This is a genomic window from Roseinatronobacter sp. NSM (assembly GCF_052379845.1).
Classification (GTDB): Bacteria; Pseudomonadota; Alphaproteobacteria; order Rhodobacterales; family Rhodobacteraceae; genus Roseinatronobacter.
The window spans coordinates 55789-107830 of sequence record NZ_JBQTCF010000011.1 but is presented as its reverse complement, the minus strand read 5'-3'; the positions used below and the strand labels follow the sequence as shown (position 1 = coordinate 107830).

Genomic DNA, 52042 nt, shown 5'->3' with positions numbered 1-52042 from the left:
TCCGCCATATTCGTCAATATGCAAAAGGCGGGGGTGACATATGTCACCCCCGCCCTGAATATCAGTTCTGCCGGAAGCCGGTTCAGGCCAGAACGAGGTTCGTCGCGGATTCCCGGCCGTTACGATCGCTTTCGAGATCGAATTCAACTGCCTGGCCGTCATCCAGCTGGCGGATGCCGGCGCGTTCCAGAGCGGTCACATGAACAAAAATGTCCTTGGAGCCATGCTCAGGTGCGATGAAGCCGAAACCTTTGGTTGCGTTAAACCATTTCACGGTGCCTTTGGCCATCGTGATATCTCCTTAATATAGTACCACCCGCAGTATTGCGGTGGCTTGGCCCAGTGTCGTCAGAGTCGCAACTGAAGCCGAAAGGAGACAGAAGATCGAATGAAGAAGCTATGCCTGACCCATATGCGCCCCGTGGGGTGCAATTGCAAGGGATAATGCAGCATCAGGCGAAATCAGGGGCGCGCGCCACCATATGGGCGGCGCCCCTGACAGTGTGGGTCTTCAGGTTTTGAACACCCTGTAGATGGCCGGAATGACCAGCACGGTCAGCAAGGTCGAGGTCAGCAACCCAAACAGCAGCGACAGGGCCAGTCCCTGAAAGATGGGATCGAACAGGATGACCACGGCCCCGAACATGGCCGCCAGCGCCGTCAGCAAGATGGGCTTGAAGCGGATTGCGCCCGCCTCGATCAGGATGTCGGTCTGGCTTTTGCCTGTGGGGTCAGCGTGGCGGATGAAATCCACCAGCAGGATGGAATTGCGCACGATGATCCCTGCAAGCGCGATGAACCCGATCATCGAGGTGGCCGAGAAGGGCGCCCCCCACAGCCAATGCCCCGCCATGATACCAAGGAAGGTCAGCGGGACAGGCGTCAGCACCACAAGCGGCAGCCGGAATGAGCCGAATTGCGCCACCACCAGCACATAGATGCCCAGAAGTGCCACCCCGAAGGCTGCGCCCATGTCGCGGAAGGTGACCCATGTCACCTCCCACTCGCCATCCCATAAAATGGTGGGGCGGCTGTCATCGATGGGTTGGCCATTGAGCAAGATCAGGGGTTTTTCGCCGTCTGGCCAGTCCATCGCATCAAGGGCGCGGCCCACTTCGAGAATGCCGTAAAGGGGGGCTTCGAACTGGCCTGCAAGTTCGGCCATGACCATTTCGATGCTGCGCCCGTTGCGGCGGAACACCGGATAGGAGGCGCGGTCTTCCGCGAGGGTCAGCACATCGCCCAGTTCCACGATGCCCGTTGCCGCAGGCAGGGCATTGGCGGGAACCGGCGTGGCAAGGGCGCGTTCGTCCAGCACCCTGTCGGATTTGTCGCGCGCAAGGATCACGGGCATGGGGTGGCGCCCGTCGCCCCGGCTGGAATAGCCCACTGTCTGCGTGCCATTCAGCGCGGCGATGGTGTCGAACACATCTTGTTCCCGCACACTGAAGAATTCCAGCTGGTCGGGCGAGAGCAGCGCGCGCAAGCGCCGGGGCGGGGTGGCGAAACTGTCATCCACATCGACGATGAAATCCACGCTTTCAAACGCCATGCGCAATTTGCGCGCCGTCTGGCGGCGGGCGTCCGGTGTGGGGCCGTAGACTTCCGCCAGAAGTGTGGCCATCACCGGCGGGCCGGGGGGCTGTTCCACGGTTTTCAGGCTGGTCCCTGCCGGCAGGTCCAGCGCCTGCAGACGGGTGCGCAAGTCCAGCGCCACATCATGGCTGCTGCGCCCGGTGCCTGACAAAGTCAGCGCGACATCGCCCATATGCGGATCGTTGCGCAAGAAATAGTGCCGCACAAGCCCGTTGAAATTGAACGGGGCGGCTGTGCCCGCATAGGTTTGCGCGAAGGTGATTTCGGGCAACTCCAGCGCGATGCGCGCCACTGATTGCGCAACTGCGTCCGTGGCTTGCACCGAACTGCCCTGCGGCATGTCAATGACCACGGCCAGTTCGGTCTTGTCGTCAAAGGGCAGCAATTTGACTGTCACATGCTGGGTATACAGCAATCCAAGCGAGCCGAAGGACAAAACCACGGTCACGCCCAGAAACAGCGCACTGCGCGCCTTTGTGGCCAGAACAGGCCGTGCCACAGCGGCAAAAGCCCGCCCCAATCTGCCACCATCCGCGCCATCATGGGCATGCATGGGGGCATCGCCCGCGATCTTGACCATCAGCCACGGCGTGACCATCACAGCAATGAAAAACGAAATGATCATCGCCGCCGAAGCCACAGCGGGGATGGGACTCATATACGGCCCCATAAGCCCCGACACAAACAGCATGGGCAGCAGGGCCGCAACCACAGTCAGGGTTGCCACAATGGTGGGGTTGCCCACTTCGGCCACGGCGTCAATGGCGCGGGTGATACGGTCGCGCCCGTCCTTCATGCACCAGTGGCGGGCGATATTTTCGATCACGACAATCGCATCATCCACCAGAATCCCGATGGAGAAGATCAGCGCGAACAGACTGACACGGTTCAGCGTGTAGCCCATGATCCAGGCGGCAAACAGCGTCAGCAGAATGGTCACGGGGATGACGACAGCCACCACGATGCTTTCGCGCCAGCCAATGGCCATCAGCGTCAGCGCGATGATGGACAATGTGGCCAGAAACAGTTTGACCAGCAGTGTATTGGCCTTGGCCTGCGCCGAGTCGCCATAGTTGCGGGTAATTTCCAGCGTCACCCCATCGGGCAGCAGCGTGTCTTGCAGCGTGGCCGTGCGGTCCAGCAGGGCGCTGGCCACGACCACGGCATTGGACCCGCCACGTTTTGCGAAGGCCAGCGTAACCGCCGCTTCGCGCTGGATCATGCCGTCCGGCCCGCGCGTGACATGGGCCACCAGCTGTTCGGATGTGTCGGGCACGAAGGCCACTTCGGCCACATCGCCCACATAGACAGGGCGGTTGTCGCGGGTGGTCAGCAACAGCCCTGCGATTTCCGCAGGCGCGGTCAGGCTTTGGCCCGCGACAAGATCAATCTGTTCGCCCCCGTCGCGCAGCAGGCCCGCTGTCATGGTGCGGTTGGCGGCGGCCACTTTGGCGGTCAGGTCCTGCAGCGTCACGCCATACAGCGCCAGCCTTTCGGGGTCGGGCGCTATGCGGATGGCGTCCTGTGCCTTGCCCACGATATAGGACAGGCCCACATCGGCCACGCGCGCCAGATCCGCGCGCATTTCGCGCGCAAGGCGCGTCAGGTCACTGGCGCTGATGCCCGCATCCGGCGCGCTGGCCAGTGTCAGGGTCACAATGGCCACATCGTCAATGCCGCGCCCGATAATCAGCGGTTCGGGAATGCCCACGGGGATCTGGTCCATATTGGCGCGCACCTTGTCATGCACGCGCAAGATGGCGCTGTCGGACGGTGTGCCCACGGCAAACCGCGCGGTCACCATGGCGCGGTTGTCATGGGTCTGGGAATAGACATGCTCCACCCCGTCAATGGCCTGAATGATCCGCTCCATGGGTTGCGAAATCAGGCGCACTGCATCATCTGCGGCCAGCCCCGGTGCCTGCATCAGGATATTGACCATCGGCACGGAAATTTGCGGTTCTTCTTCGCGCGGGACCAGCATCAGCGCCATCAGCCCCATGGCCAGCGCGGCCAGCATGATCAGGGGTGTCAGGGGGGACCGGATGAAGCCCTTGGTCAGTTGTCCGGCAAGGCCAAGGTTCTGGGAAGGTGTGGTCATGGCAGCACTACCATGTCACCGGCAGAAAGCCCGCTTAGGATTTCGACCATTTCAACCCCGTCAATCTGGTGGCGCAGGCCGGGAACAACGGTGCGCAGGCCCTGCCATGGCCCCGCGAGCTGCACAAAATCAAGGCCCGCGCGGGTGGTGATGGCGGCTTGCGGCACCAGAAGCGCGGGGCGCGTTCCGATGGGCAGATGCACCAGCACACGGGCATTCACGAATGTGCCGTCCAGATCATCCACTGAAATATCGGCCATGACACGCCCGCCCTCGATCTGGGGGTAGATGCGCGCAAGTGTGCCTGTCACCCTGTCCTGACCTTCTGCGATGCGAATTGTGTCCCCTTCGGTCAGGGCGCTTGCATGGCGTTCGGGAATGGCAAGGCGCAGGAAAACCCCGCCGCCGCCAATGGTCACCACAGCCTCGCCGGGCATGACGACTGCGCCATCGGCCAGTGGCACACTTAGCACGCGGCCTGAAACTGGTGCCAGAACAATGCCTTCGCTGGCTTGTTGTTCGATGACGGACCGCTGCGCGCGGGTCGCGGCAAGCTGGCCTTCCAGAACCTCGACCTGTGTGCGCAACCCGTCCAGCCGCTGCGCTGTGGTGACCCCGCGTTCCAGCAATTCTTCGCCGCGGCGCAATTCGCTGCGCGCATTGTCCAGTTGCGATGTCAGCGCCTGCAACTGGGCATCCTGTGCGGCCAGTTGCAAATCCAGCTTGTCATCGGTGATCAGGGCAATTTCCTGTCCGGCCTGCACCATATCCCCTTCGGCCACGTTTAGGCGTGACACCGTGCCGCTAAGGCGCGCGCGGGCGGGCAGGTGGGTTTGGGGCTGGACCTGAGCAAACACTGCTTTCCAGTCAGTCACATGTTGGGGGGCAAGGGTCAGGTTTTCGGCAAGTGCGGGCAGGGCAGTTCCCAGCAGGGCAAGGGCGGCGGCGCGAAACAACATCATGTTGGCGGTCCTTCTGGTCAGGTTTGCACAGATATACGCATTCCAAAATGTGAATACAATGGTCCGGCGCAGAAATCCCGAACCCGCAGCGCAGTGCGATCATTCCGTCAGTTCAGCATATTTCGGCCGGATTAAAAACCTGCAATGCTATCAAACAGCCTGCGCAAATGTTGTGCAACGGGCAGGTGGCGGGCCATGGGCACTTCCAGCCCCAAGGGCGTGTCAGGTGGCAGGGCTGCCAGAATGGCCGCTATGTCAATTTGCCCCGCGCCCGGCGGCAAGCGGTCCTGACGCGCGCTGTGCAACAAGTCCTGCGTTGTGTAGGGCGGATGGCGCGGCGCATCGCAGACATGCACGAAAGGCAGGCGCGCGGGTGGGATTTGCGCGATCTGGTCCAATGTGCTGGCAGAGCGGTCGAAATGCAGCACGTCCAGCAACACCCCCACATGCGGCGCGCAGCCCTGCACCACGTCCCAGCAGGTGCCAAGGTCGGGCACGGGGGTCCATGGAAAGAACTCCAGCACCGCCGACAGGCCGCGCGCGGCGCAATGCGCCCCGATCTGGTCCAGCCTGTCGCCCAGCCGCGCCAGATCATCGTCATAGGGGGCGCAGATCAGGTGACGCGCGCCCAGTTCCGCGCCGGCATCCAGCAGGGGCAGCAGCGCGTCGGGGTCCAGTTCCGGCGTGATGCGGACAAATTCGATATCGGACACCGACAGGCCGGTTTGCGCCAGTGCCTGAAGGGTGCCCTGCATCAGCGCGCGGTCATCCATCAGGGCATAGCCTGGGCTGTCATCGGTGACGCGCAGCAGGCGCAGGCCCACAGCATCGAACCCGGCCTGTGCGGCGGCGCGCACAAGCTCAGGCGGCGGCAGGTCAATCGCGCTAAGATGGGCAAGCGACAATGTGCGTGTCATGGGCGGTTCCCTGTGGCGGCGTGGTGGCCTGCAATAAACCCGAATGTCAGCGCTGGCCCAAGGTTGATCCCCCCCGCTGGATAAAACCCGCCAAACGGGCTGGCGGCATCTGCGCCCGCGCAATACAGGCCGCTGATCGGTGCGCCTGCATGGTCCAGCACCCGCGCCGCCCCGTCACAGGCCAGCCCCGCGAAGGTGCCAAAACTGCCCGGTGTGACCCGGACCGCGTGAAAGGGCGGTTTCACAACAGGGGCAACGCAAGGGTTGGGGCCATGGTCGGGGTCGCCTTGCAGGCGCATATAGGGCGTCGTCCCCCTGCCGAATGCGGGGTCATGGCCCGCGCTGGCATGGGTGTTCCAGTCCGCCACTGTGCGCGCCAGCCCGGCCGCATCCATGCCGCAGGCGTGCGCCAGGTCCGCTAGCGTGTTGGCGGTCTTCAGATAGCCGCGCCTGCGCCACTGCCGCCATGGCACTGGGGCAGGCCGCACAATGCCCAACCCGTAGCGGCGCAAGAACCGGTGGTCGCAGACCAGCCAGGATTGCGGGGGGTGGTCGGGGGGCGTGGCACCCAGCAGGGCGGTGACATAATCATGATAGCCCAGCCCTTCGTTGCAAAACCGCGCCCCATTGGCCAACACGCCAATGACACCGGGTTTGCCCCGGTCAATGATATGGGGAAACACATGATATGTGCCATCTGGGCAGGGCACCGTTGACACAGGGCAATAGGCGGCGGGGGCGGCGGCACGGGTGTCGAACTGCGCGCCCACAGCCGTTGCCAGTGCCACGCCGTCACCTGTCGCAGTTGGCACTGACAGGCTGCAGTGGCTGTCATTGCGCGGGAAGGTGGCGGCGCGTAGCGTGGCGTCATGGCCATAGCCACCCGTGGCCAGAATGACCCCCCTGCGCGCGTGGATGATCTGGCCGCAGGCCAGTTGCACGCCATTGACCCCGCCGCCGCCCTGCAGCAACGCGGCAACGCGGGTATTCATGCGCCACGCCACGCCCAGCTCGCGCGCTGATTGCATCAACCGCCCCGCCAGCGCCGCGCCGTTGCGCAAGTCCATTCCCCGCCCATGCACCGCCAGATCGCGGGCATGACGCAGCACGCGACCCGTAACATGCGCGAAGGATCGCGCGTTGCGCGTCATGGTCATGAAGCTGCGCAGGTCCGGCCCTGCCTGAATTGTCATGCCGTGAAAGGTGGTTTGCGCCAGCGGCAGGCGCAGCGCCGTGATGTCCCCTTTCAGCGCGCGCGCGTCATAGGGGCGTGCAATCACCGACCGCCCGCCCAGACCCGCGCCGGGCAGGTGGCTGTAAGTGTCGGGAATACCCGCGCCAAGGTCGAATTGCAGCGCGGTGCGGCTGTGGAAAAATTCCACCATTTTGGGCGCGCCGTCCAGAAATGCGTCAACACGTTCGGGGGTGAAATGGTTGCCCAGCACGTGTTGCAGATACTGCCGTGGCGCGTCTGGCGCGGTGTCAATGCCCGCGCTGCGCGCCAGACTGGTGTTTGGCGCCCATATCCAGCCGCCCGACCATGCAGTGGTGCCCCCCAGAACGCCGGCTTTTTCAAGGACCAGCACCTGCGCGCCATGCGCGGCAGCAGTGACTGCCGCGCCAAGCCCGGCCGCGCCCGACCCCAGAATAACAATGTCATAGGTTTGTGGGGTCATCATTCCCTCCGCATGCCACGCAGCCTTTGACGGAAATACGCTTAACGTCAATTATCGAATTGGCCCTGTGCGTAACGCCATGTTAATGTCCCTGCGGGAGGATGCCATGAAAGAACTTACCCTGCGCCAGATCGAGGTTATTCGCGCCGTCATGCTGCGCGGCACCATTAGCGGGGCTGCGGAATTCCTGGGCGTCTCGCCCCCCGGAATAAGCCGCCTTGTCAAACATACCGAAGAAACCCTTGGCCTGCGCCTGTTTGAACGCCGCGAAGGGCTGTTCATTCCCGCAGTCGAAGCGGGTGCGGTGTTCGAGCAGGTCCGCGAAGTGCATCGCGGGGTGGAAAACCTGCATGATGCGTTGTTCAACCTGCAAAAGGGCGACGGGGCCGATCTGGCCTTCGCATCCGCGCCATCAGTGGCGCAGTTTATTGCGGCGCGGGTGCTAAGGTCGGTGCGCGCGCGCTATCCTGACCTGTTCATTGACCTGAATATCCTGAAGATCGAAGAAACCGTGGAATACCTGCTGCTGGAACGGGGCGAATTCGTGATCATGTCTTCAGCCATCCAGAACCCGGGGGTTGAAAATATCGAACTGGCGCGCGGGCGTATTGTGGTTGTCCTGCCCGAAGGGCACCCGCTGGCCGCGCGGCCCGTGCTGTCGGTGCGTGATCTGGTGGATGAACCCCTGATCGGGGTGGACCCGTCAGACCCCTATGGCGCGATTCTGGCCAAACCCTTTCGGGATGCGGGGGTGGAGTTGCGCCAGACCATGCGCGGGCGGTTTGCCCAGACGGTGGTCAGTCTGGTGCGCCACGGGCTGGGCGTTGCCCTGATCGACGAATTTTCCGTGGCCGAGGTGTATTTGCCCGGTCTGGTGCGCCGCCCCTTGCTGGAGGAGGCGACCGTGCATGTGCATGTGGTGCGCAAAAAAGGGCGCAACCTGTCCAATTTTGCGGAATACACGATTGACCGCTTCGGGCGCGAATTACGGCAGGCCACCGACCAATGGACTGACACGACCGCGCGCAGTAATTAACATGATGTTCATGTAAGGTCGAATTTGATATTTGACGTTATGCGAATATATCGCAATAACCGCATCAAGGCGCGATGGACGCGCCGTTCAGGGAGGACGCAATGAAATATACTGTTCTGGGTAGCATTTCCGCAATGCTGATTGGCGCAACAGGCGCATTGGCGCAAGACTACCCGACCAAGGAAATCCAAGGTATTATCCAATGGGGGGCCGGTGGGTCAACCGATGTGGTGATGCGCTCGGTCACGCCCCATGCCGAAGCGGTGCTGGGCGGCACTGTTGTGATGCAAAACATGACCGGCGGCGTGGGCGCGATTGGCCTGAACTATGTGGCTGATCAGGCCGCCGATGGCTACACGCTGCTGATGGGCGCGGAAAACCCGCTTCTGTATAAGGTGATGGGCCTTGGCGACAAGGACTACAGCGATTTCACCGCCATCAACCTGCTGGCGCGCGGCACGCCGATTCTGGTTGCCGGTCAGAACACCCCTTACAACGATTATGCCGAATTGATGGACTTCATCGCGGCAAACCCCGGTGAAGTGCGTTTTGGCGCAACCGGGCCGGGCGGCCTGCCATCGGTTATCACTGCGATGATCAATTCTGTCGAAGGGGAATTGGACGTGATTTCCGTTCCCTTTGATGGCGATGGCCCCGCGCTGACCGCGCTGCAAGGGGGCGCGATTGACGTGATGCCCGCTGTTCTGGGCGCCGCGATTGAGGGTATTCGCGCAGGCACCATGAAACCGCTGGCCATGTTCGATGTCGATGCAAATGAACGCCTGCCCGATGTGCCGACAGTGACATCGTTCAACGACGCCTATAACGACCTGCTTCCATGGGGTCCGTTTTTCGGCATTTTCGTGAAAAACGGCACACCTGATGATGTGGTTGCCAGCCTTCAGGCCGCCTATTCCGAAGCTGCGCAGAACGCGGATTTCGTTGAAATGATCGACAATCGCGGGTTCACGATGATGAATATTGCGGGTGACGAAGCGGCGGATTTCATGAACCGCTGGCAGCAAAACACCACATGGCTGTTGCATGATGCGGGCATCACGCAAAACTCGCCCGAAGATTTCGGGATCGAACGCCCCTGACCACCACAATCAGGCCCGTGACGCGCGGGCCTGAAGGCGCTGTCCGTCACGCTGGCGGGCAGCATATGCCGCAAGGGGCGCAGCTTGCTGGCCCCCTGCGGCACCCCGGATTTGCCGCACTCTCGGACAGCCGCCCTTTGGGCCCGCGCGCGCGCCGAGATTTGTTTTGTGACGTGTTGCCTGCCGCGATGTGGTAGTGCTGTCATAGGGCCGTGATACAGGCGCTGGCTGCGCCGCGCCCAAGCCACGCAACCCGATCGCCGATGCAGGGAGAATGCAATGGACCCCAATTTCCGCGGTGATACTGATCATCATGACGGAACCTCTGATGCGACGCCGGGGGGGTATGCGAAGCAACGCCGCCCCGGCGAGCTTGTCTTTACCTTCTTTTTGCTGGGCGCAAGCGTGGTCTTGCTGAACGAAGCGTTCGGCATATCGGGTTTTGGCAAACTGTCTGCCCCCGGAACCGTGCCTGTGGTGACTGCCGCCATCATGGTGGTGTGCATGCTGATTGTGGTTGCGCAGACTGTGCGCCTGCCGAAAGTGGCAGGCGAAACGCTGGCGCGTGACATTCTGCCGTGGCGAGTGCTGGCCTTCGTGGGGTTTCTTGTGGCCTATGCGCTGGCCGTGCGCCCGCTTGGGTTTTTGCCCACAACGGCGCTGTTTCTGGTGCTTGGCATCCGGCTGTTGGGGCGCGGCTGGGTCTTTTCTGCGGGCGTGGGGCTGGGCGCGCTGGTCTGCATCTGGATTGTGTTTCGTATCGTGTTCACGGTGCTTATGCCTGCGGGCATCGTGCCTGAAGCGGAACTTGTGCACCTGATCCGCAACCTGTTCGGGGGGGCGCGATAATGGATGCGTTTTGGGCTTTTGCAACTGTGCTGATGCAACCGCAGCTTCTGGCGCTGGTGGCGCTGGGCACGTTTGCGGGCATCTATATCGGGGCCATTCCGGGCCTTTCGGTCACTATGGCAGTGTCCATCCTGATTTCCTTCACCTTCTCATGGTCGGTCTATCCGGCGCTGGCGCTGATGGTGGGCATTTACATGGGGGGCGTCTATGGCGGCGCGCGCACGGCGATTTTGCTGAACATTCCCGGCGCACCGTCGGCCATTGCCACAGCGCTGGACGGCTACCCCATGGCCAAACGCGGCGAGGCCGGTCAGGCCATCGGTGTCAGCACTGTGATGTCCGTGATCGGCGGGTTTGTGGGAATTGCCGTGCTGGCGGTGGCCGCGCCGCTGGTGTCTGACTTTGCGCTGCGGTTCCAGCCGCGCGATTACATGTTTCTGGCGGTGCTGGGCATTTTGCTGGTGGGGTCGCTGTCGACCGGATCACTGGTCAAGGGTATCTTTGCCGGGGCGCTGGGGGTGGCCATCGGGGCGGTTGGCCGTGACCCGCTGACATTCACGCCGCGCTTCACCTTCGATCTGTCGCTGCTGAACGGGGGCATTTCCTTTATCGCGGTGATGATCGGCATGTTCGGTGTGTCCGAGGCGTTGTTGCAGCTGCACCATGTCGACAAGAAGGCCATTCGCCAGAAGGTGGGGCGCATCATCCCGTCATGGAAGGTGGTGCGAAAACACCTGCCCTTGTCAATGCAGACTTCCACCATCGGGGTGACCATCGGGGCCTTGCCGGGCACGGGCGGCGATATTGCGGCGCTGATGGCCTATGACCATGCCAAGCGCGTGACCAAAAACCCCGAAACCCCCTTTGGCGAAGGGGCCATGGAAGGGCTGGTTGCCCCGGAGGCCGCCAATAACGCCGCTGTGGGCGGGGCGTTCGTGCCCATGATGACATTGGGCATTCCGGGCGATGCGGTCACGGCAATCATGATTGGCGCGCTGTTCATCCATGGCCTGAACCCCGGCCCGATGCTGATGATTGACCGCCCCGAAATGTTCTGGTTCATTGTGGGCGCGCTGACATTTGCCAATATCTTCCTGCTGATCTTCGGCCTGACAGGCATACGTCTGTTCACCAAGCTGGTGGAAATGCCGCGCGCCGTGCTGATCCCGCTGATATTGATCCTGTCCATCGTGGGGGCCTATGCGGTCAATAACGCCATTACCGATGTGTATTGGATGCTGGGTTTTGGGGTGCTGGGCTATTTCATGCGCCATTATGGCTATCCGCTGGGTCCGGTCATTCTGGGGGTGATCCTGTCGCGCCTGCTGGATGACAACTGGCGCCGCGCCATCATCACCGCGCGCGAAGATTGGGGGCGCTTCTTTGACGGGGTGTTTTCAAGCCCGCTGTCGTCGGTGCTGCTGGCGGCGGTAATCTTTATCTTCCTGTCGCATACCCCGCCCTGGAAATGGGCGAAGGCGCGGCTTTTCGCTTCCCGTACCAAATGAGGGACCAATGACCCCCGATCTGCTGCTTGGACTGATTGGCGACAATATTGCCGCGTCACGCTCGCCGCTGTTGCATGTTCTGGCGGGACGCCAGAACGCGTTGCGCGTGCAATATGACCGGCTGGTGCCCGCCCTGCTGGGCAAGGATTTTGCTTCCGTGTTTGCTGATGCGGCGGCGGGGGGCTACCGGGGTGTGAATGTCACCTATCCCTATAAGGAACAGGTGGTCGCGCGCGTGACAGTTCCTGACCCGCTGGTGCGGGCGGTGGGGGCGGTCAATACAGTGATTTTCGAACCAGACGGCCCAGTGGGGCATAATACCGACTATTCAGGGTTCATGGCCGCCTACCGCGGGCTGCGCGGGGATGCGCCAGTAGGCGCGGTGCTGATGATCGGCACAGGCGGTGTGGGGCGCGCGGTGGCGTTTGGGCTGGTGGCGCTGGGGGTGCGGGACTTGCGCCTTGTGGACCGCGACCGCAGCAAGGCAGACGCCCTGGCCGCAGATTTGCGCCAGGCCGCGCCCGGGGTGGTGGTGCAGGTTGCCGATGATGCGCAACAGGGCGCAGCGGGCGCGCAAGGTGTTGTCAATTGCACCCCTGTGGGCATGGTCGGCCATGACGGCACGCCATTGGCGCGCAGTGCCATGGCAGGCGCCGAATGGGCGTTTGATGCAGTCTATACCCCTGCGGACACACAGTTTCTGACCGATGCGCAGGCGCAAGGCGCGCAAGTGCTGTCGGGATGGGAATTGTTCTTCTGGCAGGGCGTGCATGCCTGGGCGTTGTTTTCGGGCGGGCGGGCGCTGGACCTGCCGCAACTGCGCGCTGATCTGCTGGCCCCGGCCGAGGGGGTCGCATGAAACTGTCCCTTGCCACAGTGTCCATTGCTGGTGATTTGCGCCAGAAACTGGAAGCCATCGCCGCCGCCGGGCTGGACGGGGTTGAGATATTTGAACAGGATCTGATTGCCTCGGACGCCAGCCCGCGCGACATCGGGCGTATGGTGCGCGATTACGGGCTGGAGATCACGCTGTTCCAACCCTTCCGCGATTTTGAAGGACTGCCCGAACCGCTGCGCAGCCGCGCTTTCGCGCGTGCGGAACATAAATTCGACCTGATGGGCGAATTGGGCTGCGACCTGATGCTGGTGTGTTCCAACCTGCACCCGGCGGCGCGCGGGGGCGTGGACCGCTGCGCCGCTGACCTGCATGAATTGGGCGAACGCGCCGCGCGCCGTGGTCTGCGCGTGGGGTATGAAGCGCTGGCCTGGGGGCGGCATGTCAATGACCACCGCGACGCATGGGAAATTGTGCGCCGCGCGGACCATCCTGCCCTTGGGCTGGTGCTGGACAGTTTTCATACCCTTGCGCGCGGCATTGATGTGGACACCATCCGCCGCATTCCGGGGGACCGCATTTTCTATGTGCATCTGGCCGATGCGCCGCGCATTGACATGGACCTGCTGTATTTGTCGCGGCATTTCCGCTGCATGCCGCTGGAAGGGGAACTGGACGTCACCGGGTTTGCCCGCGCGGTTCTGGCCACGGGCTATGACCATGTGTTCAGCCCTGAAATTTTCAACGACCAGTTCCGCGGGGGCGTTGCCGGGGTAATTGCGCATGACGCGCTGCGTTCGCTTAAGGCGTTGCTGGATGCGGCGCGCCGCGCGGAACCGGACCTGCCACAGCCGCTGCCCGTGATGCCCGCGCCGCAGCAGGTGCAGGATGTGGCCTTTCTTGAATTCGCCACATCGGGGGACGAAGAACAGGATCTGGGTGCGTTCCTGTCGCGGGCGGGGTTTGAACAGGCGGGGCAGCATGTGTCCAAATCCGTGGCGCTGTGGCGGCAGGGCGGGATCAATATTCTGGTCAATACCGAAAGCAAGGGCCATGCGCATCTGACATGGGTAAACCACGGCACCAGCATCAGCGAAATTGCGCTGCAACTGCCCGATGCCGCACAAGCGCAGGCCCGCGCGCGCGAACTGGGCGCCGATGCCAATGACGGCACCGAACACGGTCCGGGGGAATTGTCCATTCCCGCGCTGCATTCCTTGGGGGGTGGGTTGCTGCGCTTGCTGGATGACGGGCCGGAACTGGGCCGGATATGGCACCGCGATTTCGATGTGCGGCCCGTTGCGGGCGGGGCCGGGCTGACGCGCATTGACCATATCGGGCAGACCATGGCCTATGATGAAATGCTCAGTTGGTCGCTGTATTACACGACCCTGTTTCAGGCGCAGAAATCCCCGATTGTCGATGTCATTGACCCCGGCGGTGTGGTGCGTTCTCAGGCCATCAAAAGCGGGGGGCTGCGCCTGACACTGAATGGCGCGGACACCCACCGCACATTTGCGGGGCGGTTCATTCAGGACAGTCTGGGCGCCTCGGTGCAGCATGTGGCTTTTGCCACCGATGATATATTCGGCACATCCGCCAAACTGGCGGCCTGCGGGTTTGAACGGCTGCGGCTGGGGGCGAATTACTATGCCGACCTGAAGGCGCGCTTCGGGCTGCCACAGGAACTTGTGGACCGGCTGGAACGCGAAAGTATCCTGTATGACGAGGATGAGGGCGGCAGTTTCTTCCAGCTGTTCAGCACCCCGCGCAAGGACGGACTGTTTTTCGAGATTGTCCAGCGCGATGGCCGCTATGACGGGTATGGGGCACCAAACGCGCCCTACCGCATTGCCGCGCAACGCCGGGTGACACGCGGGCAGGGCATGCCGCAGCGCTAGGCGCAGGGGTCAGGGCGTCTGGGTGGGGTCGTGCTGGTCCTGTTGCAATGCGGTTTCCAGCACAAACACCCGGATGGCCGATGCCAGCCCCACATCGCCGCGCCTGGCGTCGATCTGCGCGGCCAGCAGGTTCAGCGCCAGCCCGCGTTCACGCGCGATGCGGCGGAATTCCTGCCAGAAAATATGTTCCAGCGACACGGATGTGCGGTGGCCGCGCAATGTCAGCGAATGTTTGACGGGGCGCGCGTTCATGGGGCGGGGTCGCGTTTATGGGCGTCCAGTTCGGCGCGCGCCTTGGCTTGGCGCGCGTCTTGCAAGCTGCGTTCGGCCTTGCTGCGGCCATGTTTGGCGGCGCTCGCATCTGCCAGCTTGCGCCCCTTGGCGCGGGTGGCCTGCTTGCGGGCGGTGCGAAGGTTGATGATTTGTGTCATGCAGGAATGGTAACGGGGTGGGGCCGGGGGGCGCAATAAGAAAAATTGGGGGCCGATCACCCTGCGCCACACTGTCCCCCGCGCCCGCCCCGTGGGGGCGGGTCGGGCGCTGCCCGTGCGTGGCACGGGCAAAAGCTGTGCTGTCGTCACGGGGTATTTCATCAGAAGGCTGCTGCGCATGCAGGGGGCGTTTCGGGCAACCGGGACTGCCAGCTATGGTGCCTTGCGCGAAAATTCAGCGCGCCCCTTTCGGGGCGCGCGCCAGTCTGTCAGTCTTTCGGGCCGATCATGTCTTCGGGCCGCACCACGCGGTCAAATGTTTCGGCGTCCACAAACCCCAGCGCGATGGCTTCTTCTTTCAATGTGGTGCCGTTCTTATGTGCGGTCTTGGCCACTTTGGTGGCGTTGTCATAGCCGATGGTGGGCGCAAGTGCGGTGACCAGCATCAGCGATTCCTTCATCAGGCGGTCAATGCGGTCCACATTGGCGCGGGTGCCCACCACCATGTTATCGGTGAAGCTGGACGCCGCATCGCCCAGAAGCTGCATGGATTGCAGCACATTATAGCTCATCATCGGGTTATAGACATTCAGTTCAAAATGCCCCTGCGACCCCGCAAAGCCCACGGCGGCGTCATTGCCCATGACATGGGCGCAGACCATAGTCAGCGCTTCGGCCTGTGTGGGGTTGACCTTGCCGGGCATGATGGAACTGCCCGGTTCATTTTCCGGCAGGATCAACTCGCCCAAGCCCGACCGCGGGCCGGACCCCAGAAGCCGCATGTCATTGGCGATCTTGAACAATGACCCCGCCACCGTTTTCAGCGCCCCCGAGAACATGACCATGGCATCATGTGCGGCCAGCGCTTCAAATTTATTGGGGGCGGTCACAAACGGCAGGCCGGTGATTTTGGCAATATGGCCCGCCACATTCACATCCCAGCCCTTGCGCGTGTTCAGCCCTGTGCCCACAGCCGTGCCGCCCTGCGCCAGTTCATAAATATGGGGCAGGCACATTTCCACACGCGCAATGCCCATTTTCACCTGATGGGCATAGCCGCCGAATTCCTGCCCCAGCGTCAGGGGCGTGGCGTCCTGGGTATGGGTGCGGCCAATCTTGATGATGTCCTTGAATTCCTCGGATTTCGCGGCAAGTGCTGCATGCAGTTTATGCAGCCCCGGCAACAGCACATCGCGCGCCAGCATGCCGATGGCCACATGCATGGCGGTGGGGAAGGTGTCGTTGCTGGACTGGCCCATATTCACATGGTCATTGGGGTGGACAGGTTTCTTCGACCCCATTTCGCCGCCCAGAATTTCAATCGCGCGGTTTGAAATCACTTCATTGGCGTTCATGTTGGACTGGGTGCCTGACCCTGTTTGCCACACGACCAGCGGGAAATTGTCGTCAAACTTGCCGTCAAACACTTCTTGCGCGGCGGTGGTGATGGCGTCGGCCAGGTCCGCGTCCAGCGTGCCCTGTTCCCGGTTGACCAGCGCGCAGGCCCATTTGATGGCCCCCAAGGCGCGGATGATCGGCACGGGCTGGCGTTCCCAGCCGATGGGGAAATTGATGATGGAGCGCTGCGTTTGTGCGCCCCAATACTTGTCTGCGGGAACGTCCAGTGGGCCGAAGCTGTCGGTTTCAATGCGGGTGGTGGTCATGTGCGGACTCCATTGTCTTGGACAGGATTTGCCCAGTGCTTAGCGGCTTGACAGGGGGAAATCAATCAGTATGCGACGGCATACTGATTGAAGCGCCAAACCCCTTGCATAGATCGCCCGCCACATGGGAACTGGGGCGCGCGGTTCCCGCGCCCCCGTGACCTGGTTTTCGCCTATTCGGACGGGGACATGCGCCGGATATAGGTCCAGGTTGGCACCGCTGCGCGGCGCGCCACAGAATAGGCTTCGGCGTCCCCCAGGTAATCGAAGGCGGCATTGGTCAGCACATGCGCTGATGCTGTGTTGTCCTGAAACACCTCTGCGAATAGGGTGCGCGATTTATGCGGATTGGCCGCAATGATACAGCGCAGCGCCTCGGACGCGTAGCCTGCATTCCAGAACGCAGGCGCGACCCAAAACCCGATCTGGCTTTGCTGGCGGTCCAGTGGTTTCAGCGACACCAGCCCCAGCACCGGCGCAGACCCCGTGGCCGACCCGTCCATCACCCACACATCTTCATCGCGCTTGGCCGACAGCGCACGTTCGATGAATTGCTCTGTGGCGCCGGGCGGCAAGGGGTGGGGAATGGACCGCGTCCCCTCGGCCACGCGCTTGTCGCCCGAATACATGCCCAGAAGCGCTGCATCCGACTTTTGCAAGGGCCGCAAAACCAGTCGTTCCGATGTAAGAATCGGCTGATCTGCAAGTGGCAGGGTCGTCATGGTCATTTCATTCCTCCAAAACAGGGCGTTGACGCTGCCCTGCACACTCCTCCATGCGCGGGGATGCCAGAAAATAAACAGGGCCGGCATTGCTGCCGACCCTGTTCTACATGTAAAATGTAAAAGTTCGGCTTACTCTGCTGCGTCCACCATCGGGGCGATGGACACGAAGCTGCGACCCTTCAGACCTTTGGTAAAGGTTACGCGGCCTTCGGTCAGTGCAAACAGGGTGTGGTCGCGGCCCATGCCGACGCCTTCGCCGGCCCAATGTTTGGTGCCGCGCTGACGCACGATAATGTTACCGGGAATCGCGTGCTGCCCACCATAGAGCTTAACGCCAAGGCGGCGACCTGCTGAGTCGCGACCGTTGCGGGAGGAACCGCCTGCTTTCTTGTGTGCCATGAGGTGTTACTCCTTCTCGGCTGCGAATTGTTTGGCTTGGTCAATCCAGCCATCACGTTCGATCCGGCCCTTGAATGACAGTTGATCATCCATATAGGCAATCTCGGCGGCATTCCAAGCGGCAATCTGGTCAAAATGGAACACGCCATTTTCATTCAACAGCGTTTCCAGCTTCGGGCCGACGCCAGAAATCTTTTTCAGGTCATCTGCCTTGCCGTCGCGCGCTTCGCTCAGCAGGTTGGCAGGCTTGCTGCCTTCCACTGCCGCGGCGCCTGCCTTGGCTGCTTTAGCTGGTTTTGCCGGTGCCGCTGCTTCAATGGCGAAACCTGACACTGACCCTGTGCCGATAGCTGCCATCACGCCGGTCGACTCAGCGCCCGATGCCAGAATGTCGGTCACGCGCACCAGTGTCAGCTTCTGGCGGTGGCCTTTTGTGCGCTGCGAGCTGTGCTTGCGGCGGCGTTTGACATAATGGATGACCTTGTCGGCCTTGATCTGGTCAATAACCTCGGCTTGCACGGCAGCGCCGTCTACAACAGGCGCACCGATTACAGGCGTATCGCCGCCGAGCATCAGAATTTCGTTGAACTGGACTTTGTCGCCAGCTTGTGCAGCAATACGTTCCACGCGCAGCACATCGCCTGCCTGCACACGGTATTGCTTACCACCAGTTTTGAGGACCGCAAACATTCGGTCTGTTCCTTCATCATTCTCCGCGCCCTGTGGCCCCCGCGTCTGCTGCGGGCGTTAAGCTGCCTCGGGCGGCGTGTCCGCGTTGCGGACAATACCATAACGCCGCGCGGGCCGAATGCCCGAACGGAAGCTGTCCTATGGGGCAAAGGTGGCGCTGTGTCAAGCGGGTGGGGCGCGGAATGCGCGGTCAATATCCGTGCACCGCGCGTGGCAGTTCAGACCCGTCAACAGGCTTGATTACAGGCGCAATTGTGCCAATACTGTTGCCACTAACATGATAAAGCGCAAGGACTATGTTGTGAAGCCTGTTATTCTTCTTATGCTTGCGCTGGTAGTTGCCAGCGCCGCAGCCGCGCAGGGCCAAACGCTGATCGCATCCTATCACGCGTATATAGGCAAGGAAGATTTGGTCAATTCCAACGGCCAGCGCTTGACGCAGCCATGGCAAATCTTGCGGCAGGACCGCGCGAATTACCACCGTTTCGGCATTGCCCATCCCGGTGACGACTGGGACGGTTTTTTCGGCACTGCGCAGAATCGGGCGATCATGGAACGCATGATGCAAAATGGCCGCATAGACCCCGTCGCCGCCCGCGCGGTCACCCAAGGGGGCGCCAAGGTCCGGGTGGATATTTACGGCCGCAACGGGCAAGGCGAAGCGCTGCAGATCTATGTAGACCGCTAAGCACCCGTCAAATTGCGCGGGCGCGGTTGCCAGGGTAGCAAGCCCCCTTGCAACTGCCCCCCCCAGCGCCTAGATTAGGCGTGTTCCGCAAGGAACTATGGACATAAACGCGCTCGTAATAAGCGGATCGGACCCGGGGGCGGTACCCGGCGGCTCCACCATTTATCCTTCATTTGGGGACAATGGGGCCGAAACAGGATCGACGAACGTCTAAAGGGGTTAGCTTTGTCTCGGTGAGCCACCACCGTTATCGGTGCAAATCGTACAGTTGCAAATGACAACCGTGCTCCGGTAGCAGTTGCTGCGTAAGCAGTAACCAAACCGAAACTTAAGCCCTTGCGCTTAGCCGCGTAAGGCGGGGTTCGCAGGCACCTGGCAACAGAAGCCTGCACTTTCAAACAGTTGGCACCATATTCGCGCAGGACCGACAGTTTTTTCCCGGTCCGGCAAAAAGTGGCAAAAAGCGCGCGCCCCCTCTTTCATTCGGGGATGATTTGCTTATGCTGCACATGCAGGGCGGATGCGACATGTCACATGTGACAATGCACAAGGCGAAGGTTGAACCAGAGATGACACGCGGCATAGACTACGGCAATCTGATGCACGAAGCCATGCGCGGCCTGATCCGCAGCGTGATGGAAGGGGTTGCCCGCGACGGCCTGCCGGGCGCGCATCATTTTTTCATAACTGTCGATACTGGCCATCCCGATATGCAGATGGCCGACTGGCTGCGCGACCGCTACCCAGAGGAAATTACGCTGGTGGTGCAAAACTGGTTCGAGAATCTTGATGTGGATGAAGACGGTTTTGCCATTACGCTGAATTTCGGGAATTCGCCCGAACCGCTGTATATCCCGTTTGATTCGATCTCCACTTTCGTTGACCCTTCCGTTGAATTCGGGCTGCGCTTCGAATTGCAAAGCGACGACGATGATGACGACGAAGATGATGACAGCTTTGATGAAGCCCCGATGATGGAAGACGCCCCGTCAGAGGAAAAAAGCGGCGAAGTCGTCAGTCTGGACAAATTCCGCAAATAACCGGCGCCGTAGCAGAGCAGGGGGGCGGGCCGCATGGTTGGCGCGGTTTCGTGCTTGCGGGTGAACTGGTGCTGGCAGGATTGACCTTTCGGGCGGGAATGGCCTGAAGCGGACGCTCGCCCTTGGACAAAGCCCGCGCTATCGGCGGGCCGGGGTCTGCCGATCCGACGTTTTAGGAATGCAGTTTATGCAGGCGGCATACTCCTGAGTTCAAAGGCTTGGCGTGGAACTGGCGAAATCGGCAGGCCGCGGGACGGCCCGCCGATGGCGCGGCGGCCTGCGGCCTTTGCTCCGCGCCTTGGGGCATTCCCAGTGTCCGCAAAAGGCCACTTTCGCGTTTCCGGGTCTGGATCAGTAATTGCTGAACTGTATATCCGTGTTGCACTGCCCGGAGGCAGACCGCCCCACCCAGACATGGATTGTGCCGCTAGGAATATGGCCCATGTTCAGCCGCGCATTGTTATTGAGCAATCCCAACAAGCTGATGCTGTCGCTGAAATGCCACTGGCCAACAGAGTCGCGTGCCAGCAAGGCGGAATTGCAGCTATAGCCGGAATTGCCATCGTTGGTTTCAATGCGCAGGCGGCTGCCATCCCAGTTTGTGCCTTGCTTGTCGTAATTGATGACAAAGCTGGGGTTCGCGTCGAAATAGCCGCTATAGGGGCTGAACCAGCCGCCAAAGCCCGAACAACTGGTCAGCCGTTGGCCGCCGCCTGCGCGGGCGCGGTGGCGCAATTCGGGCGACCACAGGTTATCTACACTAAGATTGTGGGTTTTGGCCGACAGGCGCGTGTCGGGGCAGCCGGAATAGCGGGGGAATTTATTTGTGGTGTTCAGGGCGAAACTTGCCGGGGGGATGAAACGGCTGCCATGGGCGCCACGTTCCGCCGTCAGCTTGAAATTCAGCAGGCCGAAGGATTCATTGTCAATGGCTTCATCCAGATTGGCACTGAACCCCATGGTGAAACTGGTTGCGGGGTTTTCCACATCGACAACGACACGCCATATCTGGTCGGTCCAGCCGCTGCCCCATTGGTTTTGGGTGCTTTCCAGCAGGGTCATTGTGGTGGTGAAGCGCCCCTCTGGGCGGTCTGCCACTGTGCGGCGCGTGGCGGCCATATTGCCCCATGGGCCAGCTTGAAAGGCCTCGGTGGCGATGGACTGGCCATTGACGGTCAGGGCGAACATTTCGCCTTCGGGCAGCCCCCAAGTGGCATCATACCCGTCCCAACTGTCGATGATGAACAGGTTGAATTCGAACCGCGCGGATTGGGATGTTTCACCAAGGTTCACCCCATAGGTCAGTGGCGCGGTCCATGTTTCACCGCCAAACGGGCCAAGGAAATTGCCCAATGTGGGGTTTGTGGTTTGTGTTAGCGTGGTGCTGGACCAGCCTGCGGGCACGCCACTGGTAAACGCGGTGTCAATGATTGTGACACTGGTTTCAGGCTCTGGCGGGGTTTCTTCTTCCTCCTCCTCGATGGGGGCTTCGGGTTCGCCCACTTCGGGCAAGGTTTCGGGCAAGCCTTCGGGGAAGGTTGTGGTATTGCCTTCGTAATTGATGAAGGGCGAAAAGCGCGGGCGCGTCACGGCAATGGGGGTCAGGCGTGTGGCGGGCAGGATTTGGGTAAAGAGTGGCTGCCACATGCTGAAACTTTCGACCAGCAGCAGCGCCTCTCCCGGCAGGATGGGTGGGATGCGGTCGCCCAGATCCGCGACTGGCGCCTGCAGGTCAACCGAGTCAAAGCGACCGTGATTGCCAGACAAAGACGGGTTGATATCGTCATAAACAGGCGTGCCTGAATCAACAGTGCCAAGGCGCGCGTTGATCCGCTGCTGCGCAACGCTTAGGCCTATGCCGCCGCCATTGGCCTGCGTCCGCGCCAGATTGCTGACAGCCACGTTCAGGCCACGGCTGGCGGCAAAATCCTCGGCCCTGTCATCATCGGCGGTTATGGCGGCAAAATCATCCAGCGACAGAAAGCCGCGCGTGCCATAGGACCACATGACCTGCGGTTCATCCGCAATCTGGTCCCACATCACCGATGACATGCGCAGCCGCGTTTCCTGATCGCCTGAAATCAGGAAATCATACACTTCGTTCAGGCCGTCCATATAGGCGGTGGTCACAGCGGCCGTGTTGCGCGACAACAGATCGGCCACTGTCAGCGCGGCCACCTGCGCATCGCGCCGCGCGCGAAAGGCGTCGAAAAACACCAGACTGGCGACATAGGCAAATATCAGCAGCGGCAGCACCAGCACCATTTCCACACTGACAGACCCGCGACTCTCGGCGCGGAATTGCGTGATGGGGCGCATCATTCGGGCAAGCACAGATTGGCAGATCATGGCGTGTTACCTAGGTTCGTTGACAAATACACTGCGGCTGGTCAGCACAAGTTTTCCGTCAGGGTTGATATCCAGACCGGAAAACAGACCGGTCACGCGCAAAAATGGTTCGGCGATCACACAGATGCGCAGCAGCATCAGTTCCTGTTCTGCGCCGCCAGCGCCAGGGTCGAACGTCACAGCAGCGGTGATTTGCTGCTGGTCGTCGATGCAGGGAAACGGGCCATCAAGGCCGGTGAAATCCGATGTGTTCACCGGCATCATTTCCACCGTAATGTTGTTGTTGCAATCGGGCAGCAAGACGGCGTTGGAACAGATCAGGTCAGACATGCGCTCTGACCCGTTGGTGCCGATCTTGCCAAGGCGCACATCGCGCACAGTCACGTCCACGGCGCGGTCCAGCATGACCTGACGCAACATGGTGATCCCCAGATCAATGGCACCCAGCATCATGGCCAGCACCAGCGGGAACAGAATGACAAATTCGACTGTTGCCGCGCCGTCGTCATTGCGCCGGAAGCGCGAAAGCGCGTGCGATATACCCCAAAGACCTGTCATTGTGTCAACCGCAGCGAGAAGGTTTGCACATGTGTGGCGATGGACTGGAAGGCCGCAATCAGTTCCTCGCCGGAGCTGTTGAAATAATGGTTGGGCGAGGAGGCACAGGCTTCCATCAATCTTGCCCCGCCTTCGGGCGCTTCAAATGCGACGCCGTAAATTTGCACATTCTGCGCCTTCAGCGCGGTGCAGACCGACACAGTGTCCGCGTCCTGGGTTTCCACGTCAGGCTTGCGTGTGCTGGGATCGTTTTCCCAAAAGCAGCAGTTTTCGCCGTCGGTCATCAGGATCATGGCGCGCACTGTGGCGGGGCGGTCCCAGTCATGGGGGCGGTTGGCGAAAATGCTGTCCACCTCGCCACTGTCGACCAGGTGGTTGATGACCGGGCGCAGGGTGGGGTCAAAGAACATTGCGCCCGCGCGCACCCCCAGATCAATAGAGGTGCCCCAGTTCGGGCCAAGCGCGTTGATGATGTTGGTGGCGGTTGTCACGTCGCGCACATACGGGCGGATCGGCATTTCGTTGATCAGATAGCTGGTGTTCGAGCTTAGCACGCAATTGCGCCGGATCATGGGCGCGTTGATGGTGTCGGTCACACTGTCCCATGACTGAAAATCAATGCAGAAGGCGTTGTGCATCGACCCTGACAGCGGATCGGCCAGATTGTTGAAATACCCCAGCGTGCCCGCAGGCATGATGACTTCGGTGCTGTAGGGCACAAAGGTGATGGCGACATTGCCGTTCTGGCTGTCGCCCAGCATTTCCTCGACGAAGTCGATTGCCGCCGAGCGCAAATTGTCCATGCGCCCCACGTCCATCATGGACCCTGACACGTCCAGCACCATGACAATTTCAATGTCAACTTCCGCCAGCCCTTCGCTTGCGGTGGCGGGGGTGGCCATGTTCAGCCGGTTTACCCCACTCCAGCGCAGGAAGAAGGTGTCCATATTGCCTTCGGGGGCGACACTGACCGTGCGCCCGGTCGCCGCGGAGTCCTGCACTGTGATACGCCCGCGCACATGATCCCCCAGCCCTTCGGCGTCGAAATAGGCCTGAACCACATCGGCGGGATCGGGGTTGGCGGGGTTTTCGCGCAGCATGGCAGCGGCCAGAACAGCCCTGTCTGCGGTGCCCTGCATATGGACGCGGTGCGCCTCATAGCGCATCATGTCCACGGCAACGCCGCCCACCAACAACATGATGACGAAGGCGAACAGACCAAATATCAGGATTGCCCCATCTTCGGCACGCTGGAAAATGGCTATGCGCCGCAACAGGGGCACCAGGCCGGATTGGGCGTGGAGTAGCTTCAGCATGACTTTGCACCTTTTAACACCGCAGCAGCGCAAAATCGCTGCCTGCGCGCCCAGTGATGACAGCTTTTCGGGGCTGCCAGCCGGGGTTACGCATACCAACCTTAATTATTCATAAAATTAGCGGGGTATTGTGGCGGCATTTGGGCGGCTTTGCGCCCAAATCGGTGCATCATGGCCCATCACGCGCCAATCGGCGTTACAGCTGCGCGGCCAGTCGCGCGGCCTGTGTGGTGCAGGGCGTCAGGGTGGCGCGGTCCTCGCCGGGGAAGAAACGCGCGCGGGTGGCGGTGGGCATGGGGGGGGCTGCGTCAATCAGCACGCGCGGGCCGGTTTTCGTGCTTTCGGCCTGCCATGCGCGTGCCAGCGCCATTTGCGCGGATTTGGACGCACCATAAGCCCCCATGAACCGCCCCGAGGCGGCAGGGTCATCCACAAACAGCGCGGTGCCACGGTCCGCACTGGCCGCAAGCAAGGGCGCGACCATGGGAATCAGGAATCCGGTTGCGCGCATGTTCACCGCCACGCATTTTTCCCAATCCTTCAGCGGAATATGGTCGGCGGGCGTCATGGGCGGGGCATAGATGGCCATATGCGCCCACAGGTCCAGCGCGCCCCAACGGTCATGTATATCGCGGCACAAATGGCGCATGGCATCGTCATTGGTGATGTCCAGCGCGGCCAGTGTTGCACTGCCGCCAAGGGCCTGAATACGGTCATCCAGTTCCTCCAGCGCGCCCAGGGTGCGCCCGACGGCCACAATATGCCAGCCCGTGCCCGCAAGGGTTTCGGCCAATGCAGCCCCAAGGCCGCGCGATGCGCCCGTGATCAGGGCAAGCTTTTTTTCAGGGTGCTGTGTCATGGCCATTCCTTGCCACTGGATTGACGCCAAGACAAGGGCCAGCATGCCGCACGGGCACACCGTGGCAGGGAAAATCCAGCGCGCCCGCAAACGGCCCCCCCCTGAGTCCGCCATGCAACAACGCCCCGCCCGTATCTGGTGGCAGGCATTTCGCGCTACCCAATCAGTCGGGGTTTGCCTATAGTTCTTGCGTCAGATACCCGAACAAACCCGAGGGAGAGGTCATGCGCTGTCCGTTCTGTGGCAATACCGACACGCAAGTGAAGGATTCACGCCCCGCCGAGGATCACGGTGCCATCCGGCGACGGCGCTTCTGTCCGGCCTGCGGGGGGCGGTTCACCACCTATGAACGTGTGCAATTGCGCGATCTGGTCGTGGTCAAGACCAATGGCCGGCGCGAAGCGTTTGACCGCGAAAAGCTGGAACGCTCCATCCGGATTGCCATGCAAAAACGCCCCATTGAACATGACCGTATCGACCAGATGATTTCCGGCATGGTGCGGCGTCTGGAATCGCTGGGCGATACCGACATTCCGTCCAAGATGATCGGCGAGATTGTCATGGAAACGCTGGCGCGCATTGATACCGTGGCCTATGTGCGGTTTGCCAGTGTCTACAAGAACTTTCAGGAAGCCGATGATTTCGACAAATTCGTGTCCGAACTGCGCCCCGAACCCAAAGAGGCCGACTAGACCTTGACGCACCCGATTGACCCCGCCTTCATGCGGCTGGCCATTGCGCTGGGGCGGCGCGGCCTTGGGCGGGTGTGGCCCAACCCTGCGGTGGGCTGCGTCATTGTGAAGGACGGGCGCATCCTGGCGCGCGGCTGGACGCAACCGGGCGGGCGCCCCCATGCCGAAGCGATGGCGCTTGCCGCCTGTGATGCGCGCGGGGCCACGGCCTATGTCAGTCTGGAACCCTGCGCCCATCATGGCAAGACGCCACCGTGTTCAGACGCGCTGATCCGCGCGGGCGTGGCGCGTGTGGTCACGGCGCTGACCGACCCTGACCCGCGCGTGGCGGGGCGCGGGCATGCGATGTTGCGCGCCGCCGGGGTCGAGGTTGTCGAAGGTGTCGAAGCGGCCGCCGCCCATGCGGCCAATGCGGGTTTCTTGCTGCGCCTGACGCAAAACCGCCCGCTGCTCACCCTGAAACTGGCGCTGACACTGGACGGGCGCATTGCCACGGCCACGGGCGAAAGCCGCTGGATTACCGGACCACAGGCGCGCCGCGCCGTGCATGCCATGCGCGCGTGCCATGATGCGGTGCTGGTGGGCGCAGGCACTGCGCGCGCCGATGACCCTGATTTGCGGGTTCGTGGCTTGGGCACCACGCATCAGCCTGTGCGCATTGTCGCCATCCCCCGGCTGGACCTGAGCTGTGACAGCAGGCTGGGGCGGTCCGCGCGCGACGCGCCGGTGTGGCTGGTCCATGGCCCACAGGCGGCGCGCGCGCGCGCGCAGGAATGGCAGGATGCGGGCGCCATGACGCTGGCCTGTCCCATGGGGGTGGGGGGGCTGGACCCGGTGGCCATGATGCAAACGCTTGCGGGGCGGGGGCTGACGCGGGTGTTTTGCGAAGGCGGCGGCGCATTGGCGGCCAGTTTGCTGCGTGCGGGGCTGGTGGACCAGATGGTGGTGTTCAGTGCAGGCAAGCTGATCGGCGCGGACGGGCGCGCGGGGCTGGGCGATCTGGGGCTTGCGCAGCTTGCCTGCGCGCCCCAGTTCCGGCTGGTGCGGGTGCAGCCGGTGGGCGGCGATGTCATGCAACTGTGGTCGCGCGCGGGTTGATGTGGCGTAATGTTTGAGTATTTGGGGCAAGATGAAATCTGGAATTCATTTTGCTTGTGTCGCGCGCGCGTGCAGGCCATCTGAGGGGGCATGAGTCCCTTTCGCAGTCATATGCAACTGGCGCTGGACGAAGCGCGCGCCGCCGCCTTGCGTGGCGAAGTGCCTGTGGGCGCGGTGATTGCCCATCCGGGTGGGCGTGTGATTGCGGCGGCGGGCAATCGCACAAGAGAGTTGCATGATCCGACCGCACATGCCGAGATGCTGGCCATTCGCGCGGCCTGTGCGGCGCTGGGCCAGGAACGGCTGTCAGGGTATGATTTATACGTCACGCTGGAACCCTGCCCGATGTGCGCGATGGCGCTGTCGCATGCACGCATTGCGCGGCTGTATTATGGCGCGTCCGACCCGAAATCCGGCGGGGTTGCGCAGGGGCCACGGGTGTTTTCACATGCGCAATGCCATCATGTGCCCGAAATATATGACGGCCTGCGCGCACAAGAGTCAGAGCATATGCTGAAGTCGTTTTTTGACAAGTTGCGGTAAGAACAGAATGTGGCAAGAACAGGTCATAGCCTATTGCGAACGCACCGACTTTTCCTATTGGTCGGAGCCTGTCAATGCCGTGACAAATGTTGCGTTTGTGATAGCTGCGCTGATTGTCTGGCCGCAAACCCGCGGCCTGGTTGCCGCGCGGCTGCTGGCGCTTGTCCTGATGGCGATCGGCATAGGGTCGTATTTATGGCACACCCACGCCACGGGCTGGGCAGGGCTGTTGGACGTGCTGCCGATTGTGGTGTTCATTCTGGTCTATCTGTTTGTGGCCACACGCGATTTCCTGCGCGCGCCAGTATGGCTGGCGGCATTGGTGACTGTGGGGTTTGTGCCCTATGCAGCGGGGTTCGGGGCGCTGGCCGATGTGCTGGTGCCCGGCGCGGGGGCGAATGCGCTTTATTTCAGTGTGGCGGTGCTGATTGCGGGATATGGGCTGTGGCTGCGCGACACGCCCACCGGCAAGGGGCTTTTGGCGGGGGCTGGCATGCTGTGCGTGTCGCTGGGGTTTCGCATCGCCGATGCAGCGCTGTGCGCGCAATTCGCGCTGGGCACGCATTTTATGTGGCATATCCTGAATGCAATTATGCTGGGCTGGATGATTCGCGTTTACATCCGCCATATGCGCGCCGGCCGGGCCGCGCCGTAACGCAGCCCCTGAATGTCGCGCTAAATCGGGAACCAGTTTTGCGCAAAAAGCATACGACATCATAAGGTTAGAGTGGATCGCGTGAATGCGAATGAACGCGATGCGCCCTAGCTGTCAGTGGCGCGGGGGGTGGCGCTGGCAATGTATTCGCGGTGCAGAACGCGGGCATATTCGCCATTTATAATAGTGGGATGGCGGCGAATTGCGCCGGCAATTTCGGTGACAGTGCGCCGGTTGGCCGGTTCGCGCCCCTGTGTGACGATCAGCGGCTGCGATTGCCCGCGCGACACAGTGGCGATGATGCTGCCCCGCGGCACACCCTGTTGCATCAGGAAATGGCGCACGGCATCGGCACGGCGCTGGCCCAGGCGCTGGTTGTAGGACGCACTGCCCACAGCATCGGTATGGCCGAAAATACGGAACCGAAGTTCGGGAAACTGCTTCATCCAATGGGCCTGAAGGCGCAGGATGTGGCGGGCCTCTGCATCCAGGGTGGCACTGTCAAAGGCGAAATTCACCATTGCGGGCACCTCTGCCTCGAAGCGGCGGCTCATGATTTCCGCAAGGTTTATGCGCCCCGTCTGAACCAGCGTGTTGTGCATTGTCGGGTTGCCAAAGCCCCCTTCATCCAGCGCAAGCCCCGCTTCATTGGCATTCGGGCCTGCACAGGCGGCCAAGGTGGTTCCCGCAACGCCAAGCATGAAAAAACGTCTGTTCATGATAAATATCCGATCATTATGGCCCGGCTGACCGTGCAGGTCACTTCAATGCGCGCGCTTTGCGCTACTTTACGTGATGTTGCCCGCGTCGCAATCTGTTTCCGAACCGGGCGGACATGCCTTAATCCAGCACATAGCCATAGGGGCCGCCAAAATCCTGCCGCGCGACTTCGCCTTCGGCGCCGCTGTTGCGGGATGACAACCGCCCGTTCAGGAACAGGTCGCGTTCTGACGGCGGGCGCACGCGGTCGGTGGGCAGCATCAGGGCCTCGCCACGGGTGGGGGTCACCAGATGTGCGGTTATAATGATGACAAGTTCGGTCTGGCGGCGTTCATAATCTGAGCTGCGAAACAACGCGCCAAGGATCGGAATGTCTGACAACCATGGCACGGATGTGGAACTGGCGCGGAAATCATCCTCCAGCAAACCCGCGATGGCGAAGCTTTCTCCATCGCGCAATTCAACGGTGGTTTGCGTGGCCCGCGTGCGAAAGGACCGCGCCGGAATGCCGCCGGCAGCCGTGCCGGTGGACAAGGCCGTATCAATAGAGCTGACCTCGGCGCTGAGGGTCAGGTTGATCTGGTTGTCTTCCAGCACGCGGGGCGTGAAGTCCAGTTTCACACCGAAAGGGCGATACTGGACCGAAACATTCCCGTCCGATGTGGCCACGGGCACCGGCACTTCGCCGCCCGCAAGAAAGGACGCTTCCTGCCCCGAAAGCGCGGTCAGGTTGGGTTCGGCCAATGTGCGCGCCAGCCCCTGGGATTCCAGCGCTTCCAGCAGGACCTGCGCTGTCAGGCTGCCGCCGCCCACGCGAAAGCCCAAAGCGCCGCGGCGGCTGGACCCTGCCGCACCGGGCAGGTCCACAGCATTTCCCGCAGCCCCGTCCAGCACCCCGGAGCCAAGACGCACATTCGGGGTTGCGGCACCAGACCCGATTTCGAAACTTGCACCAAGCTGCTTGCCCACTGCGCGGTTCATTTCGGCAAAGCGCACTTTCAGCATGACCTGCTGTGTTCCCCCCAGACTCATCAGGTTGGACACGCGGTCAGGGGCGTAGCGCTGCGCCAGTTCCATGGCCGCATCCAGACGCGCCGCGGTTGAGACAATACCTGACAGCACAAGCCCGTCATTGGCAGTGCGCACTTCGATAGGTTCATTTGGCAGGATCTGGCGCAATCTTTCGCGGAATTCGGCAATATCGGGGGTGACCTGCACATCGACATTTGAAAACAGGCTGCCATCCGCGCCCAGAATTGTCAGCGTGGTGCGCCCCGGTGCCTTGCCCAGCACATAGATAGAGCGGTCCGACAGTGTGGAAATATCGGCAATGCCGGGATTGGCAATCGACAATTCCGCAAAGGGCGTGTCGGTTTCCACGACAACGGCCCTGTTCATCGGAATACTCAGCGTGGAGGAAGACGCGCCATTGAGCACGCGCAAGGTTTCCGATTGCACGCCCGACGGAACCATAAGCGCAACTGCGCTTCCTGCAAGCAGCGCCGCCGCCAATGTCTTGAAATTCATCTGAACTGCCTCGAACAACTGCCTGTTTCATGATGGGGTTTTCCCCGATTTTGACAAAGCATGGCGCAAATCGGTTTTTTTTGCAAGTTTTCAGTGCTTCGCGGGTGTTCTTGATGTGAATTTTGCAACTTTGTCCTGTGACATGGCCCCATTTGGCCGGGGGGGGCAGTATTCCCTACCCTATATGGTAGGGGGATGCGCGCGCAGGCCGGCGCGCGATATGCAAAAGGGCGCGCGATACGGGATCGCGCGCCCTTGGCTGGTGGAAATGTTGCAAAATTGTCAGTTTGTGCAGGCGGTTTCAATCAGCACAAGCTGGTTCCCACGACGGGTGCGCACATGACAGGTGCGTTCCGCTTCCACGGCCACGCGTTCCTCGCGCACCACGCCCAGCAGGCGGTCTTGCGTCATTTCGATGGAGTCGGAGATGGAATCGTCATTAATGCCCACAAGCGCCAGTGACAAACGCCCCGAACTTTGGGCTTGTGCCAATGCTGCGGCCTGTTCGGGCAGGGCCTCGACCGTGACGTTGCGCGCAAGGGTGGCTTCGGAACGGCGTTCCATATCCGCGCTTTGGTCTACTGCGATGATGCGCATGCGCGGTTCAATCAGGCTGGTCATGTCACCGGATTCGCGGCTGCGCCCTGTCCAGAACACATCAACATGGTCGCCCGGCCGCAAGAAGCCCGCAACACCGCTGGTCTGGTTCACGTCAATCGTGAAGGCGCGCTTGCCCGGTGTCAGGTGCGATGTGATGCCCGCTTCCTTGCCCGGTTCGGTCAGTTTGCTGGTCAATAGCGGTTCGCGGGTGTCCATGGCGCGCAACACAGTGCGGTGGGGAATGCCGTCGGGGAAAATGGCGTCAATATCGGTGAAACTGCCCACCGGAATGGCATCGGCGGGGAAGGGGGCGGTCATCAGGTCGGCGGGGGTCATGCGTTCGCCATAGCGCAGATTGCGCCGCGTCAGATAGACATCGACAGTTTCGGGGCCTGAATTGACCTGCGCGGACCGGGCCGCGACCAGTTCGCGTTCCATCTGGCTGACATATTGCTGCGTTTGATAGACAGCAAAGCCCGCAAGCCCAAGCCCTGCCAGAAGAACTGCTGCGAATAAAAGGCGCATGGCGTGTTTCCTTACATTTACAACGACCCCGGTTGGGGGTGTTTACCGTTACAAAGAACACTTCCACAAAACTGCGGCACCTTGTTGGCCCGACTGTGGCAAGTTTGCGCAGGATGGGGGGGGGCGGCTGCGCGCGCGTTCAATGCGGTCGTATAACTGAATAAGGCGGCAGGGTGCCTGTGCCCCTGCCGCTTTCATCTGTGGCTGGTCACGCGCTAGACAGCGCTGTGCCAGGGGTGAAATCAGGTTTCGGGTTCTTCAGCTGGGACAGGTGCTGCGCCCGGTGTGGTGCCAGTGGCGGTGGTGGAAACAGCGGAGGAGATCGAGTTGGCCAGCGTGTTCACGCCGCCCTGAACCGATGCGATAACAGCAATGCCAAGGCCCACGATGGCGGCGGTCAGAACAACCCAATCGACGGTGACAGCACCAGATTCGTCTGCGGCGAAGGATTTGATGTTTGCGAACAATTTCATTTTTTACTCTCCAGGTTTTACGTTTGCTACTCTGCCGAACCGGTTACTCAGACCATGTTTTGTTCACCGCTTGGCTGAGACTGAATAAGCCAGTGAATCGTGTCCTGATTTGGGCAGAAAAGGTACGATTTTCGCGCAAGGTGAATTTTCTTAGATTTTTCTTAATTTTCTTCCTGCCCGCGCCCAGGCAGGCATTACGCATCACACATCGCCATTTTCAGCTCACCGTGTTCCCCCTGACGCCTGACATCCCGAAGGGGCTGGCAAGGCGGGGTGTTTCAGGGCATATTCAACGAAATATGTAAAAGAGCAGTTAACCCGATGTCGAAAATCGCGCCGCCACGCCGCAAGGCCGCATGGGCCGCACCTTTGGTGATGGCGATGGTGCTGGCCGTGGTGCCACATGGCGGGGGCGCGCAAGACGGTGATTTCACCTTTCGGCGGGTGGTTCCGGGCCAAGGGGCGGGCCCGCGCATTACAGTGCAGATCGACCCCGAAGAACAGGCCAGGTTCATGGCGGCGCGGCCCAGTCCGCAGGCCCTTGCGCGCCCCGCCCCCAACGGCGGAGGCGTGGCACCCCCCTCCAGTCTGGCGTGGTTCTGGGACAGGGTTTCGCCCGCGCTGGACGATGGGTCGGGGCGGTTCCTGTCGGCCATGTCGGCGCTGAACACCCCCCCCGACGGGCGCGACGTGCCGGTGCCACGGTTGCAGTTCCTGCAGGAACTGGCGCAGGCCTATGGACCAGATATTCTGCGCGCGACGGTGGGCACGAACATATCGCCCGCGCTGGTGCTGGCCGTCATCGCGGTGGAATCGGCAGGGCGCGCGGATGCCATAAGCCATGCCGGTGCCCAGGGGCTGATGCAGCTGATTCCCGCCACTGCGGCGCGGTTTTCGGTCACTGATGCGTTTGACACTGGCCAGAATATTCGCGGTGGCGTGGCCTATCTGGACTGGTTGCTGCGCCATTTCGACAATGACATTGTGCTGGCGCTGGCGGGGTATAACGCGGGCGAAGGGGCGGTGCGGCGCAATTCCGGCGTGCCCCCGTTTGCGGAAACCCGCGACTATGTGCCAAAGGTGCTGGCGTCATGGCTGGTTGCGCGCGGTCTGTGCGCAAGCTTGCCGGAACTGCCCAGCGACGGGTGCGTGTTTCGCATCGGTCAGGCGGGGTAAGGCCCCGTCAGCGCGGGTCGGGGGGGCGCGCGGACAGGGCGGCCAGCACCGATTGCGGGGTCACAACCCCCAGACTGCGCCCGTTTTCGGTGACTTCAAGGCAGGTGGTGCGGGTGTCCATGCGGTCCATGACCTGCCGGATGGGCAGGCCGCCATCAATTGTTCCACTGGCGGCGGGTGTGTTTGCTACCGCCAGCGCATCGCGCGCGCACAACACGTTCAGCGGGTTCATATTCGCCACAAAATCAGCAACATAGGGTGTAGCGGGGCGCGCATGGATTTGCGCAGGCGTGCCCGACTGGATGATGCGCCCGCCATCAAGAATGGCAATGCGATTGCCCAGTTTGAAGGCCTCGTCCAGATCATGGCTGACAAATACAATGGTGCGTTTCAGGCGCTGCTGAAGTTGCAGCAATTCATCCTGCAATCTGGCGCGAATCAGCGGGTCCAGCGCGGAAAACGGTTCGTCCATCAGCAAAATCGGCGCATCCGTGGCAAAGGCGCGCGCCAGCCCGACGCGCTGCTGCATACCGCCTGACAGGGCGCTGACAGGCTGATCTGCCCATTGCGCCAGGCCCACAAGGTCCAGTTGCTGCGCCACCTTCTCGCGCCGGTCGCGCCGCGCCACGCCTGCCAGTTCCAGCCCGAAGCCCACATTCTCGCGCACGCTGCGCCATGGCAGAAGCCCGAACTGCTGAAACACCATCGCCACCGAATGCCTGCGCAAGCGGCGCAATGTGGCGCGCCCCGCTTTTGGCACACTGACAAGGGCTGATCCGTCATTCACCAGCACATCGCCCTGAACAATGGGGTTCAACCCGTTGACCGCGCGCAGCAATGTGGACTTGCCGGACCCTGACAGCCCCATCAGGACAACAATTTCGCCATGCCCGACATCCAGCGTGCAGTCATGCACGCCCAGAACCTGCCCTGTGGCGCGCTTGATGTCCTCGCGGCTTTGGCCGGTTTCCATCAGGGGGATGGCCTTGTAGGGGTTCTTGCCAAACACGATAGAGACATTGCGAAACCGGATTGCGGGGTCGGTCATCGTTTCGCCTCCACGCGCAGCATGCGGTCCAGCATGATGGCGATTGTCACAATGACCGCGCCCGCTTCAAACCCCAGCGCGGCATTGACCGTGTTCAACGCGCGTACAATCGGCACCCCAAGCCCCGGCGCGCCCACCAGCCCCGCAATCACCACCATGGACAGCGACAACATGATGGTCTGGTTCAGCCCGGCCATGATTTGCGGGAACGCATAGGGCAATTCCACCTTGCGGATGCGCTGGCCGGTGGTCGCCCCAAAGGCAGTTGCCGCTTCTGTCAGCGCTTTGGGGGTGGAGCGGATGCCAAGTTCCGTCAGCCGGATGGCGGCTGGCATGGCAAAAATAACCGTGGCCACCAGCCCCGGCACCATGCCCAGCCCGAACAGCACCAGAACGGGTATCAGATACACAAACACCGGCAAGGTTTGCATCAGGTCCAGCACCGGCGTAAGCACACGGTAAAAGCGCGGGTGATGGGCAGAATAAATGCCCAGTGGCACGCCCACCCCCATGCACAGAATGCACGACGCCAGAACCAGTGTCAGGGTCTGCATGGTCAGCACCCAATACCCTTGATTGAGGGCAAACAGCGCGCAGGCCGCGACAATCAGCACGGGCACCAGCTTTCGTTGCAAAACCCATGTGATGGCGCAAAACCCCGCGATCACGGCAAATGGATGGGGGGTTTGCAGGATGCTGGCCAACAGGCCAATTGCGCTGCGCAGGGCCGCTTCCAACCCGTCAAAGGCCGTGATGAACGTATCCTGAAGCCAGTCAAACCCCGCTGCAATACTGCGCCCGACAGGTATTTTCATGTCTGTCAGCAGGGTTGTTAATGTATCTGACACGCATCTGCTCCAGTTCTGGCAAAAGGCGCCGGGTCAGCCCCGGCGCATGTTGGCCCCGGACATGGTCCGGGGCGGCAGGTCAAGGGCGGGCTAGCCGTCAAGCGCGGACAGCACGGCCGCCAGCGCATCATCGCCGTCGCGGGTGGTCACGCCGTCCAGCCATGGGGCAATCGCGTCGCGGTTGGCCGACAGCCATGTGCGCGCGGCGTCTTCGGGCAGGGTGCCGTCATTCAGGATGGCCCCCATGATTTCATTTTCCAGGTCCAGCGTGAATTCAAGATTGTTCAGGAACTGGCCCAGATTGGGGCATTCCGCAACCAGACCGGCGCGGGTGTTGGTGTAGACTTCCGCGCCGCCAAAATCCGGCCCGAACCAGTCATCCCCCCCCGCCAGATAGGTCAGCTCGAAACTGGCATTCATCGGGTGGGGTTCCCAGCCCAGAAAGACGACTGCTTCACCGCGACGGTCCGCGCGGGCCACCTGCGCCAGCATGCCCTGTTCGGAACTTTCGACAAGTTCGAACCCGGCCAGACCGAATGCATCGGCTTCGATCATGTCCAAAATCAGGCGGTTGCCGTCATTGCCCGGCTCAATGCCGTAGATGCGGTTTTCAAGCGCCCCCGCCTGCGCGGCAATGTCGGCGAAACCGGAAATGCCAAGCGCCGCGCCAGTGGCATTCGTGGCCAGTGTGTACTTCGCGCCAGCCAGATTGCGGCGCACTGTGTCCACGCTGCCCGCCTCGCGGTAGGGGGCGATGTCGGCTTCCATGGTGGGCATCCAGTTTCCAAGGAACACATCCACATCGCCGTTGGCCATGGATGTATAGGTCACCGGCACCGACAGAACCAATGTGGTGGTGTCATATCCAAGCGCGTCCAGAATCGTGGTTGCAACTGCGGTGGTGGCGGTAATGTCAGTCCAGCCCACATCAGAAAAGGTGATCTGGTCGCAGGTGGCAAATGCGGGCGCGGCGGCCAGTGTGGCGGCGGCGGCAAAGCATGTCAGGCGAAGGGTCATAGGCAGTTCTCCCGGTTTCATTTTTTCTTGATTGACCAATCAATAAACAATCAGCTAGTCATCTTGCAACCTGAAATCATGAACAAAGGCTACAGGGTGCGATCATGCCGAAGCTTGGAATGGAACCTATCAGGCGGGACGCGCTGATCAAGGCAGCAATTGCCGAGATTGGCGCAACCGGCGCATTAGAGGTGACGGTCAGCCGCATTGCCCGGCGTGCGGGCATGTCGTCGGCGTTGGCGCATCATTATTTCGGGTCCAAAGAACAAATGTTTCTGGCGGCCATGCGCCATATTCTGGCGGTCTATGGTGCGGAAATGCGCGGCGCGCTGGGCATGGCCACTGGACCGCAACAGCGCTTGCAGGCGCTGATCCGCGTTTCCTTCAGTGGCAGCAATTTTCGCCGCGATGCGGTTTCGGCATGGCTGAATTTCTATGTCATGGCGCAGCGCAATGCGCAGGCTGCGCGCCTGCTGCGCATTTACCAGCAACGTTTGCGCAGCAATCTGCGCCATGCGCTGCGCCCGATGGCGGGGGCGCGTGCCGCCGATCTGGCCGAAGGGGCAGCGGCGATGATTGACGGCGTTTACCTGCGCGAGGCGCTGGGCACGGGCGACCCCAACGGCACCCGCGCCGAAGAACAGGTCACAAGCTGGCTGCAGGCCGCCCTGAGCAGGAGGACAGAATGAACACACAGCCCAAAGCCAGCCATTTCATTGGCGGCGCATTCGTTGAAGACACGCGCGGCGCGGCGTTTGACAGCATCCATCCCGCCACGGGCGCGGTGATCGCGCGCCTGCACGAGGCGACACCCGACATCCTGTCGCGCTCCCTGGAGGCGGCATGCGATGCGCAAGCCGCATGGGCCGCGCTGGCGCCTGTGGAACGCGGGCGTATCCTGCACCGCGCTGCGATGATCTTGCGCGCGCGCAATCACGACTTGTCGGTGCTGGAAACACTGGATACGGGCAAACCGCTTCAGGAAACATTGGTCGCCGATGCGGCGTCAGGCGCGGATGCGTTTGAATATTTCGCGGGTTTCGCACCCACAGTGACCGGCCAGACCATCCCCTTGGGTCGTGACATGGCCTATACCCTGCGCGAGCCGCTGGGGGTGTGCGCAGGGATCGGGGCGTGGAATTACCCCATCCAGATTGCCTGCTGGAAGGCCGCGCCCGCGCTGGCATTTGGCAATGCAATGGTGTTCAAACCCTCGGAACTGACCCCGCTAAGTGCGCTGGCGCTGGCCGAGATCCTGCATGAAGCGGGTTTGCCTGCGGGGGTGTTCAATGTGGTGCAGGGGCGCGGAGCGGTGGGGGCAGGGCTGGCCAGCGATGCGCGCGTGGCCAAAGTGTCGCTGACCGGATCGGTGCCCACGGGGCGCAAGGTCTATACCGCCGCTGCGCAAGGCATGCGCGCTGTAACCATGGAACTGGGCGGCAAATCACCGCTGATCATTTTTGATGATGCCGATGTGGAAAACGCCGTCAGCGCGGCTATTTTGGGCAATTTCTATTCGGCTGGGCAAATCTGTTCCAACGGCACGCGGGTCTTCGTGCACCAGCGCATCAAGGCGGAATTTCTGGACAGGCTGGCCGCGCGCACCCGCCAGATCCGGTTGGGCGACCCGCTGGACCCACAGACCCAGATGGGCCCGCTTGTGTCTGAGGAGCAGATGAACAAGGTGCTGCGCCATATTGCGCGCGGTCTGGATGCGGGGGCGCGGCTGGTCTGCGGGGGGGCACGCCACGGCACAAGCGGCTGTTTCGTGCAACCGACAGTTTTTGCGGATGTGCGCGACGACATGGCGCTGGCGCAACAGGAAATCTTTGGCCCGGTGATGTCGGTTCTGGATTTCACCGACGAAACCGAAGTGATCGCGCGCGCCAATGCCACGGAATACGGGCTGGCCGCAGGCGTGTTCACCCGCGATCTGGCGCGCGCGCACCGGGTTGCAGGCGCAATGCAGGCGGGCACGGTCTGGGTGAATGCATATAACCTGACCCCGGTGGAAATGCCGTTCGGGGGGGTGAAGGCCAGCGGCATAGGGCGCGAAAACGGGCATGCGGCGCTGGAGCATTACACGCGCATCAAGTCGGTCTATCTGGGTTTGGGCGATGTCGATGCGCCCTATTGACCAGCTGACCTGGCCTGACCTTGCGGACACGCGCCTGACGGCGCGCGACAGCTTTTTTCAAGGCGCGCGCAAGCGCGCGCAGACGCAACCGCGGGCGCGGGGGTAGCGGCGGATGGAAGCGGATTACATTGTTGTCGGTGCCGGGTCGGGCGGGTCCGCAGTTGCCTTGCGCCTGTCAGAGGCAGGCCATCGCGTGCTGGTCATCGAAGCGGGGGGCAGCGATGCAGGCCCCTTCATTCGCATGCCGGGGGCGTTGTCCTATCCAATGAACATGCGCCGCTATGACTGGGGCTATCGCACCGAACCGGAACCGCATCTGGGGGGGCGGGTTCTTGCCTGTCCGCGCGGGCGGGTTATTGGCGGGTCGTCCAGCATTAACGGCATGGTCTATGTGCGCGGTCATGCGCGTGATTTCGACCATTGGGCCGAAAGTGGCGCAAGCGGCTGGGCGTTTAGCGACGTGCTGCCATATTTCAAACGCATGGAACACTGGCACGGCCCGGCCCCGTCGCCATGGCGGGGAACAAACGGGCCGTTGCATGTGACGCGCGGGGCGCGCGCGAACCCGCTATTCGACGCCTTCATTCAGGCCGGTGCGCAGGCAGGCTATGCCCTGACCGAGGATTATAACGGCGCCGCGCAAGAAGGGTTCGGCGCGATGGAGGCCACGATCTGGCAGGGGCGGCGCTGGTCGGCGGCCGATGCGTATTTGCGCCCCGCGCTGGCAACGGGCAACGCGCGACTGGTGCGCGGCGAAGTGGCCCAAGTGGTGTTGGACGAGCAGAACCGCGCAACCGGGGTCATGTTGACGGATGGTCGCCATTTGGGCGCGCGCGCGGAAGTTATCCTAGCCGCGTCCAGCCTGAACACCCCGAAATTGCTGATGCTGTCGGGCATTGGCCCTGCCGACCATCTGGCCGAGCATGACATTCCAGTGCGTGCGCACCGTCCCGGTGTGGGCCAGAACCTGCAAGATCATCTGGAGCTGTATTTGCAATATGCCGCCACGCAGCCCATCACGCTGTATAAATACTGGTCGCTGCCGGGCAAGGCCTGGGTGGGGGCGAGGTGGTTGTTCACGCGCACGGGGCCGGGGGCGTCCAACCAGTTTGAGGCCTGCGCCTTCATCAGGTCGCGCCCCGGTGTCGACTATCCCGATATCCAGTATCATTTCCTACCCATCGCTGTGCGCTATGACGGCAAGGCCGTGGCCGAGGGGCACGGCGTCCAGACCCATGTGGGGCCGATGCGGTCGAAAAGCCGCGGATGGGTGCGCCTGCGGTCTGCGCACCCGCAAGATGCTCCGCGCGTGTGTTTCAATTACATGAGCCATCCTGATGACTGGTCGGAATTTCGCACGTGCATCCGGCTGACGCGCGACATCATGGGGCAGGCGGCGTTCAAACCCTATCTGGGCCGCGAAATCCAGCCGGGGGCTGATAGGGTGGAGGATGCCCAACTCGATGCCTTTATCCGCGACCATGTCGAAAGTGCCTATCACCCTTGTGGCACTGCGCGTATGGGCCGGGCAGATGACCCCGGCGCGGTCGTGGACCCGCAGGGGTGTGTTATCGGGGTTCAGGGTTTGCGGGTGGCCGACAGTTCTGTGTTTCCGCGCATCACCAACGGGAACTTGAATGCGCCCTCTCTCATGGTGGGGGAAAAGATCGCGGATCATATTCTGGGGCGCAGGCTTGCATCAGAAAACCTGTCGCCCTGCCTTCATCCTGATTGGAAAAATTCGCAGCGCTAAAGCGTGTTGCGCAAACTGCGAACCGGTTTTGCGCATAAAAACACGTGACCGGACAGGGGTAGGATGAGCAGCAAGAAGGCTGATGAACGCAGGCAGACTCTGGCGTGCTGGTTGTGTGTGAAAATTGCTGTCCTTTTGGCGCTATAGGCTGCCCGTGCAGGGCAGTTGGGGCGCGGCGTCCCTGCCAGGACGTCCGGCGCGGGGGTGGGGGGGCGATGTGTGCGTTTTGTGCGAAAACGCGGCCTGCGTCCAAACGGTTGGCCCTGGGCGCGCTGCGGTTTGTGAGCGCGGCGCATTTTGGCGGGGGCAGAAAGACGCAACACCAAAAGTCGCCCCGAGATATGGCCCCAAAAGGCCAGTGCACTGTCGTCGTGATGGCGATGATCTGGCCCTTGGCCGTTGGGGCAGGCTGATCCATGCGATCTGATTGCGCCCTGGTTTCCCGCAAAGGGCGTGGGGGCGCGCGCCCCTGTCCGGTTACGCCCCCCGTATGCCAGTGATTTGCGAACTGTTGACCTGCGCCCCCCCCTCCAGAACCAGAAGCACCTGTCCGTTGATGTTGCGCACTTCCTGAACAGGGGCGTAATGCATGGCGCTGGTGGTGGACAGGCTGCCGCTGGCGTTAAAATCCTCGACCGTGAACTGGTAGGACCCGTGGGGCAAAGCTGTCGGCACGTCATGGGCCAGATCAATAACAATGTCACTTTGTCCCGCGCTGACAGGCACGCGCGCAAGTTCCTGACCTTGGGTATTGGAAATGATCAATTCGCGTTGTGTCGCATCCGCGACCGGGGCAGCATGAAGTGTCAGGGGGGCCCCGGCATAGGGCACTGGCGCATTTGTCGCCACATCCTTGTTCAGCCAGCTTGCCAGATCGGAGAACACCATCTGGTCGGCTAGTTTTCCCAATAACTGGTTGGTCTGGATTTGTTGTTCAACCCCCGAAAACGTTGCAAGTTGGACGGCAAAATCCGATGCCTCTACGGGGTTCAACGGGTTCTGGTTCTGCATTTGCGTGGTCAGCATGCGCAGAAACATCGCAAAATCGGACCCGTCGCTGAGCGCTGTTTTCGCAGCTTGTGGCGCAGCACCTGTCGTCTGGGTGGCGGATATGTCGTTTTGGACGCTGAACATGGTCACTCTCGATCTATGGATGGATACGCAGGCGGGGTATGTGGGGCAGGCGCGGGTGTCCCGGCTCGCGGGCTATAGTCGCATGTCAATTCCGGCAGGGCGCGGCGGGGCGGACGGGGTGTCGAAAACCATATCGGCGCGGGTCCGCGCGGCGGGGTGCAGAATCTGTAACTGGTGCAACGGTGCAGCCGCGCTGGCGTTGACCAGTTTAAGGTCGATGCTTTTGAACCCCAGCGCGGTCAGGTCGTCGCGCAGCAGGTTCAGGGACCTTTTTAACAGGTCCAGCATATCCACCCTGCCCGAAAGCATGGAAATCTGGACAGCGCCATCAATGGCAGACACGGAAATACGCAACTTGCCACCCAGCCCGTCCCAGATGTCCAGCTCGAACACGCCTTGACCGGAGTCTGATACCGTTTGCAGTGCCTGCGCCATGCTGGAGGACAAGGCCGCCTCGGGGCGTATCAGCGCTGCGGTGGCGCGCTGGGTCTGGCTGGCCGCGCTGTCACCTGCGCCAAACGCCTGAGCTTCGGCGGTTTGAACCTGTGACTCGGGCGCGGGCTGGGTCAGAAGTTGCTCGACCACAGCTGCGTTGGCCTGAAACAGCGTGTCAACCTGTGGCGCTGCGGCGTTGGGCAGGGGGGGCGGCTGGCGGTCGGGTCCGGGCGTTGTTTCAACAGATGTAAACGCTGTGTGGAATACCTCCGCTGGGCTGTATTTGGCGCGCACCACGGGGGCAACCTGCCCACCGTCAAAGATGGGGTCCTGACCGATAACAAATGTCCCTGCCGCGCGCGTCCCTGCTGCAAGCACCCGGGCCACCTGTATAACGGGCATGTCCGCTGCCGCGCCGGCGGATGTGCCCTGCAATTCGGCGCTGGCGGGCGCAGCCTGCCATGCCGCGCTGGCGGATGTGACCTGCAATGCTACGCTGGCGGGGGAAGCCTGCAATAAGGTGACCTGTGTGGTTGCATCAATGTCTTGCGCGTCGGCCACCTGCGCGCCCGTCACGGACGCCATGGCTGGTTGGGTCCCGTCTGTTGTGTCGGTTGCGGGCGCGTCGATGACCCGCGGGGGGGGCGGTGCGATGTGGAATTCAAGCGCGCTTACGGGGCGTTTGCGCGGCACGTCCGGGGGGGGGGCGCTGCGCCCTGCCGCGCTGTCGGATGGTGAGGGCTTCTCGCGTGGCCCGTCCTGCATGGCGGGCGGCGCGTTTTCGCCGCGTTGGGGCAGTTGCGCGGCGCGTTCAGCTACAGGCAGCCCATCCATTTCGGCGGAGCTGTGTTCGGGCAGCGCAGCTTGCGCGGCAGTTTCGGGCAGATCCGGCACGGAAGACAAGTCTGACGTGGGCTGACCTTCTGTTTCCGCAGGATACAGAAGGGGCGCCAGCACTGCGTTATCTTCATCGACATCGGACATGTCCATCGTGGTGCTGGTCTCCGGGTCTGGCGGCGAGGGTGCAACGGGCTGCGCCCTATCAACCAGCGCGGCCATTTGGCCGGCCAGCACCCGTGCAAAGCTTTGACTGGTCTGGGCAGGGGGGGGCGGCGCCTTGCTCTCGCCGGCGACAGGCCCCTGAGTTATATGTGTGTCCGCTGCAAGTCCGATGATCATCGCATCCTCCTGGATAACGCACCATCCCACGAAGTGATTACCGAATCTTTACCAGACAGCGGGTATTTTGACGAATGCGACTCAATTCAGGGGACGAAAAATGCCGGAACTTACATCGCTTCATGCGCAGATGCCCGCGCTGGACAGGGTATCCAAAAACCAGACGCAACATGCGGCAAGCGCGGTCGAATTTGAAGCCCTTGTCCTTGCGGAAATGCTGCGCGCCGCGGGTGCCGGCCAGCCCACGACAGGGATTGAAGGTGGCGTTGGGGAGGACCAGTTTGCGTCATTTCTGCTGGATGCGCAGGCGCGCGCGATTGCGGCGCGTGGTGGGATCGGGCTGGCCGAAATGGTGATGCGCGCCAACATAGAATCAGGGGACGGCACGCGTGAGTGAACGTATGATCAAACAGCTTCGGACCTTGCTGGATCAAGAAAAACAAGCCCTTCTGCGCGCGGATTTCGACAGCCTTGAGGAGCTGGCCGAACGCAAGGAAACGCTGGTTCAGAAATTGTCCGCGCATCCCTTGCACGACAGCAAGCTTGCGGAGCTGCGCGATGCAAATGCGCATAATCAGGCGCTTCTGGCCGCAATCGCGAAGGGAATTTCGGGCGTGCGCGGAATTGTCATGGACCATCACAAGGCAAGAAATACATCGTTTTATCAAAAAGATGGCACACAAAGCCCGCTTTTGCCGCGGTCGGGGAAGTTGGCGCATCGCGCGTGAAGCTTTGTTTACCATGTTTGCAGGAAATCGGGGTGGACCACATCGAATCACGCGCTCGTTCATGCTCTGGTAACTTGCTTGCGCCAAAATCCATTTTGTCGGCAGAAGATCCGAGTGGCGATAGCGGTTTTTAATCGTCTGAATGCAGAATGCAGCAAACCTCACCCTGTGGGTGACTGAAAACTCATGTGCAAAATGCACAAAAAGAAAGGCATAACATGTCAAGCATTCTGACCAATACCGGCGCAATGGTGGCCCTGCAAACAATGCGCGGTATCAACAAGAACATGGCGCAAACGCAAAGCGAAATCTCGACCGGGAAGTCCATCAACTCCGCCAAAGATAACGCCGCTGTCTGGGCTATTTCCAAGACCATGCAGGCCGATGTCAAAGGGTTCTCTGCGATTTCTGACAGTCTGGCCTTGGGCCGGTCCACTGTCGCTGTGGGTGCGCAAGCGGCTGAAACCGTCACGGACCTGTTGACCCAGATGAAAGGGGCGATTGTTTCCGCGCAGGAAGAAAACGTTGATCGCGTAAAAATCCAGACGGATATCGTGGCCCTGCGCGAGCAGATCACCTCGATCACGACTGCTGCGCAGTTCAATGGTCTGAACTTGTTGTCCAACCGCGACGCAACTGCAGGGTCTGGAACGGTCAATGTGCTGTCATCGCTGGACCGCGCATCTGACGGAAGTGTTGCATCGGCAAATATCGATGTGGCCAAGCAAGACCTGGGCACGAACGCAACAGACTGGACTGCCGGAACCGCAGATGCCGCAGGTAGCGGCAGCAACATCAGCGGTGCGCTGGATGCGGCTGCAGTTGTTGCGCTGACAGGTGCTGCAACGCCACCAACCACGGCTGTTGTGATTGACAGTGTTGAAGCTGGCATGGGCGTTCAGATCAACATCTCTGCTGCGGCAGGCAGTGTTGGCGCAGCGTTCAACGATGCGACACGCGACGTAAGCTATGTCGCACGCGACGGTGACACACAGGCGGATATGGCGCGCGGGCTGGCCGATGCCTTCAATGCCCGGGTTGCCAGCGCGATTGAAGCTGGCACTCTGGACGCGAACAGCTCTCTGTCCGCAGCGGTGACTGTGGCAACAAACGGTGTTGCAACGGTGACTTTCACGGGTGAAACAGGGGCTGGCAACAACGTCAGCTTGCAGGCCATTCAGACGAATGATGTCGAAATCGGGGGGCGTTTGGAAGCGCTGAACGATATCGATGTCAGCACAGCAGCAGGCGCAAGTTCCGCCCTGGCCGACATTGAAGGGCTGATCCAGACCGCCATCGATTCGGCTGCGGCCTTCGGGTCTGCGCAAACCCGCATCGATACGCAGGCAGAATTCATCAAGAACCTGTCTGACGCGCTGACAACAGGCATTGGCAGCCTTGTCGATGCTGATATGGAAGCGGCTTCAGCACGTTTGCAGGCGCTTCAGGTGCAACAGCAGCTGGCAACCCAGTCGCTGTCGATTGCGAACCAGCAGCCCCAGAACATTCTGGCACTGTTCCGCTGATAACAGCGTCGTGAGCCCCCTTTCGTGGGGCTCACCTCCTGATCAGTGATTAATTTAATTCCACAACGGGGATTCAGGATGAACGCCCATGTCATGGCTGCCGCCGCCTATGGTGTGCCGAATACGGCCTACAAGACGCCACGCACAATCGAGTATGAACTGATTTCAAAGATCACCGCACGCCTGAGTGCTGCAGTGAAGGCAGACCCCTTTATCTTTGCGAATTTGGCCGAAGCGATGCACGAGAATCGTAGGCTTTGGGTGGAACTGGCAATCGATCTTGCCACGCCCGGAAACCAGTTGCCGGACCAGTTGCGCGTGCAACTGTTGGGATTGGCGCAGTTTACCTTGCGCCATACCGATCAGGTTCTGGACGGAAAAGACCGCGCTGATGTGCTGGTCGATATTAATCTGGCTGTGATGCGGGGCCTGTCGGGCAAGGCAGGCGGGGCATGACAAATCTTGTGATCCGCCTTGCACCGCATGAACGCGTATTGCTAAACGGCGCCGTGATTGAAAATGGCGACCGGCGCGCCAGCCTGTCGGTGCGTACGCCCAATGCGCATGTGCTGCGGTTGCGCGATGCAATTCACCCGCAGCAGGCCAACACACCCGTGAAACGCACATGTTATCTTGCGCAGCTTGTTTTGTCGGGGGATGCCGCCCCGCAAGACGCGCGCCAGCCCTTGCTGCGCTCCATCGAGCAATTGAGTCAGGTGTTCACTGATCACGACAGCCGAAAATTGCTGGATGACGCGACTACTGCGGTGATGGACGAAGAATATTACAGTGCGCTGAAGGCGTTACGCGCCCTGCTGCCCAGAGAGGCGAGGCTTTTCGCCTCGACCCAGCAATGAGTTTCCGGCCGGTTGTTCCCACAGGGGGGCTTGCCGGCTGGGCGTTTCTGAACAAGACCCGAGAGCGGCAGGAAGCCAGTTTCCAGAAATCGGCTGTTGTCAAAAATGACCTTGATTATTTCCGCCAGAATTTTGGAAAGATCACATCGTCTGAAGATCTGGTAAAGGAAAGCAGGTCATTTCGCGTCATCCTGTCAGCCTATGGTCTGGAAGATGATATCAATAACAGGGCGTTTATCCGCAAGATCATTGATGATGGTGTGGAGGACCGAAAAGCGCTTGCCAACCGCCTGACAGACAAGCGTTACAAGGCCATGGCGCAGGACCTTCAGTTTCTTGCCCCCGGGGCAAAACTTGATCCCCCAGCGGATTTGAAGGACCGGATTGTTACACAATTCCAGACACGCGGTTTCGAACGCGCGGTGGGTGAGCAGAATCAGGATATGCGCATGGCTATGGCGCTGCAGCGGGAACTGCCGGATCTGGTGCAGGGTTTTGCGTCGGAAAACGCGCAATGGTTCGCTGTTTTGGGCAATACCCCCCTGCGCAAGGTCATGGAAACGGCACTGGGCCTGCCCAAGGAATTTGGCGCGCTGGATGTAGACCAGCAGGTGACGCGCCTGAAATCCGCCGTGTCGCGCCGGTTCAATGTCGCGAATCTGCAAGAGCTGTCCCAGGCTGAGAATATGGACAAGTTGGTGAAGCGCTATTTGGTGATGTCGCAGATCAAGGAAATGCAAACATCGATGTCGCCAGCATCGATTGCGCTGGAACTGCTGCGGCGCTGAATGGCGTAAGGCAACTGCGCCGCCCATGTGGGTGGCGCGGCCCCTGTTGGCCAGCTGGAGTGCGGCGGGGAGCGCTGTTTTTAAGCATGCGTTGGTAGCTTTGGTGTGCCATGTCGCGTATTTCAGGCCCTCACACCACATTTATGAGGTTCTCCTTCCCATATGGGAGGTTTGCTCTCAACCAATTGCGGCTAAGCCCGAACCATGGTTTAAGAACAAGAGAATTCACCCATGGATGGCACCAATCTGACCCACCTTCAGCGCCTGGAGGCTGAAGCGATCCACATTATGCGTGAAGTGGTCACGCAAGCTGACAAACCCGTTATGCTGTATAGCGTTGGCAAGGACAGTGCGGTGATGCTGCATCTGGCCAAAAAAGCCTTCTATCCGGCCCCGCCCCCCTTTCCGTTGCTGCATGTCGATACAACTTGGAAATTCCGCGAGATGTATGCGCTGCGCGACAAGGCCGCACGCAAGGCGGGCATGCAATTATTGGTCCATCAAAACCCCGATGCCGTGCGTCAGGGGATTAACCCGTTCGATCATGGCGGGGTGCACACGGATATGTGGAAAACCGAAGGGTTGAAACAGGCGTTGGACCTGCATGGGTTCGATGCCGCCTTCGGGGGCGCACGCCGCGACGAGGAGAAAAGCCGCGCGAAAGAACGTATCTTCAGCTTCCGCACGGCAAGCCACCGCTGGGACCCCAAAAACCAGCGCCCTGAATTGTGGCGTACCTATAATGCGCGCAAAAACAAGGGGGAATCGATGCGCGTGTTCCCGTTGTCGAATTGGACAGAACTGGACATCTGGCAATATATCCATCTGGAAAATATCGAAATTGTGCCGCTATATTATGCCGATGAGCGCCCGACCGTGATGCGTGACGGGCTGCTGTTGATGGTCGATGATGACCGTTTCCCGCTTGCCAAAGGCGAAGAACCGGTGATGCGGTCCATCCGGTTCCGCACGCTGGGCTGTTATCCGCTGACCGGTGCTGTCGAAAGTGGCGCGAAAACCCTGCCTGAAATCATCCAGGAAATGCTTTTGACCACGACATCCGAACGCCAGGGCCGCGCGATTGACCATGATCAGGCCGCGAGCATGGAAAAAAAGAAGCAAGAAGGCTATTTCTGAGGGGCATGACGCAATGAACGAGATTTACAAAACCGATGCGCTGATTGCCGAAGATATTGATAAATATCTGGAAATCCATCAGCATAAAACGATGCTGCGGTTCATCACCTGCGGGTCAGTGGATGATGGCAAATCAACCCTGATCGGGCGGTTGCTGTATGACAGCAAGATGATTTTCGAAGACCAGCTTGCCACGCTGGAAGCAGATTCCAAACGCGTGGGCACGCAGGGCGAAGCGATTGATTTTGCGCTTCTGGTCGACGGGCTGGCAGCGGAGCGTGAACAGGGCATCACTATTGATGTGGCCTACAGGTTCTTCGCAACTGAGAAGCGCAAATTCATCGTGGCCGACACGCCCGGCCATGAACAATACACCCGCAACATGATTACCGGCGCGTCCACCGCTGACCTGGCGGTAATTTTGATTGACGCGCGCAAAGGCATTCTGACCCAGACCCGGCGCCACAGCTATCTGGCGCATCTGATTGGCATTCGCCATATCGTGCTGGCCGTCAACAAGATGGACCTTGTGGAGTATGACCGCGCTGTGTTCGACAAGATCGTGGAGGATTACCGCAGTTTTGCCGCAAGCATCGGGATCACGGAGTTTACGCCGATCCCGCTTTCGGGGCTGGCGGGGGACAACATTACCACACGCAGCGGCAATACCGCGTGGTATGATGGTCCCATCCTGCTGGAACATCTGGAAACAGTGGAACTGAACCAGACCGCCGAGCAGTTGAAACCGTTTCGCATGCCAGTGCAATGGGTGAACCGGCCCAATCTGGATTTCCGCGGTTTCGCGGGCACCATTGCGACCGGGCAGGTGCAGGTCGGCGACGATGTGCGCGTGTTGCCATCGGGCCGCACAACGACGATTTCGCGCATTGTGACCATGGATGGCGATCTGGAGCGCGCCGTTGCGGGGCAGGCAGTCACGCTGTGTTTTGCCGATGAAATTGACTGTTCGCGCGGCCAGATCATCACCGCCGGTCAAAGCCCTGTCGAAGTTGCCGACCAGTTTGAAGCGACAATCATCTGGATGGATGATGAAGACATGGTGCCGGGGCGGTCCTATTGGCTGAAAATTGGCCCGCAAACGGTCAATGCTGTGGTGTCACAACCCAAATATCAGATCAATGTCAACACGATGGAGCATCTTGCCTCCAAGACACTGGACCTGAACGGTATTGGCGTGGCCACGCTGACCACGGACCGGGAAATCCCGTTCGAACCCTATGCCCAAAGCCGCGACCTGGGCGGGTTCATCCTGATTGACAAAATGACCAACCGCACCATTGGCGCGGGGCTGTTGAACTTCGCGCTGCGGCGCGCGCAGAATATCCATTGGCAAGCCACTGATATTTCGCGCGAGCATCATGCCAGCCTGAAAAACCAGAAACCCGCTGTGTTGTGGATGACTGGTCTTTCAGGGTCGGGCAAATCGACCATTGCCAATCTGGTGGAAAAGAAACTGGCGCGGATGAACCGCCATACATTCTTGCTGGACGGGGACAATGTGCGTCATGGTCTGAACAAGGATCTGGGCTTTACCGAAGCGGACCGCGTGGAGAATATTCGCCGCGTGGGCGAAGTCGCCAAGCTGATGGCCGATGCGGGGCTTATTGTGATCACGGCGTTTATTTCGCCCTTCCGGTCAGAGCGGGAGATGGTGCGCGGGATGTTGCCCGCAGGCGAATTCATCGAGGTGTTCGTGGACACCCCCCTTGAGGAGGCCGAGAAGCGCGACGTGAAGGGCCTGTATGCCAAAGCGCGCGCCGGGCAGCTTAAAAACTTCACCGGGATCGATTCCCCCTATGAAGCGCCCGACGCGGCCGAAATCCGCATCGATACCACCAAGATGACACCGGATGCCGCTGCGGACCTGATTATTTCCAAGCTGATCCCGTGATCTGAGCCGTTGAAAACAAGCATGGCAGGGCGCGAATACCGCCCTGCCATGCTGCGCCGCTTGCACCGGCTGCGCCATCCCGCTAAACCGGCCCGGAACCCCCGTGTATCCCTGTGCAAGCCGGAGCCATCATGTCCGAAATCGATCTGGAAACCGCGCGCAAGGTCGCCCATCTGGCGCGTATTGCCGTGCCGGATGAAAACCTGCCCGCGCTGGCGCAAGACCTGTCGCGTATTCTGACCTTCATGGAAGAACTCAATGAAGTTGATGTCACGGGGGTGGAGCCCATGACATCAGTCACCCCCATGCGCCTGAAGCGGCGCGTGGATGACGTGACCGATGGCGATATTCAGGCGCGCATCCTGTCCAATGCCCCCGACGCGCGCGAAGGTTTTTTTGCAGTCCCGAAGGTGGTCGAATGAGCGATCTGAACAAACTGACATTGGCCGAAGCGCGCGACCGGCTGCGCGCGGGCGATGTGACCGCAGTTGCCTTGACCGAAGCGTGCCTGACCGCCATTGACGGCGCAGACCAGTTGAACGCCTTTGTGCATAAAACCCCCGATCTGGCGTTGCAGCGCGCAAAAGCGGCTGATGCGCGCATTCAGCAAGGGGATGCGCCCGCAATGTGCGGCATTCCAGTGGGCATCAAGGATTTGTTTTGCACCGAAGGTGTGGCGTCCCAGGCCGCCAGCGGCATTCTGAACGGGTTTCGCCCCGAATATGAATCGACCGTCAGCGCGCGATTGCGCGATGCGGGCGCGGTCATGCTGGGCAAGCTGAACATGGACGAATTCGCCATGGGGTCCAGCAATGAAACCTCGGTCTATGGCAACGCGGTGAACCCGTGGAAAGTGGACGCGCGCAACCTGACGCCGGGTGGGTCATCTGGCGGGTCGGCGGCGGCGGTTGCGGCTGATCTGTGCCTTGCGGCCACTGGCACCGATACGGGCGGGTCCATCCGCCAGCCAGCGGCATTTACCGGCACTGTGGGGATCAAACCCACCTATGGGCGGTGTTCGCGTTGGGGCATTGTGGCGTTTGCGTCCAGTCTGGACCAGGCGGGGCCGATGACCAAAACCGTGCGCGATGCGGCCATCATGCTGCAGGCGATGTGCGGCCATGACCCCAAGGATTCGACCAGTGCAGACTTGCCGGTGCCCGATTTTGAGGCCATGCTGACAGGCGATATTCGCGGCAAGACAATCGGCATTCCGCGCGAATACCGCATTGACGGTATGCCTGCGGAAATTGCGGCGCTTTGGGCACGGGGCGCGGATATGCTGCGTGATGCGGGGGCGAAGATTGTCGATATTTCGCTGCCGCATACGAAATACGCCCTGCCTGCCTATTACGTCATTGCGCCCGCCGAGGCGTCCAGCAATCTGGCGCGCTATGACGGGGTGCGCTATGGCCACCGCGCCAAACTGGCGGCCGGTGACGGCATTACCCAGATGTATGAAAAAACCCGCGCCGAAGGGTTCGGGGCCGAAGTGCAACGCCGCGTGATGATTGGCACCTATGTTCTGTCGGCGGGGTTCTATGACGCGTATTACAACCGCGCCCGCAAGGTGCGCAGCCTGATAAAGCGCGATTTCGACACTGTTTTCGCGGATGGAATTGACGCCATCCTGACACCTGCCACCCCGTCCGCCGCGTTTGGCTTGGGGGACATGGCCAATGCCGACCCGGTGCAGATGTATCTCAATGATGTGTTCACCGTCACGGTCAATCTGGCTGGTCTGCCGGGAATTGCCTTGCCTGCCGGACTGGACGCGCTGGGCCTGCCGCTGGGCCTGCAATTGATTGGCCGCCCGTGGGAAGAAGGCGAATTGCTGAAGACAGCACATGTTCTTGAAGGGGCTGCCGGTTTTGTTTCCAAACCTGCGAAATGGTGGTAAGTTCCGGCAAAACTGTCCGAGGCATGACTAACGTGAAACGCTTTGCATCTGCTCCTGCTGTGGCCATTGTCGCGTTGATCGCGCTGGGCGCCTGCGACACGGCACCGCCCTATTCCAATGTGGTTGACACCACTGGCCGTGGTGTGGGTTTCAGCGATTATGCGCAATATATGCGTGCGCAGGAAGAATTGTCGCGCATCCGCCGCCAACAGGCAGCGCAGGCGCAGGGGCAGGGGCCTGTCGGTCCGCAATTTGCGACCCAACAGCAAAGTGCGCAACTGCAAACCACCATTGGTGCCGAAGCGGTTGCCGCGCTGCGCGGGCAACCCGTGCCAGTTGCGCAACAGCCTGCGGGCCAGTTCCAGACGGCCAGCGCCAGCCCGCCTGCGCAAATGCCCGCCCCAACCAGTGCGCCTGCCAGTGCAGGCGTCACT

51 protein-coding genes and 1 other RNA gene (1 of these 52 cut by a window edge) are annotated in these 52042 nt (G+C 61.1%); 28 read left to right on the top strand and 24 right to left on the bottom strand.

Going from position 1 to position 52042, the window contains the following annotated elements; translation table 11 throughout:
• Nucleotides 1-82: 82 nt before the first annotated feature.
• The 5 genes from ACTZWY_RS08300 to ACTZWY_RS08280 form a co-directional block, all read right to left on the bottom strand.
• Entirely contained in the window at nt 83-289 is a 207-nt protein-coding gene (locus ACTZWY_RS08300) for a cold-shock protein (protein ID WP_444790221.1), read from the bottom strand.
• A gap of 222 nt (nt 290-511) precedes the next feature.
• The gene (locus tag ACTZWY_RS08295) at nt 512-3697 is read right to left on the bottom strand and encodes an efflux RND transporter permease subunit (protein WP_444790220.1); all 3186 of its coding nucleotides are present in this window, start codon (nt 3695-3697) and stop codon (nt 512-514) included.
• On the bottom strand, nt 3694-4659 hold the full coding sequence (locus ACTZWY_RS08290) for an efflux RND transporter periplasmic adaptor subunit (protein WP_444790219.1): 966 nt from the start codon (nt 4657-4659) through the stop codon (nt 3694-3696). Before ACTZWY_RS08290 ends, ACTZWY_RS08295 begins: the two co-directional genes overlap by 4 nt.
• 131 nt (nt 4660-4790) lie before the next feature.
• Nucleotides 4791-5576, bottom strand: a complete 786-nt coding sequence (locus tag ACTZWY_RS08285; protein ID WP_444790218.1) for a sugar phosphate isomerase/epimerase family protein — start codon at nt 5574-5576, stop codon at nt 4791-4793.
• Nucleotides 5573-7252: an FAD-dependent oxidoreductase gene (locus ACTZWY_RS08280; protein WP_444790217.1), complete on the bottom strand. Its 1680-nt coding sequence runs from the start codon at nt 7250-7252 to the stop codon at nt 5573-5575. The genes ACTZWY_RS08285 and ACTZWY_RS08280 overlap by 4 nt, the downstream gene beginning before the upstream one ends.
• A 106-nt stretch (nt 7253-7358) precedes the next feature.
• On the opposite strand from ACTZWY_RS08280, the gene ACTZWY_RS08275 reads away from it, so the two are divergent.
• The 6 genes from ACTZWY_RS08275 to ACTZWY_RS08250 all read left to right on the top strand — a co-directional run bounded on the left by ACTZWY_RS08275 (nt 7359) and on the right by ACTZWY_RS08250 (nt 14481).
• Entirely contained in the window at nt 7359-8288 is a 930-nt protein-coding gene (locus tag ACTZWY_RS08275; RefSeq protein ID WP_444790216.1) for a LysR family transcriptional regulator, read from the top strand.
• Nucleotides 8289-8389: 101 nt separating this feature from the next.
• Entirely contained in the window at nt 8390-9388 is a 999-nt protein-coding gene (locus ACTZWY_RS08270) for a Bug family tripartite tricarboxylate transporter substrate binding protein (protein ID WP_444790215.1), read from the top strand.
• Nucleotides 9389-9667: 279 nt separating this feature from the next.
• Nucleotides 9668-10237, top strand: coding sequence for a tripartite tricarboxylate transporter TctB family protein (locus ACTZWY_RS08265; protein ID WP_444790214.1), 570 nt, complete (start codon nt 9668-9670; stop codon nt 10235-10237).
• Nucleotides 10237-11745, top strand: a complete 1509-nt coding sequence (locus ACTZWY_RS08260) for a tripartite tricarboxylate transporter permease (protein ID WP_444790213.1) — start codon at nt 10237-10239, stop codon at nt 11743-11745. Before ACTZWY_RS08265 ends, ACTZWY_RS08260 begins: the two co-directional genes overlap by 1 nt.
• A 7-nt stretch (nt 11746-11752) precedes the next feature.
• Nucleotides 11753-12604 carry a shikimate dehydrogenase family protein gene (locus ACTZWY_RS08255; protein ID WP_444790212.1) on the top strand — a complete coding sequence of 284 codons (852 nt, stop codon included), beginning with the start codon at nt 11753-11755 and terminating at the stop codon, nt 12602-12604.
• Nucleotides 12601-14481 carry a bifunctional sugar phosphate isomerase/epimerase/4-hydroxyphenylpyruvate dioxygenase family protein gene (locus ACTZWY_RS08250; protein WP_444790211.1) on the top strand — a complete coding sequence of 627 codons (1881 nt, stop codon included), beginning with the start codon at nt 12601-12603 and terminating at the stop codon, nt 14479-14481. The genes ACTZWY_RS08255 and ACTZWY_RS08250 overlap by 4 nt, the downstream gene beginning before the upstream one ends.
• A gap of 9 nt (nt 14482-14490) precedes the next feature.
• Here the strand turns inward: ACTZWY_RS08250 and ACTZWY_RS08245 are convergent, their stop codons facing one another.
• The 6 genes from ACTZWY_RS08245 to ACTZWY_RS08220 form a co-directional block, all read right to left on the bottom strand.
• Nucleotides 14491-14733, bottom strand: coding sequence for a ribbon-helix-helix domain-containing protein (locus ACTZWY_RS08245; protein ID WP_444790210.1), 243 nt, complete (start codon nt 14731-14733; stop codon nt 14491-14493).
• Nucleotides 14730-14912 carry a DUF4169 family protein gene (locus tag ACTZWY_RS08240; RefSeq protein WP_444790209.1) on the bottom strand — a complete coding sequence of 61 codons (183 nt, stop codon included), beginning with the start codon at nt 14910-14912 and terminating at the stop codon, nt 14730-14732. Before ACTZWY_RS08240 ends, ACTZWY_RS08245 begins: the two co-directional genes overlap by 4 nt.
• A 269-nt stretch (nt 14913-15181) precedes the next feature.
• Entirely contained in the window at nt 15182-16576 is a 1395-nt protein-coding gene (fumC, locus tag ACTZWY_RS08235) for a class II fumarate hydratase (RefSeq protein ID WP_444790208.1), read from the bottom strand.
• A gap of 173 nt (nt 16577-16749) precedes the next feature.
• Nucleotides 16750-17298, bottom strand: coding sequence for a GNAT family N-acetyltransferase (locus tag ACTZWY_RS08230; protein WP_444790227.1), 549 nt, complete (start codon nt 17296-17298; stop codon nt 16750-16752).
• A gap of 132 nt (nt 17299-17430) precedes the next feature.
• Nucleotides 17431-17700: a 50S ribosomal protein L27 gene (gene rpmA, locus ACTZWY_RS08225; protein ID WP_444790207.1), complete on the bottom strand. Its 270-nt coding sequence runs from the start codon at nt 17698-17700 to the stop codon at nt 17431-17433.
• Between the two features lie 6 nt (nt 17701-17706).
• Nucleotides 17707-18390, bottom strand: a complete 684-nt coding sequence (locus tag ACTZWY_RS08220) for a 50S ribosomal protein L21 (protein ID WP_444790206.1) — start codon at nt 18388-18390, stop codon at nt 17707-17709.
• Nucleotides 18391-18691: 301 nt separating this feature from the next.
• Here ACTZWY_RS08220 and ACTZWY_RS08215 point away from each other — a divergent pair, with 301 nt between their 5' ends.
• The 3 genes from ACTZWY_RS08215 to ACTZWY_RS08205 all read left to right on the top strand — a co-directional run bounded on the left by ACTZWY_RS08215 (nt 18692) and on the right by ACTZWY_RS08205 (nt 20118).
• Nucleotides 18692-19078, top strand: coding sequence for a hypothetical protein (locus ACTZWY_RS08215; RefSeq protein ID WP_444790205.1), 387 nt, complete (start codon nt 18692-18694; stop codon nt 19076-19078).
• A gap of 43 nt (nt 19079-19121) precedes the next feature.
• Nucleotides 19122-19471, top strand: a transfer-messenger RNA (tmRNA) gene (ssrA, locus tag ACTZWY_RS08210).
• Nucleotides 19472-19647: 176 nt separating this feature from the next.
• Nucleotides 19648-20118: an SspB family protein gene (locus ACTZWY_RS08205; protein WP_444790226.1), complete on the top strand. Its 471-nt coding sequence runs from the start codon at nt 19648-19650 to the stop codon at nt 20116-20118.
• A gap of 351 nt (nt 20119-20469) precedes the next feature.
• Here the strand turns inward: ACTZWY_RS08205 and ACTZWY_RS08200 are convergent, their stop codons facing one another.
• The 4 genes from ACTZWY_RS08200 to ACTZWY_RS08185 all read right to left on the bottom strand — a co-directional run bounded on the left by ACTZWY_RS08200 (nt 20470) and on the right by ACTZWY_RS08185 (nt 25200).
• Nucleotides 20470-22467 carry a TadE/TadG family type IV pilus assembly protein gene (locus tag ACTZWY_RS08200; protein WP_444790204.1) on the bottom strand — a complete coding sequence of 666 codons (1998 nt, stop codon included), beginning with the start codon at nt 22465-22467 and terminating at the stop codon, nt 20470-20472.
• 6 nt (nt 22468-22473) lie between these two features.
• Entirely contained in the window at nt 22474-23025 is a 552-nt protein-coding gene (locus ACTZWY_RS08195; RefSeq protein WP_444790203.1) for a TadE/TadG family type IV pilus assembly protein, read from the bottom strand.
• The gene (locus ACTZWY_RS08190) at nt 23022-24341 is read right to left on the bottom strand and encodes a pilus assembly protein TadG-related protein (protein WP_444790202.1); all 1320 of its coding nucleotides are present in this window, start codon (nt 24339-24341) and stop codon (nt 23022-23024) included. The genes ACTZWY_RS08195 and ACTZWY_RS08190 overlap by 4 nt, the downstream gene beginning before the upstream one ends.
• 196 nt (nt 24342-24537) lie before the next feature.
• Nucleotides 24538-25200 carry an SDR family NAD(P)-dependent oxidoreductase gene (locus tag ACTZWY_RS08185; RefSeq protein ID WP_444790201.1) on the bottom strand — a complete coding sequence of 221 codons (663 nt, stop codon included), beginning with the start codon at nt 25198-25200 and terminating at the stop codon, nt 24538-24540.
• Between the two features lie 224 nt (nt 25201-25424).
• Between ACTZWY_RS08185 and nrdR the strand changes: the two genes are divergently transcribed.
• The 4 genes from nrdR to ACTZWY_RS08165 all read left to right on the top strand — a co-directional run bounded on the left by nrdR (nt 25425) and on the right by ACTZWY_RS08165 (nt 28188).
• Nucleotides 25425-25892, top strand: coding sequence for a transcriptional regulator NrdR (gene nrdR, locus ACTZWY_RS08180; protein WP_444790200.1), 468 nt, complete (start codon nt 25425-25427; stop codon nt 25890-25892).
• Between the two features lie 30 nt (nt 25893-25922).
• On the top strand, nt 25923-26990 hold the full coding sequence (gene ribD / locus ACTZWY_RS08175; protein WP_444790225.1) for a bifunctional diaminohydroxyphosphoribosylaminopyrimidine deaminase/5-amino-6-(5-phosphoribosylamino)uracil reductase RibD: 1068 nt from the start codon (nt 25923-25925) through the stop codon (nt 26988-26990).
• A 90-nt stretch (nt 26991-27080) separates the two neighbouring features.
• Nucleotides 27081-27533, top strand: coding sequence for a nucleoside deaminase (locus ACTZWY_RS08170; RefSeq protein ID WP_444790199.1), 453 nt, complete (start codon nt 27081-27083; stop codon nt 27531-27533).
• Nucleotides 27534-27540: 7 nt separating this feature from the next.
• Nucleotides 27541-28188 carry a hypothetical protein gene (locus ACTZWY_RS08165; RefSeq protein ID WP_444790198.1) on the top strand — a complete coding sequence of 216 codons (648 nt, stop codon included), beginning with the start codon at nt 27541-27543 and terminating at the stop codon, nt 28186-28188.
• Nucleotides 28189-28295: 107 nt separating this feature from the next.
• Here the strand turns inward: ACTZWY_RS08165 and ACTZWY_RS08160 are convergent, their stop codons facing one another.
• From ACTZWY_RS08160 to ACTZWY_RS08145, 4 genes are all read right to left on the bottom strand, one after another.
• Nucleotides 28296-28907 (bottom strand): OmpA family protein, encoded by a 612-nt coding sequence (locus ACTZWY_RS08160; protein ID WP_444790197.1) that lies wholly within the window; start codon nt 28905-28907, stop codon nt 28296-28298.
• 121 nt (nt 28908-29028) lie between these two features.
• The gene (locus tag ACTZWY_RS08155) at nt 29029-30435 is read right to left on the bottom strand and encodes a type II and III secretion system protein family protein (RefSeq protein WP_444790196.1); all 1407 of its coding nucleotides are present in this window, start codon (nt 30433-30435) and stop codon (nt 29029-29031) included.
• Nucleotides 30436-30717: 282 nt separating this feature from the next.
• Nucleotides 30718-31560 carry a Flp pilus assembly protein CpaB gene (gene cpaB / locus ACTZWY_RS08150; RefSeq protein WP_444790195.1) on the bottom strand — a complete coding sequence of 281 codons (843 nt, stop codon included), beginning with the start codon at nt 31558-31560 and terminating at the stop codon, nt 30718-30720.
• Nucleotides 31561-31802: 242 nt separating this feature from the next.
• Nucleotides 31803-32033: a Flp family type IVb pilin gene (locus tag ACTZWY_RS08145; RefSeq protein WP_444790194.1), complete on the bottom strand. Its 231-nt coding sequence runs from the start codon at nt 32031-32033 to the stop codon at nt 31803-31805.
• Between the two features lie 321 nt (nt 32034-32354).
• On the opposite strand from ACTZWY_RS08145, the gene ACTZWY_RS08140 reads away from it, so the two are divergent.
• Complete coding sequence (locus ACTZWY_RS08140; protein ID WP_444790193.1) at nt 32355-33209, top strand: lytic transglycosylase domain-containing protein; 855 nt, start codon at nt 32355-32357, stop codon at nt 33207-33209.
• 7 nt (nt 33210-33216) lie between these two features.
• Here ACTZWY_RS08140 and choV read toward each other — a convergent pair whose 3' ends face one another.
• The 3 genes from choV to choX all read right to left on the bottom strand — a co-directional run bounded on the left by choV (nt 33217) and on the right by choX (nt 36122).
• Entirely contained in the window at nt 33217-34257 is a 1041-nt protein-coding gene (choV, locus tag ACTZWY_RS08135; protein WP_444790192.1) for a choline ABC transporter ATP-binding protein, read from the bottom strand.
• The gene (gene choW / locus ACTZWY_RS08130; protein WP_444790224.1) at nt 34254-35072 is read right to left on the bottom strand and encodes a choline ABC transporter permease subunit; all 819 of its coding nucleotides are present in this window, start codon (nt 35070-35072) and stop codon (nt 34254-34256) included. Before choW ends, choV begins: the two co-directional genes overlap by 4 nt.
• A 123-nt stretch (nt 35073-35195) precedes the next feature.
• The gene (gene choX, locus ACTZWY_RS08125; protein ID WP_444790191.1) at nt 35196-36122 is read right to left on the bottom strand and encodes a choline ABC transporter substrate-binding protein; all 927 of its coding nucleotides are present in this window, start codon (nt 36120-36122) and stop codon (nt 35196-35198) included.
• Between the two features lie 104 nt (nt 36123-36226).
• Between choX and betI the strand changes: the two genes are divergently transcribed.
• The 3 genes from betI to betA all read left to right on the top strand — a co-directional run bounded on the left by betI (nt 36227) and on the right by betA (nt 40012).
• Entirely contained in the window at nt 36227-36811 is a 585-nt protein-coding gene (betI, locus tag ACTZWY_RS08120; RefSeq protein ID WP_444790190.1) for a choline-binding transcriptional repressor BetI, read from the top strand.
• Nucleotides 36808-38259 (top strand): betaine-aldehyde dehydrogenase, encoded by a 1452-nt coding sequence (gene betB / locus ACTZWY_RS08115; protein ID WP_444790189.1) that lies wholly within the window; start codon nt 36808-36810, stop codon nt 38257-38259. Before betI ends, betB begins: the two co-directional genes overlap by 4 nt.
• A gap of 112 nt (nt 38260-38371) precedes the next feature.
• Nucleotides 38372-40012, top strand: coding sequence for a choline dehydrogenase (gene betA / locus ACTZWY_RS08110; protein WP_444790188.1), 1641 nt, complete (start codon nt 38372-38374; stop codon nt 40010-40012).
• A gap of 477 nt (nt 40013-40489) precedes the next feature.
• Here the strand turns inward: betA and ACTZWY_RS08105 are convergent, their stop codons facing one another.
• Together ACTZWY_RS08105 and ACTZWY_RS08100 are read right to left on the bottom strand one after the other, a co-directional pair.
• Complete coding sequence (locus ACTZWY_RS08105; protein WP_444790187.1) at nt 40490-41146, bottom strand: flagellar hook capping FlgD N-terminal domain-containing protein; 657 nt, start codon at nt 41144-41146, stop codon at nt 40490-40492.
• Between the two features lie 72 nt (nt 41147-41218).
• The gene (locus ACTZWY_RS08100) at nt 41219-42760 is read right to left on the bottom strand and encodes a hypothetical protein (RefSeq protein WP_444790186.1); all 1542 of its coding nucleotides are present in this window, start codon (nt 42758-42760) and stop codon (nt 41219-41221) included.
• Between the two features lie 100 nt (nt 42761-42860).
• Here ACTZWY_RS08100 and ACTZWY_RS08095 point away from each other — a divergent pair, with 100 nt between their 5' ends.
• From ACTZWY_RS08095 to ACTZWY_RS08045, 11 genes are all read left to right on the top strand, one after another.
• Nucleotides 42861-43157, top strand: coding sequence for a rod-binding protein (locus tag ACTZWY_RS08095; protein WP_444790185.1), 297 nt, complete (start codon nt 42861-42863; stop codon nt 43155-43157).
• On the top strand, nt 43150-43488 hold the full coding sequence (locus ACTZWY_RS08090; protein ID WP_444790184.1) for a hypothetical protein: 339 nt from the start codon (nt 43150-43152) through the stop codon (nt 43486-43488). Before ACTZWY_RS08095 ends, ACTZWY_RS08090 begins: the two co-directional genes overlap by 8 nt.
• 218 nt (nt 43489-43706) lie before the next feature.
• The gene (locus tag ACTZWY_RS08085; protein WP_444790183.1) at nt 43707-45014 is read left to right on the top strand and encodes a flagellin N-terminal helical domain-containing protein; all 1308 of its coding nucleotides are present in this window, start codon (nt 43707-43709) and stop codon (nt 45012-45014) included.
• Between the two features lie 78 nt (nt 45015-45092).
• Nucleotides 45093-45470 (top strand): flagellar biosynthesis regulator FlaF, encoded by a 378-nt coding sequence (gene flaF, locus ACTZWY_RS08080; protein ID WP_444790182.1) that lies wholly within the window; start codon nt 45093-45095, stop codon nt 45468-45470.
• Nucleotides 45467-45871, top strand: a complete 405-nt coding sequence (gene flbT / locus ACTZWY_RS08075) for a flagellar biosynthesis repressor FlbT (RefSeq protein WP_444790181.1) — start codon at nt 45467-45469, stop codon at nt 45869-45871. Before flaF ends, flbT begins: the two co-directional genes overlap by 4 nt.
• Nucleotides 45868-46659 carry a DUF1217 domain-containing protein gene (locus tag ACTZWY_RS08070; RefSeq protein ID WP_444790180.1) on the top strand — a complete coding sequence of 264 codons (792 nt, stop codon included), beginning with the start codon at nt 45868-45870 and terminating at the stop codon, nt 46657-46659. Before flbT ends, ACTZWY_RS08070 begins: the two co-directional genes overlap by 4 nt.
• A gap of 231 nt (nt 46660-46890) precedes the next feature.
• Nucleotides 46891-47796 (top strand): sulfate adenylyltransferase subunit CysD, encoded by a 906-nt coding sequence (gene cysD / locus ACTZWY_RS08065; RefSeq protein WP_444790179.1) that lies wholly within the window; start codon nt 46891-46893, stop codon nt 47794-47796.
• Nucleotides 47797-47809: 13 nt separating this feature from the next.
• The gene (gene cysN, locus ACTZWY_RS08060) at nt 47810-49708 is read left to right on the top strand and encodes a sulfate adenylyltransferase subunit CysN (protein ID WP_444790178.1); all 1899 of its coding nucleotides are present in this window, start codon (nt 47810-47812) and stop codon (nt 49706-49708) included.
• Between the two features lie 131 nt (nt 49709-49839).
• Nucleotides 49840-50130: an Asp-tRNA(Asn)/Glu-tRNA(Gln) amidotransferase subunit GatC gene (gene gatC / locus ACTZWY_RS08055; RefSeq protein ID WP_444790177.1), complete on the top strand. Its 291-nt coding sequence runs from the start codon at nt 49840-49842 to the stop codon at nt 50128-50130.
• Complete coding sequence (gene gatA / locus ACTZWY_RS08050; protein WP_444790176.1) at nt 50127-51608, top strand: Asp-tRNA(Asn)/Glu-tRNA(Gln) amidotransferase subunit GatA; 1482 nt, start codon at nt 50127-50129, stop codon at nt 51606-51608. Before gatC ends, gatA begins: the two co-directional genes overlap by 4 nt.
• 32 nt (nt 51609-51640) lie before the next feature.
• A protein-coding gene (locus ACTZWY_RS08045; protein WP_444790175.1) for a hypothetical protein crosses the window boundary here: on the top strand, nt 51641-52042 show its 5' portion. The gene runs 378 nt beyond the window's last position; 402 of the gene's 780 nt are visible here — the first part of the coding sequence; its start codon is at nt 51641-51643; the stop codon falls past the right edge of the window.

Excerpts from the sequence above, each read along its gene's own strand:
- ACTZWY_RS08300 (WP_444790221.1), bottom strand. The coding sequence starts at position 289 with ATGGCCAAAGGCACCGTGAAATGGTTTAACGCAACCAAAGGTTTCGGC.
- ACTZWY_RS08295 (WP_444790220.1), bottom strand. The coding sequence starts at position 3,697 with ATGACCACACCTTCCCAGAACCTTGGCCTTGCCGGACAACTGACCAAG.
- ACTZWY_RS08290 (WP_444790219.1), bottom strand. The coding sequence starts at position 4,659 with ATGATGTTGTTTCGCGCCGCCGCCCTTGCCCTGCTGGGAACTGCCCTG.
- ACTZWY_RS08285 (WP_444790218.1), bottom strand. The coding sequence starts at position 5,576 with ATGACACGCACATTGTCGCTTGCCCATCTTAGCGCGATTGACCTGCCG.
- ACTZWY_RS08280 (WP_444790217.1), bottom strand. The coding sequence starts at position 7,252 with ATGACCCCACAAACCTATGACATTGTTATTCTGGGGTCGGGCGCGGCC.
- ACTZWY_RS08275 (WP_444790216.1), top strand. The coding sequence starts at position 7,359 with ATGAAAGAACTTACCCTGCGCCAGATCGAGGTTATTCGCGCCGTCATG.
- ACTZWY_RS08270 (WP_444790215.1), top strand. The coding sequence starts at position 8,390 with ATGAAATATACTGTTCTGGGTAGCATTTCCGCAATGCTGATTGGCGCA.
- ACTZWY_RS08265 (WP_444790214.1), top strand. The coding sequence starts at position 9,668 with ATGGACCCCAATTTCCGCGGTGATACTGATCATCATGACGGAACCTCT.
- ACTZWY_RS08260 (WP_444790213.1), top strand. The coding sequence starts at position 10,237 with ATGGATGCGTTTTGGGCTTTTGCAACTGTGCTGATGCAACCGCAGCTT.
- ACTZWY_RS08255 (WP_444790212.1), top strand. The coding sequence starts at position 11,753 with ATGACCCCCGATCTGCTGCTTGGACTGATTGGCGACAATATTGCCGCG.
- ACTZWY_RS08250 (WP_444790211.1), top strand. The coding sequence starts at position 12,601 with ATGAAACTGTCCCTTGCCACAGTGTCCATTGCTGGTGATTTGCGCCAG.
- ACTZWY_RS08245 (WP_444790210.1), bottom strand. The coding sequence starts at position 14,733 with ATGAACGCGCGCCCCGTCAAACATTCGCTGACATTGCGCGGCCACCGC.
- ACTZWY_RS08240 (WP_444790209.1), bottom strand. The coding sequence starts at position 14,912 with ATGACACAAATCATCAACCTTCGCACCGCCCGCAAGCAGGCCACCCGC.
- fumC (WP_444790208.1), bottom strand. The coding sequence starts at position 16,576 with ATGACCACCACCCGCATTGAAACCGACAGCTTCGGCCCACTGGACGTT.
- ACTZWY_RS08230 (WP_444790227.1), bottom strand. The coding sequence starts at position 17,298 with ATGACGACCCTGCCACTTGCAGATCAGCCGATTCTTACATCGGAACGA.
- rpmA (WP_444790207.1), bottom strand. The coding sequence starts at position 17,700 with ATGGCACACAAGAAAGCAGGCGGTTCCTCCCGCAACGGTCGCGACTCA.
- ACTZWY_RS08220 (WP_444790206.1), bottom strand. The coding sequence starts at position 18,390 with ATGTTTGCGGTCCTCAAAACTGGTGGTAAGCAATACCGTGTGCAGGCA.
- ACTZWY_RS08205 (WP_444790226.1), top strand. The coding sequence starts at position 19,648 with ATGACACGCGGCATAGACTACGGCAATCTGATGCACGAAGCCATGCGC.
- ACTZWY_RS08200 (WP_444790204.1), bottom strand. The coding sequence starts at position 22,467 with ATGATCTGCCAATCTGTGCTTGCCCGAATGATGCGCCCCATCACGCAA.
- ACTZWY_RS08195 (WP_444790203.1), bottom strand. The coding sequence starts at position 23,025 with ATGACAGGTCTTTGGGGTATATCGCACGCGCTTTCGCGCTTCCGGCGC.
- ACTZWY_RS08190 (WP_444790202.1), bottom strand. The coding sequence starts at position 24,341 with ATGCTGAAGCTACTCCACGCCCAATCCGGCCTGGTGCCCCTGTTGCGG.
- ACTZWY_RS08185 (WP_444790201.1), bottom strand. The coding sequence starts at position 25,200 with ATGACACAGCACCCTGAAAAAAAGCTTGCCCTGATCACGGGCGCATCG.
- nrdR (WP_444790200.1), top strand. The coding sequence starts at position 25,425 with ATGCGCTGTCCGTTCTGTGGCAATACCGACACGCAAGTGAAGGATTCA.
- ribD (WP_444790225.1), top strand. The coding sequence starts at position 25,923 with ATGCGGCTGGCCATTGCGCTGGGGCGGCGCGGCCTTGGGCGGGTGTGG.
- ACTZWY_RS08170 (WP_444790199.1), top strand. The coding sequence starts at position 27,081 with ATGAGTCCCTTTCGCAGTCATATGCAACTGGCGCTGGACGAAGCGCGC.
- ACTZWY_RS08165 (WP_444790198.1), top strand. The coding sequence starts at position 27,541 with ATGTGGCAAGAACAGGTCATAGCCTATTGCGAACGCACCGACTTTTCC.
- ACTZWY_RS08160 (WP_444790197.1), bottom strand. The coding sequence starts at position 28,907 with ATGAACAGACGTTTTTTCATGCTTGGCGTTGCGGGAACCACCTTGGCC.
- ACTZWY_RS08155 (WP_444790196.1), bottom strand. The coding sequence starts at position 30,435 with ATGAATTTCAAGACATTGGCGGCGGCGCTGCTTGCAGGAAGCGCAGTT.
- cpaB (WP_444790195.1), bottom strand. The coding sequence starts at position 31,560 with ATGCGCCTTTTATTCGCAGCAGTTCTTCTGGCAGGGCTTGGGCTTGCG.
- ACTZWY_RS08145 (WP_444790194.1), bottom strand. The coding sequence starts at position 32,033 with ATGAAATTGTTCGCAAACATCAAATCCTTCGCCGCAGACGAATCTGGT.
- ACTZWY_RS08140 (WP_444790193.1), top strand. The coding sequence starts at position 32,355 with ATGTCGAAAATCGCGCCGCCACGCCGCAAGGCCGCATGGGCCGCACCT.
- choV (WP_444790192.1), bottom strand. The coding sequence starts at position 34,257 with ATGACCGACCCCGCAATCCGGTTTCGCAATGTCTCTATCGTGTTTGGC.
- choW (WP_444790224.1), bottom strand. The coding sequence starts at position 35,072 with ATGAAAATACCTGTCGGGCGCAGTATTGCAGCGGGGTTTGACTGGCTT.
- choX (WP_444790191.1), bottom strand. The coding sequence starts at position 36,122 with ATGACCCTTCGCCTGACATGCTTTGCCGCCGCCGCCACACTGGCCGCC.
- betI (WP_444790190.1), top strand. The coding sequence starts at position 36,227 with ATGCCGAAGCTTGGAATGGAACCTATCAGGCGGGACGCGCTGATCAAG.
- betB (WP_444790189.1), top strand. The coding sequence starts at position 36,808 with ATGAACACACAGCCCAAAGCCAGCCATTTCATTGGCGGCGCATTCGTT.
- betA (WP_444790188.1), top strand. The coding sequence starts at position 38,372 with ATGGAAGCGGATTACATTGTTGTCGGTGCCGGGTCGGGCGGGTCCGCA.
- ACTZWY_RS08105 (WP_444790187.1), bottom strand. The coding sequence starts at position 41,146 with ATGTTCAGCGTCCAAAACGACATATCCGCCACCCAGACGACAGGTGCT.
- ACTZWY_RS08100 (WP_444790186.1), bottom strand. The coding sequence starts at position 42,760 with ATGATCATCGGACTTGCAGCGGACACACATATAACTCAGGGGCCTGTC.
- ACTZWY_RS08095 (WP_444790185.1), top strand. The coding sequence starts at position 42,861 with ATGCCGGAACTTACATCGCTTCATGCGCAGATGCCCGCGCTGGACAGG.
- ACTZWY_RS08085 (WP_444790183.1), top strand. The coding sequence starts at position 43,707 with ATGTCAAGCATTCTGACCAATACCGGCGCAATGGTGGCCCTGCAAACA.
- flaF (WP_444790182.1), top strand. The coding sequence starts at position 45,093 with ATGAACGCCCATGTCATGGCTGCCGCCGCCTATGGTGTGCCGAATACG.
- flbT (WP_444790181.1), top strand. The coding sequence starts at position 45,467 with ATGACAAATCTTGTGATCCGCCTTGCACCGCATGAACGCGTATTGCTA.
- ACTZWY_RS08070 (WP_444790180.1), top strand. The coding sequence starts at position 45,868 with ATGAGTTTCCGGCCGGTTGTTCCCACAGGGGGGCTTGCCGGCTGGGCG.
- cysD (WP_444790179.1), top strand. The coding sequence starts at position 46,891 with ATGGATGGCACCAATCTGACCCACCTTCAGCGCCTGGAGGCTGAAGCG.
- cysN (WP_444790178.1), top strand. The coding sequence starts at position 47,810 with ATGAACGAGATTTACAAAACCGATGCGCTGATTGCCGAAGATATTGAT.
- gatC (WP_444790177.1), top strand. The coding sequence starts at position 49,840 with ATGTCCGAAATCGATCTGGAAACCGCGCGCAAGGTCGCCCATCTGGCG.
- gatA (WP_444790176.1), top strand. The coding sequence starts at position 50,127 with ATGAGCGATCTGAACAAACTGACATTGGCCGAAGCGCGCGACCGGCTG.